The organism is Arthrobacter sp. C9C5, from assembly GCF_013359735.1.
Taxonomy (GTDB): Bacteria; Actinomycetota; Actinomycetes; order Actinomycetales; family Micrococcaceae; genus Arthrobacter.
In genome coordinates this window covers 1-56,462 of record NZ_JABFMX010000017.1, presented here as the reverse complement: position 1 = coordinate 56,462, position 56,462 = coordinate 1, and the positions used below count along the sequence as shown (strand labels likewise).

Sequence of the window (56,462 nt, the reverse complement as noted above, 5' to 3'; positions counted from 1 at the left end):
CCCTTCACTTCCACGTGCCGGACCTCATCGCCCCGGATGACTCGCAGGTCGTAAGACTTGTGCGCACCAACATCTTCGACGCTGTAACCGGCAGCCGAGTAGTGTGCCTTCGCTTGGTGAACCGCTTGCATTTCAATTGCCTTCTTCAACACTGGGTCAGCACAGAAGCCCGCGTAAGTCTCCTTCACTCCGTTCTGGCCTCCGGCCTGCTGAGGACTCACGAGCGGCTGAGCAGACCCGCCCCAATCACTTTCGGGCCGCAACCCTGCGATGATGTCCACGAGGGCCCGCGGCACCTTCGCCAGATAAGCCTCCCTCGGACGGAATCCCCCACTACCGTCCTGAAACGGGAAGTAGATGGGCGCGCCATAGTCATTGATGAGCTGATCCTTCACTGCGCCGATCTCGCCAGCGCTATCCTCCAGCTCGCGCAACAGGAGCGGGTCAGCGGGAACAAAATCGCCCAATGGAACCCGAACGCCAGGTCCTGTGGTGCTGCGCCACTGATTCTCCGGAGCTGCCTGCGGCCGACCAACCACAACGGAGTGGCCGTAAATTCCGGACTTGCCAGCCCCGGCGTAGCTAACTCCGAGCCAGTGGAAAACCACATCGCCCTCCCGGACATCCCACATGTGGCTGTATCTGCCTTCGTCAGGGGAGATCAGCTCAGTCCCCCAATTGGGACGACTCACGAGCTCCATCCAGTACCGCTGGGTCGGGTCGCCGTCCCACCATCGGGCCTTCTTTGCCGTCGTACTAACAGTCATTTCTCCCCCATGTTGTATATCGTGGACCGATTTAACTATTGAATCTTCTTTGTACTAAGTAGCTCCGACGGTTTACCGTTTCATCTCATACGAGGCTTTCCGCTGTTAGATCTCGTCCTCGGCGCGATTGACGACGGCGCCGGCTTGCGGCGTCGCTCTGGCTGTTGGGAAGAGGACTGCGTCGACGCACCGGACATGGAAAAACACATACCGGCGGATGCGGGCGACCTGCGTCCCTGGGGCGGCGGTCAGTACCTGCACGTAAGCCACCACGCAGCCGCTCTGGCACTCGAGTTCTGGGACTTCGGGCGGCGTGACTGCTCCAAAAACGAGTTCATGTGGTCCGATTTCGCACGATGGATGGCAGATCGTAGTTACAACTAACCTCGCAAGTTACCCAAACGTTCCTGCTCGTTGATGCGCAGATTTTCTAGGGTCAAGTGCAATTTGGCCGAACTACGCGAGCCCAGCCCACCTTGGCCCGCTCTGGGCTTTAGAGTCGTCACGAGATTCTCTTCCACTCAAATTTCTCAATCAGGGGGAACGTTGCAGGCCGATACTTACGCTTTGAAATCAGTTTTGGGCTTAGAGCGTAGGTATGTGATTCCGACTTTCCAGCGGGACTACGAGTGGACCCGCGAAGGCCAATGGCGACTGCTCCATGAGGACCTCTTGTCGGCTGCGGAACGGCTACACAAAGCCCGTCGTCAAGCCGACGCCCTTGGTGACTCCAGGGCCAGCGCCGACAAAAATGTGACACCGCATTTCTTGGGAGCGATTGTTTGTGAGCAGCTGCCGTCGTCGACCGGCGGTGTGGACCAGCGGGCCGTTATCGACGGGCAGCAGCGCCTGACGACACTGCAGCTGCTCGCCCGCGGAATCCTCGACGTCCTCCAGGAAAAGGCCTCCCCGCGAGCGTCTCAAATGCGGAGACTGATCAAGAACCCTTCGGATGTGGCGACTGAGCCCCTGGACCAGTACAAGCTGTGGCCCAGACGTAAAGACCGCGAGGTTTGGCCCGACGCCGTGTCAGATGATAGTCCTTCCAGCAACGGGCACCTCTATCTCTCGGCACGAAAGTTCTTTGCGGATCAGACACGCGCTGCAGTCGATGCGGCGCCGGATGGTGAACTGCTGGATGCCATCGTCGATACGTTCTTGGGTCTGTTCAAACTTGTAGTCATTGACCTCGAAGACAATGACGACGCTCAGGTTATCTTCGAGGTGCTCAATGGGCGTCAGACCCCGCTATCAGCGACCGACCTAGTGAAGAACCTGCTGTTCCTTCGCGGCGATCTCCGTGGCGAAGGGGAGCTCGAGACGCTGTATGACAGGTACTGGGCTCCCCTGGACGAAGCATGGTGGAAGACGACGGTGGGTACTGGACACGCTGCCCGTGGACGCCGGGACGTGCTCCTGTCCGCCTGGCTGACCGCTGTGTCGGGGCAGGAAGCTGCTATCGGTCACCTTTATGGCCAGGTACGTGCGTACTTGGCGGCCAACAACAGAGCTACCGAGCCTGTGCTCAAGGAACTTAGCGAATACGCTGCGGCGTACAGCACCATCTACCATCCAGGACAAGCAGAGTCGGCGATTTTGGCGCAGGTCTACACTCGGCTCGACCGGATTCGTGTTTCGACTGCAGTGCCTCTTCTCTTATGGCTTCGCACTCTTCCGAGCGACGTACTCCCGCTCTCTGATCACGAGGTCGTCGTGGGAGCGATCGAGTCCTGGGTGATGCGTCGCATGATCACAGGGGCAAACACCAGGGGATATGGCACGTTTTTTGTGGATGTGCTGAAGTCCGCGCAAGCCGCGCAGATGGAAGGGCACAATATTTCTGACGCGGTCACTGCTTTTCTGAGTTCCACTTCCCAGGGATTAGCTTGGCCGACCGATGACGACGTCGCCGAAGCCTTCGCCAACAACAAGTTCTACAACTCGTTTACTCAGGAGCGGATCCGCCTCGTTCTGGGTGCAATCGACAAGCACCTCCAGTTCGAGAACCCTCGCACAGAGCCGGCGACGTTTGACTACGAGCAACTGCAGATTGAACATATCTTGCCCTCCTCATGGCAAACTCATTGGCCCCTGGACATCGTGGACCCAGCGCAGCTCGAGCTAGCCACGCAGCAGCGTCATTCCGCCGCTCACCGAATCGGCAATCTCACTCTCGTGACGTCCCGGTTCAATCAAGGAGTTTCAAACTTCGGGTGGGACGTCAAGCGCCCCGAGTTCGCATTGCAGTCAAGCCTTCAGCTCAACAAGCCACTGGCTTCATCGGAGTCCTGGGATGAGGCCTCGATTCAAAACCGAGCGCGTCACCTCGCGGAGGTCGCCTGCCGCGTGTGGCCCCGGGTCACGCCCGTCGGACCCCCGGTCGAAACTGCGCCGACCGACTGACGAGCAATGGGTATGCCTCTTGCACAACGGGAAGGCTAGAAAAGACCTGGCGGTAAAAGTCTGTGCTCCGGGCCATCATTGTGCAGCACTACTCAGCCGCACATGGATTAGGGGACCGAAGTGACATTTCAATGGGCTGTCGTACTGGGGGCGATTTCCGTCGTCTGCCTCTTCATCGTCTGGATAATGCGCCGAAACAAGGCGTCAGACAAAAGCCACGGCGTCTCGGATGCTCACACGGCTGCACTCGCCCATCATCCAGGAATTGAGGGTGCGTTCGAGGAAAGCCAAGGGCCCACGCAGGTCAGAGTTGGCACAGTGGCGGCTCCGGAAACGCAAGACCGTCCAACGGTGGCTGAAAACAGGCCGACCGCACAACAACCGACGGGAGAAGTGGGCCCCTTCCCGAGTCCTTCTGTCGACGTGCCACGGGCACCGGCAGACCCTGATCAAACTCGAGCGTGGAGTGCCGAGCAAGGGCAGCGATTGTTGGCCGGCTACAGAAAGGGGGATTCGATCGCAGTTTTATCCCGGACCTGCGGTGTGACCGGCCGCGCTGTGGTCTACGAGCTGAGCCGCCAGCTTCTCGAACCTATCGGTCGGATGGTCGATCCGACCGCGCCGAAGTTCCAGACCGCTTGGAGCACCGGAGAGCTCAGGATCCTTGATTACTACTACTCGAGCGACGTGAGTCTGCCCGACATCGCCCGCAACATGCAGCGGGACCAGTTCGAAGTAGCGTTCCAGCTTTTCGCGAATCACATCGCTCGGGTGCCCATGGGCCCTGTCCCTCCCCCGGATATGAGCGGCTTAAGCGAGAAACATGCAGTTGGGTTGTCCGTGCCGTCCCTTAGCGAATCCCCCGTCCCCGAGACACTCCAGACTGGCGGTATCCCCAAAAGTCTCGAGCCTTCCGAGCCTGGCCCGGCTCTGGCGATAGTTATTCCGCAACACGTCGTGGATGACACGCCTTCCGCGAGTGCTGTCGTCGGCCGTGCCGATCCAAGCAACGACTCAGACGACAACCGCAGCTGGTCTTCAAATGAGCTCACTCGGTTGCTTCACCTCTACGCCGACAATGAAGACATGGAGATCGCCGACCTCGCTCGTCATTTTGGTACGACGAGTCGTTCAGTCGTAATCGCGTTGACCAACCTCATCTTGAAGCCGCTGGGTCCACTTGAAGATGAAAACGCACCAAAATGGCGGCGAGCTTGGACCCATCGGGACATCGATGACGTACACGATTTGTTCTGGACGGGCGCCTCGCTTCAGACAATCGCCCATGCGGTAGGCCGCGATCAGCTTTCCGTAGCCTTTCGGCTTCTCCGGGACCGCCTCCCGGAGGTCCACTGCCTCTCTGAGGGCATCTAGCGTTCAAGCGTCCGCCCTAGACCGCGCAGCAACAGTGTTTTCGAGGACTTCAAGGTGGGGTAACCGCTGACAACGTCCATAGTCGGCACTTGGATCCGACTTTTGGAATCGGCTGCTAAAACTGCACGGACCCCTGCAGCCAGCCTGACAAGATTTTGCTCACCCGTGACGACCACCTTGGGTACAACAGCAATCGAAACGCTCTCTCTCCGCGGGGGTCAAGGGGCACCTGCTGTCTCGCCGTTGCCGGGCGGGAGCTAGATATCTTCCTGAACATGATGGCCACCTCCGTGACCGACAATCACTCCTATTGGCCGGCCGCCGTTTACACCCACGCACCCGAGGCGGCCGGCCCAACGAGATCTCGTGCTCAGCTGTGTGGGATCTATTGTTCATACCAGCCTGAAGGTTTGTCGCCCAACATCGGCACCCGTCGCCTCATCTAGGTGTCAACGGTCCGGAGTCGAGCTATGGCACGCGTCCCTCCCGCAGAGAACGTCGTCGAAACAGCTAGTGCCTCCGTCCACACTGACCATTGGCTCGAGCCACGCAGTTCGTGTCGCCAATGCAAGTTCGCTGCGCCCGGTTACCGTGGGATCAGCGAATACCGGGAAGCCGGTTCATGGGATTGGGGGGGGCAACAGTGAGGTGCATTCCGGAAGAACCGGACTTTGGTGACGGCCGCGCTGCCGAGAGTGCCATATGGGCAGCACTGCAGGCCCAGCTGCCTGACGACGTCGTCCTTGCCCACTCCGTCCAAATCAGGGACGGACGCGCAGAGCACGAGATCGACATCCTTGTGCTCTGGCCCGGCGTCGGGATGGCCGCCATCGAGGTCAAAGGCGGAAGGGTCGGCGTCGAGAACGGACAGTGGTACCAGTCCGACAAGACCGGCGGGCACAACATCCATAGCCCTGTGGTCCAGTCGCAGGCGTCGATGCATGCGATCAAGAATTGGCTGGAGAACCAGCTGGGATCCCGGCTCAGCAGCCGCTTCGCATATCTGGTCAGTCTCCCCTACACGGACGTGCCGCAGGACTGGGCCATGGCAGGGTGTCCCCGCTCGCTGATACTGGACCGGGCGGACACTGATTCACTAAGAGACAAGGTGCAGCAAGCCATCGAGCGTGAAGGCAGCGGGGCCACCACTCTGACCCCGGCCTTCCTGGACCGCATCGTGCGGAAGCTCGGCGGCGATCTCGACGCCGGGTCCGCGCGAGTCCCCGACCCCCACGAAACCGAAGACGCCCAGGACCACCTCACCATTCGGCAATCAGTACTCCTGCGCGCAACCCGTTCGCTTCCCCGCGTCCGTTTCACCGGCGGAGCCGGCAGCGGCAAGACCTGGCTCGCCCTCGAAAAAGCACGTCTCCTCTGTAAGGAAGGCAAGCGGGTCGGCCTCTTCTGCTACAACAAGGGGCTGAGCCAGTACCTGCAGCAGCAGGTCTCCGGGTGGCGGCAGGCAAAACCAGTCTTCACCGGGGAGTTCCACGAGTATGTCCGCGCCCTCGGAGTCCCGGACGGCACCGGTACCGACTACTTTGAGGAGGAGATGCCGCGCCTCCTCAAGGAGCTGGCGGACAGCATGGAACAGCACCAAAGGCTGGACGCCGTCGTCGTCGATGAAGCACAAGACTTCGCACCATTGTGGTGGGAGTCGCTGCTCGCCTGCACCAAAAATCCGGGCGCCGGTGAGGTGTATGCGTTCATGGATGACCGGCAGGACGTCTACCAACGGTGGGGCGGGACCGGCGCCGACGGCCAGCATCCGACGTCGGACTTGGTACCGATCCACATCGATGAAAACCTGCGCAACACCCGGAAGATCGCCGAAACATTCCGGTCCTTCGCAGGCGAACACTTCACGCCTCGCGGCGGCACCGGCCTGCCTGTCCGGCGCGTTGAATGCGACACCGAGGACGCCCTCGACGCGGCCGACGAATGCGTCGAGGCGCTCATGGATGAAGGCTGGAGCAACAACCAGATAGCCCTGCTCACGACCAAATCCCGGCATCCGGTTCACCAGGAGCGCTTCGACGCCGGGTCCATCGCCGAGTACTGGCTGGACTTCCACGCGAACAATGACGTCTTCTATGGCCACGTTCTTGGGTTCAAAGGCTTGGAACGCTCGGCCGTGGTTCTGTGCGTCAACGGGTTCAAGGACATGGAGCGCGCCGCAGAGCAACTATACGTGGGCCTGTCCCGGGCCCGAAGCCTGCTCGTTGTGGTAGGGGATTCTGGACTGCTGGAGAGCGCTGGCGGGCGGGACTTGAAAGCGGCACTCGCTCGCGCCGAGGCGTGGCAGCCCGCTGCTGTCGGAAGCTGAAGCTGAGTGTGCAACCCCATTGCTGCCCGTCGGTTGCCGGACCTTCACTGCCTGCCATCGAACCGGTGAAGATATGCCGGCTCATGTGGAGTTCAACGCTTCGAGGCAACGCAATGCGCATTTCCTGCGCGACGCCAGGGGGTGGCTGCACCGTATCGTGTCGACGTCGGCGTCTACTGCGGATGCCGGTGCATCGGCTACGGGACCGCCTTCGCAGAAAGAGCCCTTAGCCAACCATCCGTAGTCTCACCGTTGATCGTAGCTTCGCCCATTTCCACAACCATTTGGACCTTTGTTCCGTCCCGCCACCCTGATGCAAGTGACTCATCAACAAACACGGACAGGTCCTGGTCTCCCCCTTGGGCCTTCAGCAATACGTTGTATTCTCCGGTCGCCCCGGTCATCCAGAGCTTCGACATGAACAGTTCGCCGGTTAGCCGAAACCGGTCTCCAACCTTGATTCCACCCATCTGTGCGGAGTTGAGCTTGTCCAGCAACTCATCAACGGTGATAGCCGTGGCCACAGGGGCGGCAGGCGCTGGCTCGGCCGATGGCGTGCTTGCTGCAGTTGGCGCAATCTGGGACGGAGATGCCGACGGCAAGATCTTTGCCCCGCTGGCTGAGCTATCCCCGCCCCCGAACGCATTGATGATGAGCGGCACGATGACAAGGAGTGCGAGCACGCCCCCGCCGATCCCGATGAGTTTCCACGGGGTCTCGGGCTTGGGGCGCCGGAAGTTCAGCTCAGATCGCAGGGTCCCCTGGGTCTGGGAGACGAATTCCCAGCCCTCTTTCTCCAGCTTGGCTCTAGTCCGGGCTTCGATGCCGCGAACCGTCTTCACAGACCTAGTCTCGTACTTCACACTTACTGGTGTCGTCATGTTGTTCCCCCTCGGCCGGACATCTCTTCGAGAGCTTAGAGTGGCGCACCGGTATCTCAAAGTCGCCCCAAAAAACGGCACTCAGCTCCGCGTTGTCTGTGGAGAATCTGTACCCACTGCGAAACCGATGCGCGGGCGACGGTACCCTGCCGCTGTTTCACGCCGCCCCAAACGCCGCCTGACACTTTTCCAACGGACTGGCGGTCCGGAAAAACACGACCCAACCCATCACCCGGCCGATACGTGCTCTACATGCCAGCTCGGAAGGGCGCGCCCGGTCAGACCGGACGCGCCCTCCGCGTACGCCGAACCCGCGAGGTGGGTCGGCATCCCCTTGGTTAGTCGACCAGCGCCGGCTCCTTGGCACGCTCGGAGGATTCTTCAACCGGCGCAACCTTCCGGTTCCGCTGATTCATCCAGTTCGCCACTGCCAGCAGTGCCACGAGGGTGAACGTGCTCAGGAGCTGGGGGCGGGAATCCTCGCCGATGAAGCCGACCGTGAAGATCGCTGCGAGGATCACCAGGCCAAACACCGTGAGCCCCGGGAAGCCGGGCATCCGCAGGGGCAGCTCCGTGCCCGCACGGTCGGCGCGGAGCCGCAGGGCCAGCTGGGCCAGCAGGGCGGACGTCCAGACCAGCAGGCAGGTCGAACCCACGATGTTGAGCAGGACGGGAAGGACCATCTCCGGGAAGGCCAGCTCCAGCACCACCGTCACGATGCCGAAGGCGACGCTGGCCAGGACGGCAACCACCGGGACCCGGGCCTTGGACACCGAGGCGAGCAGGCGGGGCGCTTCGCCGCGCTCCGCGAGGGAGTACGCCATTCGTGACGCGCCGTAGAGGTTGGCGTTCAGGGCCGAGAGCAGCGCGGCGACGGCCACCAGGGTGATGGCAGTGGCGGCACCGGGCATGCCGGCGGCGTCCAACACCGCGGCGAACGGGCTCTTCAGCCCGGCCGATCCCACGGGGACCACGGCCGCAATAATGAAGATGGCGCCGATGTAGAACACCAGGATGCGCCACAGCACCGTCCGGACTGCCTGCTTCACGCTGCGGGCAGGCTCGGCCGTCTCGGCGGCAGCCACGGACACAATCTCGGTGCCGCCGAACGCGAAGGCGACCACGAACAGCGCCGTCGCGATCCCGGCGAAGCCGCTGGGCGCGAAGCCCTCCCCCATGAAGTTGGACAGGCCCGGCGACTGCACGCCCGGCAGCCAGCCGAAGAGCAGCGCGAAGCCCACCAGCAAGAACCCGATGATCGCCGCCACCTTGAGCAGGGCGAACCAGAACTCGAACTCGCCGAAGTTCTTCACGCTGGTCAGGTTCACGGCCGTGAGCACCACGATGAAAACAAACGCCATCAGCCACACCGGCAGGGCCGGGAAGATGGTGGCCAGCAGGCCGGCGGCACCGAGCGCCTCGGCCGCGATGACCACGACCAGCTGGATCCACCACAGCCAGCCGACGGTGGCGCCGGCCACTGGCCCGTAGGCCTTGGCGGTGTAGACGGAGAAGGCGCCGCTGTCCGGGTTGGCTGCGGCCATTTCGCCGAGCGCCCACATCACCAGGATGATCAGGGTGCCGGCGACGAGGTAGGAGATCAGCACGGCGGGGCCGGCTGCCTGGATGCCGGCGCCGGAGCCGATGAACAGGCCCGCGCCGATGGCGCTGCCCAGGCCCATCATGGTCAGCTGCCGGGGTTTTAGGGCCGCGCCGAGCGCGCGGGCAGACGTCTTTGTCTGTTGTTCCATGGAGATTCCTCTGGTTGTAGGCGGAACGGAGTTAGGGGGTGGGGTAAGTCAGTTGTCAGCCTGCGTGGGCTGCCAGGAGCCGAAGCACGCGGTCGTTGGCGGCGGGGTCGGCCACGGTGATGCGAACGCCGTCGTCCTGGTACCCGCGCACCAGGATGTCGGCGCGGTCGAATGCGTCCACCAGCGTTGCCCGGAGGGTGTCATCGGCACGGATCCACAGGAAGTTGCCCTGGCCTGGCTGCAGCTTCCAGCCCTGCGCTTCCAGCTCCGCGGCCATCCGAGCGCGCTCCTGCTTGACGGCGGCCACCCGGGATTCCATCTCGTCCCCGGCGTCCAGCGACGCGATCGCAGCCTTCTGGGCAAGCGCGCTCACCGAGAAGGGAAGGGCGGTGCGGCGCAGTCCCTCGGCGATGGCGGGCGCGGCCACGGCGTAGCCCACGCGCAGGCCGGCGAGCCCGTAGGCCTTCGAGAAGGTGCGCAGGATGCAGACGTTGGGGTACCGGCGGTAGAGCGTCAGGGAATCGGGGCCGCTGCCGGCGTCGGCGTATTCCACGTAGGCCTCGTCGACCACCACGAGGATGTCGGAACGGACGGACCGCAGGAACGCCTCGATGCGCTCGTGGCTGATCGGCACGCCGGTGGGGTTGTTGGGGGTGCAGAGCAGGATCACCTTGGTGCGGTCGGTGACGGCCGCGGCCATGGCCTCCAGGTCGTGGCCCTCGGCGTCGTCCAGCGGGATGCGGACCGGCCGGGCGCCGGCCAGCTCAACCAGGATGGGGTACGCCTCGAAGGAGCGCCACGCGAAGATCACTTCATCGCCGGCGTCGCACAGTCCGGTGATGATCTGCTGGAGGACCCCCACGCTGCCGGGTCCCACCGCGATTTCCCCGGCGGTGACGCCCAGGTGCCGTGCGAGCCGTTCGCGGAGTTCGACGGCGGCGCTGTCCGGGTAGCGGTTCATGGTGCCGGCCGCTTCGGTCACCGCTGCGGCGGCCGCGGGGAGGGGCTCGTAGTGGCTTTCGTTGCTGGCGAGGGCCGCAATGTCCAGGCCGGCACTCCGCCGTCCCGGGACGTAAGACGGAAGGCCGGCCACCGCGCCCCGAAGTGCGGGAAGTGCTGGGGCCGGCGCGGTCAGGAGCTGATCAGGGGTCATGAGGACCGATCATGATTGTGACCCGCCACACAATGCAAGATACCCTCATGCCATTGGAACTTCTGCTCAACTTCAACTGACTGCGGTGAAAATATGACCAACCCAACCCCCCGCACCCTGGATTCACTCGACGGCCGGATCATCCTGGCGATGGACAAGGACCCCGAAGCCAGCGCCCTGGCCCTCTCGCGGACGCTGAACGTCGCCCGGAACACCGTCCATGCCCGGCTGGCGCGGCTGGAGCGCAGCGGCGCCCTCCGGTCCTTCAGCCGCAGGCTGGACCCCGCCGCGCTGGGCTACGAGCTCATGGCCTTCCTTTCCCTGTCCATCAGCCAGACGCGGACCGGGGCGGTGGAAGACGGGCTCGCCGCGATCCCCGAGGTGATCGAGGTGCACGCCACCACCGGGGATGCGGACCTCATGGCCAAGGTGGTGGCCCGCGGCACGGCCGACCTCTACCGCATCACCAACCAGATCCTGGAAATCGACGGCATCCAGCGGACCAGCACCGCCATTTCCGTGCTGGAGCTCCTGCCCCCGCGCTACGACGGCCTGCTGGCCCGGCTCTCGGAGCAGGAGTCGCGCCCCGCCGAGTAAGGCTCCTGGCCCACCCGCGCCGAGTGGGCAAATTTTCACTTCAACTGGTCCCTGACTGCCAAAAGTCCCAGTCAAAATCGACGCTATTGCCGATTCGTGACCCAACCCACATGCTTTCCGCATGACTACTCTCACCGTCTCGGGCCGCGTAGCGCAGGTTCTCGGCAGCTACCTCACCGACCTCTTCGGGGTCATGGGCAACGGCAACGTCCACTTTCTGGACGCCGCCGAGCAGCTGGGCCTCCGCTTCACCGCCGTCCGGCACGAGGGCGCCGCCATCGCCGCGGCCGACGCCTACTACCGGACGTCGGGACGCCTCGCGGCGGGCACCACCACCTACGGCCCCGGCTACACCAACGCGCTCACCGCCCTGGCCGAGTCCGTGCAGGCGCAGATCCCCGTCGTGCTGGTCACCGGGGACGCCCCCACCACCGGCGCCCGCCCCCAGGACGTGGACCAGACGGCCATCGCCGCGGGCCTGGGCGCCGCCACCTTCACCGTCACCCGGGAGGCCGCTGGTTCCATCACGCAGCAGGCGGTGGAGTTCGCACTCACCAAGCGCACCGCCGTCGTGATTGCCATCCCGTACGACCTCGCCGCCCTCGAAGCGGCCGATGAAGAGCTTCCGGCGCCGCTGGCGCCAGCCGAAAATGACGACGTCGACGTCGACGGCGGCCTGGAGCAGGTGGCCCGCCTCCTCGCCGGGGCGAGGCGGCCGCTCGTCCTCGCCGGCCGCGGCGCACATCTGGCCGGCGCCGGCCGGGAGCTCCGGCAACTCGCCGACCGCCTCGGCGCGCTGACCGCCGGAACCGCGCTGGCGCTCAACCTCCTTGAGGGCGACGGATACCTCGGCGTCGCGGGCGGCTTCGGCACTGACACCGCGGCCGGGCTCATGGGCGAGGCCGACGTCATCCTCGTGGCGGGCGCGAGCCTGAGCCCCTTCACCATGCGGTTCGGCCACCTGCTCGGCCCCGACAGCACGGTCATCCAGATCGACGCCGCCCTGCAGCCGACGCACCCCCGGGTGGACACGTTCGTCAGCGGGGACGTGAAGTGCGCTGCGGAACGCCTCCTGGCGCTGCTGGATGACCCGGCCGCGCCGGTCGCCGCACCCTCCGGAGCCTGGCGCGCGGAAGCCCGCAAACGCCTGGCCGAGGAACCGGCCCACCACCCCGGCGCAGCGGAGACCCCGGACGGCCGGCTGGACCCGCGCTCGCTCGCTAAGGCCCTGGACGCGGTGCTGCCCGAGCGCCGCACGGTGGTCCAGGACGGCGGGCACTTCGTCGGCTGGGCACCCATGTACTGGCGCATTCCGCGGCCACAGGACCTGGTCATGGTGGGGACCGCCTACCAGACCATCGGACTGGGCCTGGCCAGCGCCGTCGGGGCAGCCCGCGCAGTGGAGGAGGACCGCACCCTGGTGCTGGCATCCGGCGACGGCGGCTTCCTGATGGGCCTGTCCGACCTCGAATCGCTGATCGGCGCCGCCCGCAGCGCCGTCGTCGTGATCTACAACGACGCCGCCTACGGAGCCGAAATCCACCAGTACGGATCCCAAGGCCTGACCGAAAAGCCGATGCTGATCCCCGAGGTGGACTTCAGCGGCGTCGCCCGGGCCCTCGGTGCCGAATCGGCGATCATCCGCTCGCTGGAGGACCTTTCCGCGCTCACCGACTGGATCGACGCCGGCGCCAGGGGAACCTTCGTGGCCGACTGCCGGATCACCTCCAGCGTCCGGGCCCCGTGGCTGAGCGAGTGGATGGAAGCCTCGCGGGCCGCGAAGGCGGCGGTGGCCGGCTAACGGAGTACACAGGTCCGCGTCCTACCATGTTGTGAATGAAGACTGTCCGGGACGCACGCTCTGCCGCCGTTGTGATCAACGCTGGGTCTCGCCGGGCGGGGTCGCACGAACTTGCTGTGGACGCGATGCGTAAGGCCGGCGTGCCGATCTCCGCCGTTCACCTCGTGCAGTCAGGGACAGACCTGGCCGGGACCCTTGACCGGGTGCTTGCGGACGGGCACGACCTCGTGGTTGTCGGCGGCGGCGACGGGACGGTCTCCTACGCCGCCGGCCGGGTTGCCGGCACCAACGTTGTGCTCGGCGTTCTTCCCCTGGGCACCGCCAACGACTTCGCCCGCACTCTGGAGATACCGAATAATCTTGCCGAGGCGTGCGCCGTCGTCGCCGAAGGCAAGGTGGTGGACATCGACCTCGGCCGGGCCAACGGTGAGCCGTTCCTCAACGTCGCATCCGTGGGCCTCTCGGTGGCGGTTACCGAGGCGCTGAGCCCCCGCCTGAAGCGGTTCGTCGGGCCGCTGGCCTACAGCATCGCCACGCTTCGGGCCTATGCCCGGCACAAGCCGTTCCGGGCCCGCCTCGAGTTCCCGGACGGCGACCACGAGCCGCTGGAGCTCGAGGATCTGCTTCAGCTGGCGGTCGGCAACGGCCGGCATTACGGCGGCGGCAACACGGTCTCCCCCACCGCAGGGATCGATGACCACACCCTTGACATTTACGCCATCCTGGCGGGTCCCCTGCGGGAGCACGTGAGCATTGCCCGGCTGCTCAAGGACGGCAGTTTCATCAAACACGACCGGGTGTACCACCTGACCACCCGGCGGGTCCGGGTGGTCACCGACCAGCCGCTGCCGGTGAACCTTGACGGCGAGATCGCCACCACAACGCCCACCGATTTCACCGTCCAGCGCAACGCCGTCCACGTGGTGGTGCCCCAGAGCAGCACGAGCGCATCGTTCGACGGACCGGGCGCCACGAATTTGCCGGCGGAAGGCGCACCACCTCCTCCCCCATGAGGCACGGACCGTGCCGCACCGGCGGATCGGGCGCGGCTCCATTCCCTGCCAGCAAGTTGTCCGCTCGCGTGGCCGACCGTACGGTTGCCGATATGGATTTCTTTCTCCGGCACCGACCTGACACGAACGTCTCCGCGGGCGCCAACCTATGAGCGTGCCGGAGGAAGCGGCCCTGGCGCCGGCCGCATGGTGGCAGTCCGCGGTCATTTACCAGGTGTACCCGCGCTCCTTCGCGGACGGCGACGGCGACGGCGTGGGCGACCTCGCCGGGCTCACCGCGCGGCTGCCGTACATCGCCTCGCTCGGCGTCGACGGCATCTGGATGACCCCGTTCCAGCCTTCCCCACAGGTGGACCAGGGCTACGACGTGAGCGACTACTGCGGCGTGGACCCGCTGTTCGGGACGCTGGAGCAGTTCGAGTCGCTGCTGGAACAGGCGCACGCTCTGGGCCTGAAGGTCCTGCTCGACGTCGTCCCCAACCACTGCTCCTCCGAGCACCCGCTGTTCCAGGCGGCCCTCGCGGCCGGCCCGGGCTCGCCGGAGCGGGAGATGTTCCACTTTGTGGCCGGCCCCGACGCCGACACTCCCCCGAACAACTGGCAGAGCGTCTTCGGCGGCCCGGCCTGGAGCCGGGCCAACCCTGCGTCCGCGACGGACAACGACTGGTACCTGCACCTCTTCTCCGCCGGCCAGCCGGACTGGAACTGGCGCAACCCCGCCATCGGCGAGTACTTCGAGGGCGTGCTGAAGTTCTGGTTCGACAAGGGCGTGGACGGCCTCCGCATCGACGTTGCGCACGCCCTGTTCAAGGCCGAGGGCCTGCCGGATTCCCCGTCGACAGGCGGCGTAGTGGACGGGCTGCGGTCCAACCCGCAGGTCTCCGACCAGGAGGAAGTCCATGAGGTGTACCGCCGCTGGCGCACCCTGGCCGAGAATTATGAGCCGCACCGCCTGCTGGTGGGCGAGGTCAACCTGGAACCGGCCCGCGCGGCCCGCTACACCCGCGCGGGCGAGATGCACCAGGCCTTCGCCTTCGCTTTCGTGAAGCTCGGCTGGGACCCGGAGTCATGGGCAGCCGTCGGTAACGAACTCGAAGCCGCCCGCCTGTTGCACGGTGCGACGCCGACGTGGGCGCTGGAGAACCACGACATTGTCCGCACGGCCACCCGGTTCGGCGGCGGCGACGTCGGTGCGATGCGGGCCCGCGCCGCGCTAGTGGCCCTGCTGGGCCTGCCCGGCCCGGCGTATCTCTACCAGGGTCAAGAGCTCGGGCTGCCCGAGGTCGACGTGCCGCTCGAGGCCCGGGTGGATCCCATGTGGGCCCGCGGCGGCGTCTGCCGCGACGGCGCTCGGGTGCCGCTGCCATGGACCGAGGATCCAGCGCTGCACCACGGCTTCGCACTCGGCACCGCTGAAGGGCCACCCTCCGAGCCCTGGTTGCCGCTCCCCGCAGGCTGGGGCAGGTACGCCGTCGAACGGCAGGAGCGGGACGCCGAGTCCGTCCTGAACCTGACCAAAGCGGCGTTAGCGCTGCGCCGGAAGCTGTGGAAGAACGAGGTCTTCACCGCGGACGACGGCGGCACCTGGCGTGTCGAGGCCGGCGAGCTGCTGGTCTGCGAACGAAACGAACACTTCCTCATCGCTGTCGCCATGGGTGCCGAGCCGGTGCAGCTTCCTGCGGGCACGGTGATCTTCAGCGCCCAGCCGCTGGAGCAGGAGGGCTGGCTGCAACCGAACAACGCTGCCTGGATACTGACTGGCTGAGGGCGCCGAGGGGCTGACGCAACCGTCGTACTGCCCCGAGGCCGGGCCGGGCCGGGCCGGCACGCTCTCTTTCCCTCAGCAGGTGAACCGTGCTTCACTAGTTACATACGGAGGGGAGTATCCCCAGATCCGGTCCGTCGTCAATACGGGTGTCCCAGTACACTCCGGCGGGCAGAGCCGATCATTTCGGCCGGGAGAGACCTCCAGTTGGTTCAATAACTGACTGGAATCAGGTCCCCATGAACGTTCCCCTGGCTGCCACCTCCACCGAAGCATCCCCGTCGCGGCGGCTGTCCGGGACCCGCCCTGCCGTGGTGGTTGTGCTTGCCGGCATCGACGGCGCAGGCAAATCCACGGCGGCGCGACTGCTTGCCCAACGGCTGGTGGGCTCCGGACGGCGCGCGACCGTAGCGAAGAATCCCTGCGGGCGGAGCAAAATGACCGCATGGTCCAGCCGTCTCGGCCTGAGCGTTCCGGCCGGATTGCTAGACGCTGCCGAAACGACCATCCGCTGCGCCAACGTCCTGCTTTCCCATCTACGGGCCAGATGTTTTTCCGGCATCGTGATCATGGACCGGTACCTTTACTGCCAGTTGGCATTGAAGCGGGTGAGGGGCCTGGGCCCGGGACGTTTCCTGCCCTGGCTGCTGCGGTTGCTTCCCGCCCCGGACGCTGTGTTCTACTTCGCCGTGCCGGCTGACCTTGCCTTGAGCAGAATCGCCAAGCGGGGCACCGACACCGAGGACCTGGAGAGCCTGGCGGCCTTCGACAAGGGCTATAGGGAGCTCGACGATTTCCCCTCCTTTGTCATCATCGACGCCGGGCAGTCTTCCGGGCAGATCGCGGAGACGGTTTGGCTGGAGCTCACCCGCTCCCTGGCTCCCGGTCCACCCGACCGGGCCGTCACGCCGTCGCGATGGGCCCATAAGATGAGGCATGGACTTTGCGGATACGCTCTGGACGGTTTTAGGGGCCGGGCTGGTTCTGCTGATGCTCGTTGACGTCTTTCGAACGCTGCTTTATCCCCACGGTTCCGGTCCTGTGGGCCGGGCGATCATGCGCGGGTTCTGGCTAGTATCCCGAAAACTGCGGGGCCGGGGCTCCTTCATCGCAGCGCCGTTGGCCATGGCGGCTGTCATTGGCGCCTGGGCGGGCCTCGCGGCCATCGGCTGGGCCCTGCTCTACTTGCCGCATCTGACGGACGGTTTTGTTTACGGAGCCGGGGTTCCCTTGCGGGCCGACTTCGCCGAAGCCCTCTACATCTCCTTGGTCACTCTTTCCACCGTGGGGTTTGGCGATATCGTGGCTACGCATTCGCTGCTCAGGCTGGTGGTGGCACTTCAGGCCGTCACCGGTTTCGGTTTGCTGACAGCAACGGTTACCTGGATCCTGCAGATGTACCCGGCGCTTAACCGCCGCCGGGCCCTTGCTCACGAGCTGAACTTGTTCAGGGAGGCCGCAGGTCCTGCAGGTGTACTGTCCGTGGAACCCACGCATGCCGCCGGGCTGCTGGAGTCAATGGCCGGAAACGTAGCTCTGGTGAGCATCGATCTGCTTGCGTTCCATGAAACCTATTATTTCCGTGAAGTCGAGCAGCGCGGCTCCTTGCCGGCCACAGTCGCCTACGCCCAAGAACTGGCATCCCAGGCCCAACGCAGCGACAACCCTGAACTCCAGTTCGCCGGACGGATGCTCCACGCCGCGCTCGATGGACTCGCGGACGTTCTTCGCGGCAAGTTCGGCCATTCCGGAACCACCTCTTCTGACGTGTTCGACAGCTACGAACTGCACCACCGACACCTGCGGGGCAGGAAACCCGACACTAACTAGCGTGCGGGTAGCCGCTGCTGCGAACGCTGCTGTTCTGGACGCGCCGGATGCCCTGTCCAGGGGCGACGTCAGGCTCGAAACCGGCTCCCGCCTTGAGGGCGGGACCCGGTCCGCTCCGGCTCCGTTGCCGGGGGTAGCGATGTTATGAGCCCCTGATCGGTGTCAGCCTCCTACTACGAACGCTGGGCGATGTTGAGGATGTTGCCCTCGCTGTCCAGGAACCAGGCTCCCTTCCCCCAGGACGCCGTGGCAATGCCGTTCTCCGTCTTCAGGCCGGGAAAGTCGTACTCTTCAAAGACGACGCCGCGGCCTCGCAGTTCCTCCATCTCGCGTTCCAGGTTGTCCGTTTCCCAGCCCATCTGGGTGTTCTTGGCCGTCCCCGCATTGTCCGTTTGGTAAACGAGGAAGCGGGTTCCTTGGCCGCAGCTGTACATCACGCTGCCCTCCTCCATCGATTCGGAGGGTTCGATGCCCAGCTTGTCCCGGTAGAACTCCTTCGCCCTGTTGATGTCCTTCGCGGGGAGGACAGCCATGATGTTTGAATCCTTGAACATGATGATTCCCTTCAGTGCGTCGATGACCGCAGTGATGGCGTTACTCCCCCCGGTTTCGGTCCCCGGAATCATGGTCCGGAGCCGTGACCGCCCCTCGCGCCTAGCCGGGGCAGCCACCTGGGACTCTCCGATGCCGCGCTACATCATCGCCGGCGCGAGGGGTCCCCGAAGCTTATGTGGCCATTATGGACCGACCTGGTCCTGCAGAAAATGGGTTATCGGTATCCCCAAAGCGTTCGAGGACGGCCGGCTGCAGCCGAGGAACCCGCCAAGGTACTGCGCGACCGACAAAGCCGTGGCAGAGTGCTGGCATGGCAGCTTTCACCCAGTCCGACGACCTCCGGGGCGCACAATTCACCGACGTGAACCTGCGGGGCGCCCGGTTCCTCCGGTCCGACCTCTCCGGCGCGGTGATGCGTGCGGTCGACGCGGCCGGGGCGGACATCGATGCACCGTGGCTGCTCGAAACCGGTAGCACGCTGTACGTCAACGGCGTCGATGTCGTCCCCTTCGTCGAGGCCGAACTCAACCGCCGCTTTCCCGGCCGGGTCGAAAGGCGCGCCGGCGACCCGGATGGGCTCCGTGCCGCCTGGGCCGTGCTGGAGCGGACCTGGCAGACGACGCTCGAGCGGGCCGAGGCGCTGCCGCCCGGCACCGTTGATATCTCGGTGGACGGCGAGTGGTCCTTCGCCCAGACGCTGCGCCACCTGATCATGGCCACGGACACCTGGCTGGGCCGGGGAATCCTCGAGCTGGAACAGCCGTACCACCCCATCGGCCAGCCCAACGCAGAGTACGAGACCGACGGATACGATCCGGCTGTCTTCTCGGACGTCGCACCGTCCTACGCCGAAGTGCTTGAGGTCCGGGCTGAGAGGGCAGCCAGGGTGCGGGACTACCTCGCCACTGTCACCGCGGAGGACCTCTCCGCGGCCCGCCGAAATCCGTGGGCGCCCGAACTACCCGTGACCGTCCGCTCCTGCCTGCACACCATCCTCAACGAGGAATGGGAACACCTCCGCTACGCCGTCCGGGACCTCGATGCGATCGAGGCGGGCTAACGGCTGCGGCCGGCGGGAAGGAAAGGGGGTGCAAGAGGCTGTCCACGTCAGGAACGTGACAGCCTATTGTGTTCACGATGGCGGCGCGTGCCGTCGTCGTCCGGAAGTGCTCACCCCAGGTTCCCGTCCCTGGCAGCCCGAAACGGCCGCCGCACCTACCTCTCCGAGCCGAACCTTCGCGACAAGATATGTACATGGACGACTACGCTGTTAGCGCCGAAGTTGCTGCCGCCATTCTAGGTATGAGCGCCAAGACCCTTAGGCAGAGGCTCCGTGACGAGCGTCCTGCTGGGGCGCGACAAATCCCTCCGCAAAAGGGAGGCAACTGGTTCCTCCAGCAAAGCTACGTCGAGCAACTGGCCCAAAACCGCGGCCGCATCCTGACCCCAAAAACGGAATCACTTGCACGGCGCCCTTCGCCTGCAGTCCCGGAGAAGGCTGTTCCTCGAAGTCGGCAGGCTCCGTCGCCGGCCCATCTCCCCCATCGCGTCTGGTCGGAATGGATCCCCTTACAGGACGCATTGGCAGTAGCACCGCGCTTCCCGGGTGTCTATGTGTGCAGGCTCGCAAGAGAGCCTGAGCGTGGCCCCGTCTACATCGGCATGGCCGGCGAACGGAAGGGCAACGGCCTCCGTGGTCGTCTGGCCATATACGCAAGCGGCAAGGGAGCCGCATCTGGGCTTGGCGAGCACGCTTTCGACCGCGCTTTGGAAGATTCGAAGTGGCTCCAGGCTCGACTCGATGAGGCGCTTAGCGGCACCGCCATGCGCGCGACCAAGGCGGCGCGCTCAGCACTTGATAACGCTGGCCTCGAAGTCCGGTGGAAAACTGTCGAGACTCGAGTGGAGGCCTTGGAACTCGAGATGGAGCTCATACGTGAGTACCGGTCCGGACTTTGGAACCGCTGAACGACGTCTCTTAGGCCTCGGCCTTGTACCTGCGCCATGCCGTCCGTGACCTGAATGCGATCTCGGCCGACTAACGGCTGGGCCAGCGGGCAGAAAAGCGTGAAAATGGCTGTCCACGCCAGGAACGTGGGCAGCCCTGCTTTCTGATCCCCACGGCGGTCGTTCCGGCCGCCGTCGCGGGTGGGTGCCGCTCAGCCCACGGCCACCGCGCCGACCTGCTGCATGAGGGCCAGGTTGTCGGTGGTGCCCCAATGCTCTGCCACCTTGCCGTCCTCAACACGGATGATGTCCGTGCAGTCGAACTCGACGCTCTTGCCCGTTGCCGGGATGCCGGCCATCTCGCCACGGTGGGTCCCGGTCAGGATCACGTGGCAGGCTTCCATATTGCCGGCGGTCATCGAGGGCTCAATCGCTTTGACCTTGATGTCCGGGAAGGCCGACCGCATGGTGTTCACGAAGAATTTCACGCCATCCTTGCCGGACGGCTGCCCGGGGAGGCCTTCCTCGTGATCGACATAACTGTCCGTCGCCAGCTCATCAATGAGGGCAAGATTTCCGCTCTCCACGACGTCCCTGTAAAACAGCTCTATCAGTCCAATACCGTCCGACGTTTCCTGCTCCTTGTAGGCGAGAGACCGAATTGGCTCCCCAGGCATGTGGCCCGGCATGGCCCGCACACCCGCCGCATCCATTGTTGGAGGCTCGGCGCGCGGCACCGGGAAAACCTGTGCCTAAGTAGTGGAGAAGGGGCGAATCGCCTCGTTAAGGCTGAAGCTAATCCGGGGCATCGGAGGTGTCAATATGCCCTCGGTTAGGCCCCGGTTAATGTCATACCGGCGCCCTAATCTGCCGTTAGAAGCTTGCACCGTCCGGCAGGGGATGACATGAAGTGGATTGGTCGATTTCGGTGGACTCGACGGTGAACCGCGCCCACCAGCCCGGCACCAACCTGCCGCGCGCCGCAGGGGGCCCGGACGAACTACATGAATCTGTTTGATGAACCGGAGTACTATGCGATTGGCCGTTCCCGCGGCGGGCTGAGTACCAAGATTTACGCTCTGGTTGACGACAAGGGCAGGCCATTGGTGCCGCCGCCAAGGGCAACACGGTCGATTTCACACATACGGTCCGCGGGCTCTACACCCCGTCAAGCTCCGCCAACACCTGGCGCAGCGCCGCCCCGCTCACAACAGTTGTTCGTGCAGCTCCTGCGCCTCACGGTAGTAGTCGGCTAACGCCAGGTCCGCCGCTGCCGCAGGATCCAGCACCACCGTGGCATGGGGATGCAGTTGGAGGGCCGATGCCGGACAGAAAGCACTGATGGGGCCTTCAACCATGGCCCGGACGGCCGCCGCCTTGTTGCTTCCAAGGGCCACGAGCACCACTTGCCGCGCCTCCCCTATGGTTCCCAGGCCCTGTGTCAGGCACAAACGGGGTACGTCTTCTGCCTCGTCCTCGAAGAAACGCGCGTTGTCGGCGCGTGTCCGGCTTGCCAGCATTTTGACCCGCGTCCGGGACTGAAGTGATGATGTCGGCTCGTTGAACCCGATGTGCCCATTCGTGCCGATACCGAGTACCTGTACATCCACTCCGCCGGCGGCACTGATGGCGCGGTCATACCGGGCGGCTTCGTCGTTCAAATCAGCGGCGTCGCCCTGAGGCGTGTAGAGCCGCTCCAGCGGCATATCCACGTGGTCCACAAATTCTCTCCGGATTGTGGAGTAGTAGGACTGGACATGGGCGGGCGGCAACCCTGCGTATTCGTCGAGCGTAAATGCGCTGACCCGGCTAAAACTCAGGCCTTCTTCGCGGTGCCGACGAATCAGCTCCTGGTAGGTGAGGGCGGGAGAGCCGCCTGTGGCCAGTCCCAACACGGTTGGCCCTTGCCGGAGCCGGGCCTCAATGATGTCCGCGGCGCGACGGCCTACATCATGGGTTGATTTGCACAGAATGATTTGCACAGTATTGCGCCTCGCTAAGATTGTGGTTCCGGGCGAATTACCCGCCGTGGTGTGCCAAGTAGGTCAAACCGCTCACGGAGTTCATGGCCAGTTCAGCGGCGCCCATGATCACGGCGTCGGCGCCCAAGGCGGGCGGCACCAGATGGGGCACCTCGAGGATTCTCCCCTCCAGGCGCTCCCGTATGCCCGGAATGATTAGGTCTGAGTTAGTGGCAAGGCCACTGCCCACCACGATCACTTCGGGATCGAGGATGATCGCCATGGCTGCAATCGCCATGGAGATCATGTCCAGGATCCCGTCCGCCAATTCGCTCGCCGCAGGTTCGGACCCTTGAGCCGCAAGCAGGAGGATGTCATGGGCCGTAAGAAGTGTGCCCGCGGGAACGTTGATGCCCTTTTTCCTGGCCTCGCGGGTCAGCGCCTGGGAGCCCACTCTGTCTTCCAGGTCGCCAAGCTCACCGTACGAACGCCGGAGCGAGGACCGTTCCATCAGCATGTAGCCGACTTCACCGGCGGCGGACCGCGCACCGCGGTGCAGTACGCCGTCGGTCACAATACCGGCACCCAGGCCGTTGCCCAGCAGCAGTGCCACCAAGTTGGAGGTGTGCTGCCCCGCACCGCGTTGGAGTTCGCCGTAGGCCATGGCATTTGCATCGTTTTCCAGGAAGACCGGAACACTTGTCCGCTCCCGTAGGATCTTTCCCAACGGCAGGTTGGACCACCCTAGTTCCGGGATGCTGTTAACGATGCCGTCAGGCCCGCTCACCACGCCGGGGACTGAGACGCCGACGCCGAGGCATGGCCTGCCTTGTGCCTCGGCGGCAGCGAGCAAGGCATCGAGAAGTCCGAGCGTCACGGTCAGGCGCGCTCCCCCGGCGCCGCCTTCCGCGCTAGCACCGCCCACTTCCTCACTTCCAAACTCCGCTTGGTGACGTTCCACCACTTCGCCGTCGAAGTCCACTAGGATTCCGGTCGCTTTGTCGGTGGCCAGCTGGATTGCCGCCACGAGTCTGGCCCGTCCCGTGTAGCGGATGATGAGGGGAGGGCGGCCGCCAGTCGATTCCTTCTGGCCCTCGACCTCGACCAGGCGCTCCTTGATAAGGCTCCCGGTCAACCGGTTGACCGTTGCCGGGCTTAGCCCCGTAAGCTCACCTATCCCGGCGCGCGAGAGCGGACCATGGGCTTTGAGGGTCTCAATGATGGCCGTGCGGTTGACTTTGGAGACCGTACTTGTGGTTGCGGTGCTCCCGTTGGCTTTCGACACTTTCCGATCTGTCCTAAGCGGTCCGGTTGACGGGTTGCAGCTTCGTATCGTCCTGGTGGTACCGGAAGCCTTGGATGGCCAGGCCAGCGTTTTCCGCGACGGCACCGACAATAAGGTGCACGATAACTGCTTCGACAATAGCGCGGGCGAAGTCCGTTGCTTCAGTCGGAATCTCGACGACCATCAGGTTGGGGTGTTGAGGCCGGGCGATGGCCTCCCCTGGCGCCGCCGTAATCAAGACGACCTTGACGCCGGCGTCGAGGACGGAGTCTGCCAGGGAAAGTTCCCGTCCGTCACCGAAGATCACCAGCCCGGAAGAGGGTCCCAAGGGTTCCATGGGGCCGTGCAGGTACTGGTAGGTATCGAAAGATGCCGTTGGTAGTTGAAGGGCTTCGCGGAACATCAGGGCCCCTTCCCCCGCCGATGCCAAGGAGTACCCGCGGCCCACAAAATCCACCGTCCGTGCCTCGCGCAGGTGTTCGGCGGCCTTCGGCCCGGCACCGGAGTAGTTGGCGAGGACCTCGGACACCAGCGCCGGAATGCGTTCGCTGTCGAAGAATCCCGGCTGGCCTTCATCGCCAGCTGTAAGTGCGCGCAGCAGTCGGGAATAGGCCAGCAGCGTAGCCGTGTACCCGATGGTGTAGACAGCCGAATCATCGAATCCGCCAAGGGGAAGGACATGGTCCACCACTGCGGAAAGCGGCGCATCGGGAACATTCGTGATGCCAATCCTGCGGCCGGGGGCCAGTTTTTCCGCGGCGCTGATCGGTTCAGGACTGAGTCCCGATTCGGAGACCACCACGTAGTGGTCGGCAGGCTCAAACCCTTCACGCATAAGTGCCAGGTCCGATGCCGTGATGTTCACTCCCCGGAGACCTGCTTGGCCGAGTGCGGTCAAAAGCGCTTGGCCTGAATGGGTGGAAGCCCCCATGGCGACGACGCCCACAGTTTCACCGGGCAGCCAGCGCTGGTCGAGGCCGGCAAGGACCTCCAGCTGGCCGGAGAGTGAACGCCGAAGGTTTTCAGGCTGCGAAGACACAGCATCCGCGTACGAAATCTTTCTCAACTGTATTAACCTTTCACTGCGCCGGCGGCCATGCCGCTGACGATGTATCGCTGGAAAATGACGGCAATGATGACGGGCGGCAGGGCGGCGAGTATGCCTCCGGCTGCTACCAGTCCGAAGTCCGTGGTGTATCGGCCCGCAAACTCGGAAATCGCGACTGTCAGGGTCTTGGAAGCATCCGACGACGTGAAGATCAGCGCATACATGAACTCGTCCCAGGCCAGCAGGAAAGAGAACATCAGAGCGGCGAAAATACCGGGCTTCGCGCTTGGCAGCACCACCCGGAAGAGTGCCCCCATGCGGCCGCACCCATCGATCAGGGCAGCTTCTTCCAGCTCTTCGGGAATCGTGACGAAGTAGTTGCTCAGGATCCACAGCGTGAACGGGATGACAAGCGAACAGTCCACGATGATCAGTCCGAGTTTCGTGTCCAGCAGCTGCAAGGCGCTCAGAGCCAGGTACAGCGGGATCAGCAACGCGATCTGCGGCAGCATATAGGTTGCCAGGAAGATCATCAGCACGGTTCCGCGGAAGCGGAACCGCAACCGGGCGAAGGCATAGGCGCCGAGGATGGCCACGACCATGGAGATGGCTACGGTTCCGCTGGCAACGATCACCGTGTTGGCGAAGGCGCTCCGGAATGCGGAGCCGACGCTGTTTGCCCCGCCGGTGAATATTTCCTGGTAGCGGTCCAGATAGAGCGTGGATGGTATCCATTGCAGCGGGCGCGAAATGAGGTTGCTCTGGGGTGAAATGCTGGCGATCACCATGAGCGCGAAGGGCGCGATGATGGCGAGCCCCACCACGATGGCAGCCAGGTGGATCAGGACGGAGTTGCGGCGCCCGTTTCTCATACCAGGCTCATTCCGGACCGCCGCAGAACGCGGAGATAAATAGTGGACAAGATGAGGATCACCATCACAATGAGGTAGGACAGCGCGGACCCGACGCCGTAATTTTGGTCGGAGAAGGCGGTGACATAGGTGTAGTAGGCAATGGTCTGGGTACCGTTTGCCGGCCCGCCCCGCGTCATGCCGTAGATGATGTCGAAGACCTTGAAGGCTTCTACTGTCCTCAGGACGACGACGATGGAGATTGAAGGCACCAGCAGGGGCAGGACGATGGACCGGAACATCCGCGGCCAGCCGGCCCGGTCCAGGCGTGCGGCCTCGTAAAGCTCCTTGGGAATGGACGTCAGGCCTGCCAGCAGGAAGAAAGCCACCAGGGGCGTCGTCTTCCACACATCGGCAACGATGACCATGTTCAATGAGGTGAACGGATCCCCCAGCCAGGCCTGGTAGTGGTCAATCAGGCCCAGCTGCAGGAGAACCGCGTTGAAGGCCCCGTACTCTGCGTTGAAGATGCCTTTCCACATGGCGGCGTTCACAATCGTGGGAACTGCCCACGGGACAACGACAACAGCACGGAAGAGCCAGCGGAACTTCATGGGCGCATTGAGCAGCGCAGCGAGCCCAAGGCCCAGGACCAACTCCAGCGCCGTCGATGTCAGCGTGAAGTACAGAGTGCGCCCCATCGAAGCCCAGAAGCCCGGGCTTGCCAGTGCCGAAGCGTAGTTTCCAAGACCCACGAAGGGGGTGTCAACTGCCAAGACCGAGTCCACCTGGAAAAACGAGATCAGCAGGGTGCGGAGGATCGGGTAGACAATTACCCCGAAAACCGCGACGGCAGCCGGCAGGAGCAGCCAAAAGGCCAGTTTTCCGTGATTCTCAAGTCGCCTCCGCCTCTTGCCCACTGGCGGAGCGGCGACGTCGGGCACGGGTGTGTTCGTGACAGTTGACACCGTTTTATTCCTTGTTTGCAGCGGCTACGGCGTCGTCCATTGCCTGCTGGGCAGATTTCTTGCCGAGCAGGGCGTTCTGGAGTTCGACCTGGAGCGCCTGCGAAGCACGGTTGTAGTCCTTCATGGCAGGGCGGGAGATGAGGTTATCGAACTGCGCGCCGGCGGCCTTGAATACCTCAGGGTTCGTCTTGGTGACCTCGGGCTTGTCGTAGCTCGATTTCCAGCTCGGCATGGAACTGGCAGCATACTTTTCCTGGTTTTCCTGGCTGCTCATGAATTCGATGAACTTCCAGGCCGCATCCTGGTTCTTTGAGTGCGAGCCAATTGACAGTGCCATGGATCCGTTGACGCCGGGACGGTCGCCCGAGGGGCCAGCCGGAGTCTGCATGACGCCGATCTTGCCCACCACCTTGGAGATGCTCGGGTCATCGAGGTCCCGAAGGGTCGATTCCCAGTTCAGCGCAAAGGCAGTCTGCCCCTGTGCAAGGGACTTGGTGACGTCGTCCTCCAGGAACGTCGTTGAGGACGGGTTGCTCAATCCGCCGTGGATGCTGTCCATCATCCACTGCAGCGCTGCAACGCCTTCGGGGCTGTTGACGGCTAGCTTGCCGTCGTCGGCGGTGAAACGGCCTCCGAAAGCGCCCAGCAGCTGGGCGTAGTCACAGACCAGCGCCTCAGCCTGGGACCAGCTCCAGGACAACGGGAATTCGACCTTGCCCTTGGCCTTGATCTTCTCGGCAACCTTGAGGACTCCGTCCCAGGTCTGCAAGTCCTTCTCGCTGGCTCCGACGCTCGCTACGAGGTCCTTGTTGTAGTAGAAGAGCTTGGTGGAGGGGAACAGGGGAACACCGTAGTACTTGTCCTCGTACTTCGCCGTGTCGAGGGCCCCGCCCAAAACGTCCGTCTTCCAGCTCCCAGGGATGCGGCCGGTGAGGTCTGCCGCGATTCCCTTGGAGGCGAACTCGGCAGGCCAGATAACGTCTGTGAGGAATACGTCATAGGTGCCTGCCGGGGCGGCCGTGACTATCTTGTCGTGGAGTGCTTCGTAGGACACGAACGTGGGCTCCACATCGATGTCCGGGTTCTTCTTTTCGAACTCGCCGACCATTTTGGCGACGTCGTCCTCGGAGTAGCCGGCCTGCTTCATGAACAGTGCATGTACAGTTCCGGTGCCCTTGCCGGTGGCTCCACCGGACGGTCCGGCGCCGGTCACGCTGCATCCCGAGAGCGCCAGCGCCCCCGCGAGCAGACCGGCCCCGATGGCCAGCGGTTTCCTAACCAATAGGCTGATGATGTTCATTACTCTCCTTCATTCTTATTGTTGACGTCTCTGTCAGGTGTTTGGCACGCTCTAGGGCGCCCCAAACAGGAGGAATAGTCAGTAGTTCCACGTTGAGTTCGGGGTGGTCTGCCGCCACGTGGCGTTCAAACGCTTGGAGCAGGAGCGGCTGGTTCACAGCAACGCCCCCGGCCATGACCACAGTGTTTCCTTGGGCGCCCCGCCTCCGGACCCGCGCCACGTCGGCGGCCAAAGCCACGGCCGCGGCATTGACGACGGCCATTGCCAGGGGCGAGCCTTCCTTGGCACATTCGAAGATGAGTGGCGCCATGCTCCCCCACAGGGTGATCCGCAGGTCGCTGGCGAAGAAGTAGGAAAGCTCCGTCTCATCGGCGGCTTGGCAGTGGGCCAGGAGCCGTTCTGCCAGAATTTCCCTCTCCATGCCCTCGTCCCGGGCTTGCAGGACGGCGCGGACCGCCTCACGGGCGAGCCCGGGAGCACTTCCCGGGTCGCCGAGAAGCCAGCCGTGGCCGCCCGCGGTGACCTTGCCGCCGTCGGCCGTTGTTCCCACCACGATGGACCCCGTCCCGACTATCACGGCCAGGACCGGGTCCTGCGTGCCGGCGGCGGGGCCAAGCAGTTCTGCATCGTTGACCACCTCCACCGGGCCGGGGTGCACCAGTTCCAGCTGGGCGCGGAAAGCCTCGCACTGGGCTGCCGTGTCGCACCCGTGCGCCCCCACTGCCAGCGGAACTCCGGAACGGGCACCAATGTGCCTGGCGTAAAGGGCAACAAGGCGTTCCGCGTTAGCGCTGTCGCCCAGAAGATAGCTGCGCTGCCACTCGGCAGTGGGCACCACGATGTGCACGTCCTCGATACCCGGCGCTGCCACGAGGATGTGGGTCTTGGTGCCGCCAATGTCGATTCCTACGAGCACTTGCCTGCCGGTCCTTACAGTCGGGATGTACTTTTTTATCTGATCGATAAGAAGTAGAGCAAAGCTAACCGTCAGTGGGATCCGGTGTCAATAGCCGCCGCTGAAGAAGCGCCCGCTCATCCCGGAAGAGACGACCGCTGCGGCCATTAGAAGCCGGTAGCAACGGCTGAGTGCAGACCCACTGACGCCAGTCAGAACAGAAGTACGAGACACCCATCCAGCCGCAACGGATGGACCGAGTCCTTCGAGAAATTGCAGTCTGTGCTGGCCAGCCGCAGCTGAGGCGCCTGCGGCCCGCGGAACAGGGTCCAGACCAGCTCAGGGCACAATGGAAGCATGCCCCTGACAACTTTTGCGCTCATCCGCCATGGCCAGACCGACTGGAACGCGCAGCGCCGCCTGCAGGGATCCACCGACATTCCGCTGAACGACGTCGGCCGCAGCCAGGCGCGGGACGCTGCCGCCGCCCTGTCCGGCGACACGTGGGACGCGATCGTCTCCTCGCCGCTGGGCCGTGCTGCCGAGACCGCTGACCTGATCGCCGCCGGGCTTGGCCTCAGCGTGGCCCGGCACGTGCCGGAGCTCACCGAGCGCTCCTTCGGCCCCGCCGAGGGGCTGCAGGACGGCCCGGAGCTGGACGCCCTGCGCATCCCCGGCGGTTTCCGCGGCGCCGAAACCGAAGACGACGCCGCAGACCGCGGACTGGGCGCGCTGGAAGCACTGGCGGAGGAGTTCCGCGGCGGCCGCGTCCTGGTGGTGGCGCACGGCTCGCTGCTCCGGGTGAGCCTCGGCCGGATCGTCGGCCGCCCGCTGCAGCGGGTCGACAACGCTGCGCTCAATCTGGCCCACCACCACGCCGTGGACGGCTGGCGGCTTGAATACTTCAACGGCGAGCGCCTGACCGCCGACGCCCTCGCCTGAGCCGAACGCCTCCGGCTACGCCCGCCCGGTCACCCGCTCCCCCAACAACGGCGCGAAGAACGCGGCGAGCTCCGCCGTCGCCGTCAGGGGCAGCACGGTGGCCACGTACTGGTCCGGGCGCACCACCACCACAACGCCGCCGCGGTCCAGGCCGCGCTGCTCAAAGATGTCCGCCCGCGGATCCGCGGCGTAGACCTTCTCCAGGTAGTTCAGCTGGAACGGCCCCACGGCAGGCTTGAACACCGCCGGCACGGCGCCGATATCCACGCTCGTGTGCTCCTGCTGGTAGATGACCTTGACGTCGAACCATGCGTCACGGTCTAAACCCTCAGGGGTGGCGGCGAGCGGCGAGTCCGGCGCCTCGGCCAGCCAGGCGGCCAAGTCCGTGGTGGGCGACGGCGCGCCGGGCACGGCCGGGTCCGCGAAGACGTAGATCCGCCACCGGCCGTCCGCCGTGGCCTGGTGGCCCAGGTGCAGCGGGTTGGTGTCGCAAACCCGCACCACCGGTGCGGACTTGAAGCGCTTGCCAATGGGAAAACCAGTGGCCAGCTCCTGGTGCGTGGCCTCGCCGATCAGCATCGACGGGGTGTACTGGGTCATGAAGCCGGCAGGGAACTCCGCGGTGCTGACGTAGAAATCCTCCAGCTGGGAGGGGCTGTCGAATTCCTCCGGCTTCTTGGCCATCAGCGTCGACCATTCCTTGTCGAAGTCGATGAGGTTCTTCGCCACGACCTGGCGTTCTGCGGAGTAGGTGGCCAGCAGGCTCTCCGGGCTGCGGCCCTCCAGCACGTGACCCAGCTTCCAGCCCAGGTTGAAGCCGTCCTGCATGGAGACGTTCATGCCCTGGCCGGCCTTGGCGCTGTGCGTGTGGCAGGCGTCGCCGGTGATGAACACGCGCGGCGTGCGGGTGCCGAGGTCCTCCGGGACGACGTCGTCGAACCGGTCGGTGAGGCGGTGGCCCACCTCGTAGACGCTGTGCCAGGCGACGTTGCGCACGTCCAGCGTGTAGGGGTGGATGATGGCGTTGGCCTTGGCGATGATCTGCTCGATGCTGGTGCTGCGCACCGCGCCGGCGTCGTCCTCCGGGACTACCCCCAGGTCCACGTACATCCGGAAGAGGTGGCCGCCCTCGCGCGGGATCAGCAGGATGCTGCCGCCCGCGCCGGAGGTGATGGCGCACTTGGTGCGGATGTCCGGGAAGTCGGTGTTGGCGAGCACGTCCATCACGCCCCAGGCGTGGTTGGCCTTGTCGCCGGCCATGGTGCAGCCGATCGAATCCCGCACCTTGCTCCGGGCACCGTCCGCGCCCACAACGTACTTGGCCCGCACGGTGCGCTCCCGGCCGGCGTCCGGTCCCGAGGTGTGCGCGAGCGTCACGGTGACGGGATACTCCCCCTCGCCGACTTCCAGCCCATGGAATTCGTAGCCGTAGTCCGGTTTCATCCGGGTGGGCGCGTTGGCCATCACCTCGGCGAAGTAGTCCAGGACGCGGGCCTGGTTGACGATCAGGTGCGGGAACTCGCTGATCCCGGCCGGGTCATCGAGGGTGCGTGCGGCGCGGACAATGCGGGACGGATCCGCAGGGTCCGGCTTCCAGAACGCCATCTCGGTGATGCGGTACGCCTCGGCGATGATCCGCTCGGCGAAGCCGAAGGCCTGGAACGTCTCGACGCTCCGGGCCTGGATGCCGTCCGCCTGGCCGATGGCGAGCCTGCCGGGCCGGCGCTCCACGATCCGCGTCGTGATGTCGGGGAACTGCGAGAGCTGGGCGGCGGCGACCATGCCCGCGGGCCCGGTGCCCACAATCAGCACGTCGACGACGTCGGGAAGCTCTGCCGGGCGGTCGACGCCGACGCCGGCGGCCGGCTGGACCCGCGGGTCCCCGGATACATAGCCGTGGTGGTGGAAGTGCACGGGATTTCCTTACGTCGTTGTAGGGCTGGCTGGCGCCGTCAAGATTTGGTTGTTCGATAATAGAACTCGCTGTTCTAATATCGAACCACTGAGTTGACTATAGGCGTCCCGAAGGCGCTCAGGCAAATATTTTGTGGCTCCGCTCACACTTAGCCCCTGCGGTGCAGGGGCGTCAAGGGAGTCGTCGGACGGGCCGTCTAGGCCGTCCTAGGCCTGCCGGCGCTCCCGCCAGAGCAGTGACACGACGAAGACCACGGCGCCGAGGCCGAGCATGACAAAGACCATCAGCCCCCAGTTCGCCTGGCTGACGCCGGTGCCGTAGAAGATGCCGATCAGCACGGTCGCGGTGATGGCGCCGAGGTAGCGGCAGGTCTGGTAGATCCCGGCCGCCACGCCGCGCTCCTCCAGCCGGGTGGAGAGGTACATGCCCTGGCTCGAGGCGATGCTGACCACGCAGTACGGCACCCCCAGCAACGCCGTCATCGCCAGCACCAGCGGAGCGGCGAGGGACGCGGTCAGCAGCCACATGGTTCCGGACGCGGCGATCAGCAGCACGACGCCGGCGATCAGCACCCGCCGGACGCCGAAGCTGTCGATGGCGCGGACCGCGAACGGCGTCCCGACCACCGAAATGGCGGCGAGCGGCAGCATCAGCAGGCCCACGATTCCCGGGTCGTAGCCGCCGGCGGTCTGCAGCAGCTGCGGGAGACCGAAGAACGCGAAGTAGTAGACGCCGTTGAACAGCGCGAAGCCCAGGTAGACCAGCAGCAGCGGCCGGTTGGTCCCCAGCAGCCGCAGGTCCAGGAAGGGCGGGCTGAAGCGCAGCTCGCGCACGGTGAACAGCACGGCGAGCAGCAGCCCGGCGCCCAGCAGCCACCACCGGTAGTCGGGCAGCACATTGAGCAGCGCCATCATCACCAGCACCAGGGCGCCGATGAACGCGCCGATGCCCGGCAGGTCCGAGTCGCGGAGCAGTTCCGACACCTTGCCGCGTTCCCGCTGGGCGTCCGCCGGGGCGAACCGCCGGACCACCAGGATTGCCGCCAGCGCTAGTGGGACGTTGATCAGGAACAGCGCCTGCCAGCCCACCAGGCTCACCAGCAGCCCGCCCACCACCGGTCCGACGGCGGCCGCCGAGGTGTTCGCCATCTGGATCCGGCCCAGCGGCCGGGTGGATCTAACGTTCGCCTGCCGCGCCAGCGCCGCGACCATCACGACGGCGCTGGGATACGCCGTCGCGGTGCCGAGCGCCATAAACGCCCGCGCCACGCAGAGCAGCGCGAAGTTTGGCGCGAACGGGGCAAGCGCGCAGGTGACCGCGACGAGGGCCATGCCCAGCAGGAACAGCCGGCGCGGGCCGAAGCGGTCCGCGAGCCGTCCCATCAGCGGTTGGCCGGCCGCCGAGGTGAGGTAGAAGGAGGTGACCACCCAGGTGACCGTGGCGACGTCGAGCGCGAAATCCGCGCGCAGCACCACCAGCGCGACGGCGATCATCGAGGAGTTCAGCGGGTTCAGCGCCGTGCCGAGGCTGAGCCCTGCGATGGCGATGCCGGTGCGGGGAGAGTTGCTCACGGCAACAGTCTGTCCTACGACGGCGGCCGGAACCGAACCCGCTCGCCGTCACGGACCCGTTGGGCCGTCACAGAACGCAGGCTTTGGCGGGTAACGCCCCTACTGACCCGGCGCCCGGTAGGTGGGTGTCTTCCTGACCGCTTCGTCGATGTCCTCCACCGACATGAGCGGCTTCAGCCGGACGTTGACGTTGCCGGTGGCGTTGATCATCAGCGAAAGGGCTGCGGCGTCGGCGTCGCTCGGGGCCTCCAGGACGCCCAGGACGTCGGTGTCCCCGAAGGCGTAATAGAAGCACTCGAGCGTTCCGCCAACGGATTTGAGGGCGTCCACCAGGGCGTCGCGGCGCTTGCTGCCGCCCTCCCGCATGAGTCCTTTGATTCCTTCGCCCAGGTAATTGGCTTCAAACAGATACTTGGTCATGGCAGTTCCTGTCCCGTGAAGTCCAGGACGCGGGCATCCGGGGGTGTGCTGGCACCCCAGCGAGGGAGGGTCCTGGAACCGGTCCCCGGAGTGGGGCCGTCGTGGCACAGCGTAGGCCCACTGGGTCGCGCTGACAACGGGTTCCGGAAAGTCCGCCGGGGGCATCCCCACCACCCCGGCCGGGATTCCAGTGACGCGTCAGAGGACCTTGGAAAGGAACGCCTTGGTTCGCTCGTGCTGCGGGTTGCTGAGGAGCTGCCGCGGAGGTCCGGCCTCCACCACCACGCCTTCATCCATGAAGACCAGGGTGTCCGCGACTTCCCGGGCGAACCCCATCTCGTGGGTCACCACAATCATGGTCATGCCGCTCTTGGCCAGCCCCTTCATGACGTCCAGGACCTCGCCCACCAGCTCCGGGTCCAGGGCGCTGGTCGGTTCGTCGAAGAGCATCAGTTTCGGGTCCATGGCCAGGGCCCGGGCGATCGCTACACGCTGCTGTTGGCCGCCGGACAGGTGGGCCGGATAGGCATCGCCCTTGTCCTCCAGCCCCACCCGTTCCAGCAGTTCCATAGCCCTGGCGGTGGCTGCTGCCTTGGACTGTTTTTTCACGCGCATGGGAGCGAGGGTGATGTTCTCCAACGCGGTGAGATGCGGGAACAGGTTGAACCTCTGGAAAACCATCCCGATGTCCTGCCGCTGGTGCGCCGCCTCACTGAGCTTGAGCTCGTAGAGCTTTTCGCCTTTTTGACGGTAGCCAACCAACTGGCCCTCCACCGAGAGCCTGCCCCCGTCGACGCGTTCGAGGTGGTTGATGCAGCGAAGAAACGTCGATTTGCCTGAGCCACTGGGGCCCACGATGCAGAGCACCTCGCCGCGGGCCACTTCCAGGCTGATCCCGCGCAGCACCTTATTGGTGCCGAAATTTTTGGAAACCTTTTCCGCAAGGACCATGGGCGCGCCGGTCATCCTTTTCCTCCAAAGTCGTTACCGATCGGTGCCCCGGGAGCGCCGGGCGTACCGGGCGCGCCGGGCGTACCGAGTGCCCCTGTCGCGCCGGGTCCCGCCGTCGGCGCCGGCCCGGGTGCCGCGGGTCCCTTGTCAGTCTTCATCCGTCCGGTTCCGCGTGAGAACCGCTTTTCGATGAAGTGCTGGCCGACCATCAGCACCGAGGTGAAGAGCAGGTACCAGAGGGACGCGACGATCAGCAGCGGCACCGGCGTGAACGTCACCGCGGAGATGCCGCGGGAGACGCCGTACAAGTCGATGCTCAACGGGATCGCAGCGACCAGGGAGGTGGTCTTGAGCATCGAGATAACTTCGTTCCCCGTGGGCGGAATGATGATTTTCATGGCCTGCGGGACCACGACGTACCGCATCGTCTGCCCCCAGGACATCGCCAAGGCCGTCGAGGCCTCGGCCTGGCCCTCGTCTACGGACAGCAGGCCGGCCCGCACGATCTCGGACATGTAGGAGGCTTCGTTCAGGCCCAGCCCGATGACGGCGGTGATGAACAGGTTGGTGAAGACCTCGTTCGGGATGGTGACCCAGGGAGTCATGAACGGAATCCCCAGGGTGAACACCGGATAGATCAGCGACACGATGCCCCAGAACACCAGCTGGACGTAGACCGGAGTCCCCCGGAAAATCCAGATGTAGAGCCACGCGATGCTCTTCAGCACCGGGTTCGGGGAGAGCCGCATGATGGCCAGCAGGAGCCCGATGACGATCGCGCTGATCATCGCGTAAATGGTCAGCCACAGCGTCACCCACGCGGCCTGGCTGATCCGGCGGTCGAAGATGTACTTGCCCACGTCCGCCCAGCCGTAGTCCGGGCGCTGCGCGGCGTCGAGGACGAAGACCGCAAGGCCCAGCACCAGGAGCACTGCGATCACGTTCCGCCATGGGTGGCGCAGCGGGATGGCGACGATGGCCTCCGCCGGGGAGTCGTCCGCCTCGCTCACGCCGGCGCGCTGCGCCTTGCCGGCCGGCTGCGCCTGGCCGGCACGCTGCGCGCCGCCCGCGGGCAGCTTCTTGGCAGGGTCCGGGTCAAGCATCGGGTCGGGTTCCCGCTCGCTCATGGGGTGTCACCCTTTGGCGGCCACGTTGAGTTCCGCCGTCTTGATGCCGCCGGCTTCCACTCCCCACTTGGCCAGGATCTTGGTGTAGGAACCGTCGTCGATCAGCGACTGGAGCGCCTTCTGCAGGACCGGCGTGAAGGCGCTGCCTTTCGCCACCGGGATCCCGTACGGTGCCACCTCGAACGCATCGCCGGCGGTCTGGAGCTTGTCCTTGGTCTTGGAGATCGCGTACAGCGTCACGGGTGAATCGGCGCTCATCGCGTCGACCTGCCCCACCACCAGGGCGTTTGTGGCCTGGTCCTGGGCGTCGTAGCGGAAGATGGTGATGGCCGGCTTCCCGGCATCCGTGCAGGCCTTCGATTTGGCCGGCACCTCGTGGGTGTCCTCGTAGGTAGTGGCCTGGACGGCAACCTTGAGTCCGCAGGCGTTCTTCGGATCCACGGTCTTGCCCTTCGGCGCGGCCCACTGAATGCCGGCGGAATAGTAGTTCACGAAATCCACCTGCTTTTCGCGTTCCACGGTGTCCGTAAACGAGGACATGCCCATGTCGTCCTTCCCCGCCCGGACGGCCGGAAGGATGTTATCGAAGGTGCCAATATCGAAATTGACCTTCAACCCCATCACTTTTCCCAGCGCGTTAGTGAGATCCACGGACCAGCCTGCGGGTGCCCCGTTATCGTCCTTGAACTCGTTGGGCGGGTAATTGTTGGCCATGCCGACATTGAGCACGCCGGCGTTCTTGATTTTTTCCGGCAGTGCCGCAGCAATGGCGTCGTTCTTTTTCACATCGACGACGTCGGAGCTCGCATTCGCGCCACCGGTGGCTGCAGGTTCGCTGTTATTGACACAGCCTGAGAGGGAGAGCGCCGTAGCGATCGTGAGAACGGGAAAAAGGTATCGAGTACGCATGGTTTCCTTAGCTGTTCAGGGATTCGTTGGCCTCCCGCGGCGCTGCGGGAGAACTCTGGGTGCCTGCTGGATCAGAGTGAATCACTTCGTGTCGCCTGACGCCGTCGATTCAAGGATTTCCCCGGAATGACGAATGTCCCGGAGAATTTCTCCACCCCGGGCTTTCAACTCGGGAATGCTGGAAACGCCTACTAGCGTCATCGTACGCCGGAGTTCGTCCGCAAGGATCTCAATGATCCGTCCGACGCCGGACGATCCCGCGGCGACCAGACCGTAGAGGTAGGCCCGGCCGATCGAGCAGGCGTCGGCGCCCAGCGCGAGTGCCTTGAGGATGTCGCTGCCCCGCCGGATGCCGGAGTCCACGTAGATCTCGATCGAATCGCCCACCCGCTGCCTCGATTCCTGCAGGACGTCCATGGGGCTGAGCATGTGGTCGAGCTGGCGTCCGCCGTGGTTGCTCAGTTGTACGGCGTCCAGGCCAATGCGCGAGGCTTTGGCGACGTCGGCCGGGTTGACGCAGCCCTTGAGGACGATCTTGCCGCTCCACGCCTGCCGCAAGGCCTCCAGCTCCTGCCACCCGCTGGTCGCATCCGAGTGGCCGAGGATGTCCTGCCACATGGCGGGCGTAATCATGGAGGTTGCCGCCGCACTGCGGGGGTCCAGGTTGGGGAAACTGATGCCATCCGCCTTCAGGAAGTTGATCCACCAGGCAGGACGCCGAGCGATGTCGGCGATGGTTGAGAGGGTCAGCGCGGGAGGGGCGGTGAAGCCGTTGTGTAGATCCCGCTCCCGGGATCCCAGCGCGCGTGTGTCGACGCCGACAATGAGCGTGGTGAAGCCCGCAGCTTCGCAACGCGCCAGTTTGTCCTTGAGCGCCTGGGCGTCGGAGGTGAGGCCGAAGTTGAACCAGCGGTCAAGGTTAGGCTGGCGCTCGGCGATCGTTTCCATCGCCACGGTGCTCAGCCCGGCCAGCCCGTACGGAATACCGGCCCGGTCTGCGGCCGCGGCGACGGCGGCTTCACCCTCGGGATGGAACAGCCGCGTGGCCCCGGTTGGGGTCAGGGTGAGCGGCAGGGCGCTTTCTTTCCCCAGCAGGGTGGTGGTCGTATCGGGCCCGGATACCGGGCCCCAGCTGGGCATGAGTGCCCAGGCATCGAAGACGGCGCGGTTGCGGCGCAGGGTCACTTCGTCCTCGGACCCGCCGTCGAGGTAGTCGAAAATCCCGGTGGGCAGCACTTTCCGGGCCGCCTTCCTGTACTCCTCCACGTTGAAGGCGTTGGCCAGCACCCGGCGCTGGCGCGACAAGATGGGAGCTTTGATCTGGATGAGCTGCCTGGCTTCGCTGACTTTCAAGGAGGGCCTTTCAATTCCGGGTGTGCGTTCTAGTCCGTAGTCAGCCTTTGGTCTTCGCCACCGTCATCAGGATCGCCGAGTCTTCCTCCGCCATCAGGCTGTGCAGCCCGTCGGGCACGATCAGCAGGTCGCCGGCTTTCCCCTGCCACGATTCCTCGCCGGCCTGCAGCCGGACGCAGCCGCGGATCACATAGACCGTCGCCTCCCCGGGGTTCTGGTGCTCGCTCAACTGCGTCCCGGCCTTGAACGCCATCACGGTCTGCCGGAGGACCTTCTCGTGGCCGCCGTAGACGGTGTCGGCGGCCCTCCCGCTGCCGGCCGCGAGCGCTGCCGTAACCTGCTGGCGGGCCAGGGCGTCGATCGATATCTTCTGCATGCGGTCACCCTACTCACCGAAGCAGTCCCTGCCGAGGGCCATTTGTCCTGACCGGGCGCCGAATCGTTTCTTGTAACTCCCGGCTGCGCCTACCCTGAACTCAACGGCCGGCACTGCGGGCCGCCAAAGTCCCCACGTTCGCAAGGGAGCCGCCGAATGAGCCAAGCCAGCGCCGGCCCGGCCCCCGAAGCGGCCGACGACGGCGCCCTCCGCACGCTCGCTGCCGCCGCCTTTGGCCTCCCCGGGCTCCGCGACGGGCAGTTAGACGGCATGCGCGCGCTCGCGGCTGGCCGGGATGTCCTCGCGGTGATGCCCACCGGCTACGGGAAGTCGGCCATCTACCAGGTCCCGGCGCTGCTCCTGCACCGGCAGCTCAAGCGGCCCACCGTCGTCGTCTCCCCGCTGATCTCCCTGCAGGAGGACCAGCTGGACGGGCTGGCCGGCGCGCTGGGCCCGGGCCACGCCGTCGCCGTCAATTCCTCACACAGCGCCGCGGAGCAGGAGCGCGCCTGGCAGGCCGTGGAGCACGGCGACGCCGCGTTCCTCTTCCTCGCGCCGGAGCAGCTGGCGAAGACCAGCACGGTGGAGCGGCTAGCGGCCCTGAACATTGCCCTGTTCGTGGTGGACGAGGCCCACTGCGTCTCCACCTGGGGCCACGATTTCCGGCCCGACTACCTCGGCCTCGGGGAGGTCCGCGAGCGCCTGGGCAACCCGACGACGGCGGCCCTCACCGCCACCGCCGCTCCCCCGGTCCGCGAGGAGATCCTGGACCGCCTACGGATGACGGATCCGCTGGTGCTGGTCCGCGGCTTCGACCGGCCCAACATCAGCCTGGAGGTCATCCGGCACCACGAGGACAAGGAGAAACGGCGCGCCGTGGTGCGGCAGGCCGCAGCGTTGGTTCGCGACTTGCACGGCCCGGGCCTGGTCTACGCCGCCAAGCGGAAGGACACCGAGAAGTACGCCGCGAAGCTGGCGCAGAAGGGCCTGCGCGCCGCGGCCTATCACGCGGGCCGGAGCGCGGCGGAACGGGACGAGGTCCACCGGCAGTTCCTGGCCGGGGACCTCGACGTGGTGGTGGCGACGACCGCGTTCGGGATGGGGATCGACAAGCCGGACGTCCGGTTCGTGCTGCACGCGGACATTCCCGAGTCGCTGGACAGTTACTACCAGCAGTTCGGCCGCGCCGGTCGCGACGGCCTGTCCGCCGTCGCGGTGTTGCACTACCGCTCCGAGGACCTGGGCCTGCGCCGCTACTTCGCCACCCACCGTCCGGACGAGGAGGCCCTGCTCGCCGTCCTTGATGTCCTGTGCGACGCCGGCACTCCGGTTTCGCCGCAGTCGTTGGCGCTCGCCACGGGGTTCCCGCCGCGCCGGGTCACGGGGCTGCTGAACCAGTTGCAGGACACCGGCTTCGTGACGATGGCGTCCGACGGGGCGGGCCTCGCACCGGAGGTCGATCCGGCGGCGGTGGTGGAGCGCGCCGTCGCCCTCGTCGCGGCGCGGGAACGCGTGGACAAGTCCCGCATCGCCATGATGCGCGGCTACGCGGAGACGCACCGCTGCCGGCGCCAGTTCCTGCTGGGCTACTTCGGCGAGGACCTCCCGGCCCCGTGCGGGAACTGCGACAACTGCAGCGACGGCTCGTCAGCGAGGACGCACGACGACGGCGCTGCCACGGCCGGTTCTGCCACGGCCAGCGCGGAAGAGTTCCCGCTGAACTCGGCCGTGGAGCATGCGCTCTGGGGCCGGGGCCTGGTGATGGGCCACGACGACGGGCTGATCACGGTGCTGTTCGAACGGGAGGGCTACAAGACCCTGTCCCGGCAAGCGGTGCTGGCGAGCGGGCTGCTGAGGCCGCTGCCCTGATGCCCCCGCCTAGGGTGTGACCCGCGCTCAGTAGAGCACCCGGAAGTTGCTGAACGCACCGGTGGCGGGAGAGATCCGCTCCTCCACGTGCTCCACCCGCCCCGGGGCATCCGGCGAGCGCAGCCAGGTCCGGAACTGCAGCACCACCGCCTGCGGACCCTCTACGACGACGCCGACCGTGCCGTCGTCGTTGTTCCTGACGGTGCCGCGCAGCGCGAGCTCCTCGGCCTTGCGCACCGTCCAGTACCGGAAGCCGACCGCCTGCACCATGCCCTGCACCCGGGCCGTCAGACGCACGGCGGCACCCGCATCCACTGCCCCGGATCCACCAGCAAAATCAGCCATGCCTCCAATGTAGTCCCGGTCCGGCGCCGCCCACATCCGGGACTTTTGCCCCTTTCAGCCCTGTCCCGGGCCAAGGAGGGTGGAAGAAGACCTCCGGCACAGTGCACTCAGCGGACACCCCGCGACGCCCGCCGGAACGCCTGAAAGGAAAAGACAATGGCAGGACAATTCGAAATCTTCACCGACGCAGAATCGAACGTCCGGTTCCGGCTGCTGGGGGCGGACGGCACAGTGCTCGCTGTCTCAAAAGCCTTCGAGGACAAGCGTTCCGCGGCGGACGGCATCATGGCAGTCCGCGAGTGCGCCGGCACCGGGCTGATCCGGGAGACCCATTCAACTCCCTGGGGCGGCACCACCTGGACCAAGAGCAGCACGGCGGCTCGCGCCCACACGCGCCGGCGCCGGCACTTCCCTGCCGTGTAACTTTTCGGATGCCCGCGCCGCGCCGGGGTGCGGCTAGCCAGTGCGGCTACCCCGTCGCCTTCGCCGGCCGCAGCGACGTGATCATCTTCCGGATCGTTTGGTACTCCTCCGTGCCGGCGTAGCGCTTCGCCTTTTCCAGATACGGCAACGACGCCGGGCCCGGGGTGAGGTTGTTCGCCGGGTTGTAGGTGCCGCCGAACAATGCCCCGCTCGGCGGCCACAGGAAGAGATGGAACATCGGGCAGGCGAGCGGCCCGGTCTCGTCGGGCATCATGGTGACGCCGTACGCGGCCGTGGTGTTCTGGCTCGGGCCCGGTCCGGTGCCGTCACCGCGGGATTCGAAGACGTAGCGGGGAACGCCCCGGTCCGCGCTGCCCGGTTCCACCAGGGCCTGGAGCGGCTGGGAATCGTAGACCTCATAGGGATACTGCACGGTGCACTCCGCGCCGGTGACAATGTTGGTGCGCAGTTGGGCCATCGGCTTCCCGGCCGCATTGGTGACATCCACGAAGGCTCCGCCGAGGTCACCGCCCGGATCCCTGGCGGTCCAGCCCGGCGGGTAGTCGAAGGACAGGCCGTCCGACGTCGTGAAGGTCTGCCAGCCCGACGGCGTCTCCTCCGACGGCGTGCCGGTTCCGGTAGTCGGTGAGCCCGGCGCCGTCGTACTGGCGGGCGCCGCGCTCTCCGTCGGTGCTGCCGGGGCGGCGCAGCCGCCAAGCAGCAGGACCAGCCCCAGTGCGGTACCCGCCGTCTGCCGAGCCTGTCCCACCGGCAGGTTACTTCCCCGCCGGCCGGAGGGACATCATGGCCTGCTTGATGTACTTGTACTCGGTGGTGTCCTTGTACACCTCGGGAGTGTCCACGTGCATCGGTTTGCCGGGGGTGGTGTCGAACGGGTCGTAGACGCCGCCAAAGGACGCCGACCGTGGCGGCCACGGGAAGACGTGCGAGATGGGGCAGGCCTCGGTTCCGGTCGGTTCGGGCGCCGCGGTGATGCCGTAGGCGAAGGTGTTGGGCTTTGACGGATCCGCCGCGGTGGCGTTGACCCGGGCCTCGTAGGTAAACCTCGGAGTGGTCCCGGATTGCGCCAGGGCCGGAATCGGTGCGGAGTCATAGACCATGAACTGGGACTTTGTGGTGCACGCCGGGCCTGGCCCGACCTGCGTCCGCAGCCGCGCCATCGTCTTGCCGTAGTCGCTCACCAGCGCCGCCGCGCCGTCGACCTCCTTGACCGACCAGGTCCCCGGGTAGTCAAAAGTCAGCGTCCCGTCCGACGTCGTGTACGATTTCCAGCCCGCCGGCGCAGTAGTCATGGGGCTGGACGCGGAACTGCTTGCGGGAGTAGGTGATTCCACCGTCGGCGAGGCGCTCGCCGTGGCGGAGGCCGACGTCGTGCCCGGCGCACTGGTGGCTGGCGCGGTAGTGGCCGGCGCCGCCGCGGGCGAGCCGCACCCTGACAGCAAAACCGCCGCGCAGAACGCGACGGAACCGAATGTGCCCAACGAGGCCCTATGGCTCATGTCACCCTCCCCCTGAGATGCAAGTGGTGGCTCAATTCTGGGGCGTGGCTCCGAGGTATCTAGGGGCTAAGGTCCCTGATCTTCCCCGGATTCGGCGCGGCAGCGGCTAAGCGACGCTGGCGTGATCAGACCCACCTTGACAATCCACCGATTTCAGTTGATCGGCGAAGCTTGCTAGACCTTAAATGATGCAAGAGTTTCTGACCCCCGCCATGCCCTTCCTCGCCGTGGCCCTGGCCGTGGCCGCCGGGCTGATCGCTTCCTGGCTGGTGCGCCGCGTTGTCCTGCGGCTCAACCGCAAGCAGGAGGCCCTCCGGGAGACCTCCCGGGTGGCGCGGCTGCCACTGCGCTTCGCGCTGTGCCTGATCGGCGTGCGGATCGCACTCGCCACGACCACCGCCGACGCCGAGTGGCGCCGCAACGTGGACCACGGCCTGGTGATCGCGCTGATCGGGTCCGTGGCCTGGCTGGCAATCGCCGTGCTGCTGATCATCGAAACCATGGTGCTCACGCGGTACCGGGTGGACGTGGCGGACAACCGGCGTGCCCGGCGGCTCCGCACCCAGGTGATCCTGGCCCGGCGCATCGGCGTCGCGCTGATCGCGATCGTGGCGCTGGGCAGCATCATGCTGACGTTCCCCGCCATCCAGGCCCTCGGTGCGGGGCTGCTGGCCTCCGCCGGCGTGATCTCGATCGTGGCCGGCCTCGCGGCGCAGACCTCGCTGGTCAACGTCTTCGCCGGCATCCAGCTCGCCTTCACGGATGCGATCCGGGTGGACGACGTCGTGGTGGTCCAGAAGGAATGGGGCCGGATCGAGGAGATCACCCTGACCTACGTGGTGGTCCACATCTGGGACGACCGCCGGCTGATCCTCCCCTCCACGTACTTCACCACCACCCCGTTCGAGAACTGGACCCGGCGCCAGTCCGAGGTGATGGGCACGGTGGAGTTCGACCTCGACTGGCGTGCCCCGGTGGAAGCGATGCGGGCGGAGCTAAAGAAGGTGCTCGCCTCCACCGAACTCTGGGACAAGCGCGTAGGCATCCTGCAGATCACCGACGCGACGGCAGGTTTTGTCCGGGTCCGCATCCTGGTCAGCGCCGGGGACAGCGCCTCGCTCTTCGACCTGCGCTGCCTGATCCGCGAGGAGCTGGTGCTCTTCCTGCAGCAGGAATACCCGACCGCGCTGCCGCACGTCCGGCTCGAATCCATGCCGGCCGCTGGAGCCTCGACCCAGCCCGCGGCCAAGCGTCCGGGCAAGCTCTCCGCGGCGGAAGAGACGGCCTCACGGCTGCCCTCCGACCCGCACGATTCGCAGCTCTTCACCGGCTCCATCGAGGCCGTGCAGCGCTCCCGCGCGTTCTCGGGTCCGGGCGAGGATGTGTTCGAGGACCGCGACAAGTCGATCGCGGCGCAGAACTAGGCACGCTCTTCGCTGCCCGTCTTCCCGGGCCGCCTTCCCTCTCCGGTGTGACGGGTCGATAATCGGAGCCATGACCATTCCACCAGCGCCCGAGCCGTCCCCGTTTCCGCCCGAGCCCGGGCCGATGTCCCCGGAGCCGCAGCCCGGCGATCCGTTCCCGCCGGATCCGGGCCCCACTCCACCCTCGCCCATTCCGGCGCCGGGTCCAAGTCCGACGCCGGGACCCGCGCCTTCCCCGGGGCCGTTGCCGATCCCGGATCCCGGCCCGGTCCCGCCGCCGCCCGTTCCGCCGGCCCCGGACCCCACGAGGTTCTGAGCTCCGGTCTAATACTCCGCTCGGGACTGACCCTTCGCCGGGCGCCTAGTCGATGACGATGTCGCGGGTCCGGTGGTCGTACTGGATGACCAGCAGGCCGCCGCGGTGGTGCACCTCGTGGTTGGCGCCGTCGAAGTGGCCGAAGGCGCCGTAGTTCTCGTCCCAGGACCGGTTGATCGCGATCTTGAAGCTGTAGGAGCCGGCCGGCAGTTCCGCGGCGAGCTTCCAGAGCTGGTCCACCTCGTCCAGCTGCATCTGGGCCTCGTCGTACTGCGGGGCCCAGTTGGCGGGTGCACCGAGCAGGACGTTGAAATCGCCGGCAACGGCAACCGCTTCTGGTTGCTCGATCGTCTCCACGCCCGCAGCCGGGGCGGCGGGGGCTGCTTCGGCGGGCGCCTCAGCAGCTGCCTTGCGCTTCCGTACGGCCTTGGCGACCGGCGCAACAACCTCTTCGACCAGCCTGGCGGCCTTGTCGGCCACCTTCTCGGCGACCTCTTCCGCTACCTTGACGGCCTTGGGCGCCGGCTTCCCGGTTGCTTTCCCGGCCGGGGCGGACGGCAGCGGGGTGTCGGCCGGAACCGGGGTACCGGCGTCGAGCGCTGCGGTGAAGGCGGCGGGGTCGGCGAAGGCGACCGTGGCGCGCTGGCCGTCCTCGGTGATGGTCCAGCCGGAGCGGCCCTTGACCAGCCAGCCGGCCTTGACCAGCTTGGCCGTCGCGGTGGTGAGCGCCTTGTGGCCGCGGGGAATGCCGCCGCTGAGCAGTTCGCGCTCATGGTCGTTGAGCGGCACCCGTGCGATGGCCTCGCCCAGCACGACGCCGGCGTTCAGCTTCTCGCCCGACCAGACCCCCTCGGCGAGGACGTCCAGCACAGCCTTAAGTCGAAGGTTCGTGTTTTCCGCAGCGTTCGCGCCCATGGGTCTCCTTTAGAAGCAATTGATCCACCTGCATTTTGCCAAGGTTCGGCGGCGATGGCGACCGGACAGGGTTAACTCTGTGTGTCGTGACCCACTGTGACGGACCGGAGTGCCGCTGTGTGGCTAGATCCGGGGGATCAGCACCGGGGTGTTCTTCTTGTACGCCTCGTAGTCGGCCTGGCCGCCCCACTTGGTGTCGGCTTTCTTTTCGAGGTGCGGCACGCCACTGACCTTGGTGATCAACAGGGCGACGAACACCGGTGAGATGAGGGCAACCCACTGCCACCCCTGCAGCACGGGCAAGGCAATGATCGCGACGCCGACCCAGAGCAGGATTTCGCCAAAGTAGTTCGGGTGCCGGGACTTCGCCCACAAACCTGTCGAGATGAACTTGCCCTTGTTGGCGGGGTCCGCACTGAACCGGGACTTCTGGGAGTCCGCCAAAACCTCGCAGCCGAAGCCCGCCACCCAAACCAACAGGCCGGCGACGGCGAAGCCGTCCAGCGCTACCCGGTTCGCGGAAGTCATGGCCACCCACGCGGCGGCAGCGGTGAACGCCACCCAGATCCCCTGCATGGTCCACACGCTGAGGAAGCGGACCAAGGAGGGCTTGATCTCGTCAAAACGATCGTCCTTGCCGGCCCGGCTGATCCGTCGGAACAGGAAGGTGCCAAGCCGGGCCGCCCACACCAGGACCAATGCCGCCAGCAGGAGTCCCCGGGCATCTATCCCCGGGGTGAGCAGCACGAGCAGCAGCGTGACGGCGATGTAGCTCAGCGACCCGGTCAGGTCGTAGAACTTCTCCGTCTGCGCCAGGAACGCCGGAATGAACGCCAGCCACTGGATCAGGAAGGCGGCCCCAACGGCCAGCGCGAAGACGGGAATCCCGCCGACAACGGCGCCGCCCTGGCTGCCGGCAACCGCCAGCAGAGCCCCAATCACGACGACCACGGGGATGGTGGCGAGGGCCTTGCGGTCCGAGTCTTTCATCAGGATGTTCCCTTCACAGGCATCACCAAGCGCTGGCGCGCCGGGGCGGGGGCATCGCCCACCACCATCAGTATTGTTCAATCCCCGAGAAACGCAGCCCTGACTTGCCGCCGCCTATACTTCGGGGAACGCCCGCACGTTGCCGACAAGAGGAGCCACCATGACCGGTCCCACCAAGAAGTGGCTGCTCGCCTACGCAGTTGCCGCCGTCATTTTCGCCGGAATCGACGCCCTCTGGATCAGCACCGTGGCAAACAACCAATACCGCAGCCAGATCGGGCACCTGCTCCCCGCCAGCTTCAACGTGCTGGGCGCGGTGCTGTTCTACGTCGTCTACGTGGTGGGCATAGTGCACTACGGCATCCGGCCCAACGATCCCAAAGCCACACTCCGGAGCCGGGTGGCCGGGGCGGCGCTGTTCGGCTTCTTCACCTACGCAACCTGGGCCCTGACCGCCTTCGCCATCCTCAAGGACTTCCCGGCCGTGGTGGCGCTGACGGACATCGCCTGGGGAGCCGCAGTGTGTGCGGCTGTCACCGCGCTTACGGCCCTGCTGCTGCGACTGGGCAAACCCCAGCCGGCGGAATGAACCCCCGGCAACGGAAGACCGTTGCCCACGGCAAACAAGCTGGCTAGAGTGGGTTGATCGCCGCCGCCCCCGCTCGCTCGGGGCTGATCCGCGGCACCTCCATCCCACCCTGGTTCAGGAGATCCCCATGGAAACACGCACCCTCGGCTCACTCACCGTCTCCGCCCTCGGACTGGGCTGTATGGGCATGAGCGAGTTTTACGGCCAAGGCGACGAAAAGGAGTCCGTCGCCACCATCCACGCCTTCCTCGACGCCGGCGGAACGCTGCTGGACACCGCGGACATGTACGGCCCGTTCACCAACGAGAGGCTGGTGGGCGGTGCCATCGCCGGCCGCCGCGACGACGTCGTGCTGGCCACCAAGTTCGGCAACGAACGCCGCGAGGACGGCTCCTGGGTCGGCATCAACGGCAAGCCCGAATACGTCCGGGCCGCGTGCGACGCGAGCCTGCAGCGCCTCGGCGTCGACCACATCGACCTGTACTACCAGCACCGGGTGGACAAGACCGTGCCGATCGAGGAGACCGTCGGCGCCATGGCCGAGCTGGTCCAGGCCGGCAAGGTCAAGCACCTGGGCCTCTCCGAAGCCAGTGCCGACACCGTCCGTCGCGCCCACGCCGTGCACCCCATCACCGCCCTGCAGACCGAATACTCACTGTGGGAGCGCGAGCCGGAGACCAAGATCTTCCCGGTCCTCGCCGAACTCGGCATCGGCTTCGTCCCCTACAGCCCGCTGGGCCGCGGCTTCCTCACCGGCCAACTGCGCAGCGAGGAAGACTTTGCCGAAGACGACTTCCGCCGCCACTCGCCGCGCTTCCAGGGAGAGAACTTCACCCGCAATCTGGAACTCGTGGACCGGGTGACGGAGCTCGCCACCGAGAAGGGCTGCACCCCGGCACAGCTGGCCCTCGCGTGGCTGCTGGCCCAGGGCGAACACATCGTGCCGATCCCCGGGACCAAGAAGCGCGAACGGCTGCGCGAGAACCTGGGCGCCGTCGACGTCGAACTCTCCGCGAGCGACCTCGCCCGGCTCGATGAGCTGGCTCCGGCCGGCGTCGCCGCCGGCGCGCGCTACCCGCACATGGACAGCATCGACGTCTAAACGCCCGGTTGCTCTCTCACTTATGGCTCCTATCCGGCCGTCATAGCAGCCATAAGTGAGAGAGCAACCGAGGGGTTAGCGGCCCGAGGCTGCCAGTTCGGCCAGCAGCTCCGTTTTGCGTTCCTCGCTCGCGAAGGAGGACCGGATGGAGTTGGCCGCGAGCCGCACGCAGTCGAACTCGGACAGCCCGATCACGGACTTGAGCTGGGCGAAGTTGTCATCCACGTACCCGCCGAAGTAGGCCGGGTCGTCCGAGTTCACGCTGACGTTGAGCCCGGCCGCGAGCATGCCCGGCAGCGGGTGCTCGGCCAAGGTGTCGACCGCCCGGAGCCTGACGTTGGAGAGCGGGCAGACGGTCAGCGGCATCAGCTCGTGGACCAGGCGTTCCACCAGCTCGGGATCCTCCATGCAGCGGATGCCGTGGTCGATCCGCTCCACGCCCAGCACGTCCAGTGCCTCGATGATGTACGACGGCGGGCCCTCCTCGCCGGCGTGCGCGATCCGCCGCAGCCCGGCGTCCTTGGCGCGGGCGAAGAGCCGTTCGAACTTCGACGGCGGGTTGCCCACCTCCGCCGAATCCAGCCCGATGCCGGCGATCGGCGCGTCCATCGCCAGCAGTTGCTCCAGCACCTCCAGCGCCGACTCCTCGGACATGTCGCGCAGGAACGCGGCGATCAGCAGGGTCGAGACGCCGAACTCCTGCTGCGACGTGGCCAGGACCGAGGCGACGCCGTTCACGCAGGTCGCCAGGGACACGCCGCGGGACAGGTGCGCCTGCGGATCCAGCATGATCTCGGCATGCCGCACCCCGGCGGACGAGGCACGCGCCAGGTACGCGCGGGTCATGTCGGCGAAGTCCTGCTCGGTCCGCAGCACTGCCATGTTCGCGTAATACAGATCCAGGAACGACTGCAGGTCCGTGAACTCGTAACGGGCGCGCAGTTCGTCCAGATCCGCATAGGGCAGCGTGATTCCGTTGCGTTCCGCGAGCGCGAAGATCAGTTCCGGCTCCAGCGTGCCCTCGATGTGCAGGTGCAGCTCGGCAACCGGCAGCGCAGCGTGGACCTCTTCGGGGATCTCGGCGAACTCGGGGACGCCCTCAGTCTGGGCCGCGTCCGCGCCGCCGTCGTAAGTTTCCATTTGGTAAGGATATGCCCGCCGGACGCAAGGACGGATAGAGTCGAACTGATGCAAACTAATCAGCAGGCTTCCAATCTCACCGGCCTGGCGCCGGACCACCCCACGGACGGCTTCGTCCGGGTCCGCGGCGCCCGGGAAAACAACCTGCGCAATGTGGACGTGGACGTGCCGCGCGACGCGATCGTCGCCTTCACCGGGGTCTCCGGCTCCGGGAAGTCGTCCCTGGCCTTCGGCACCATCTACGCCGAGGCCCAGCGCCGCTACTTCGAATCGGTGGCGCCGTACGCGCGCCGGCTGATCCAGCAGGGCCACAACCCGAAGGTGGAGCTGATCACCGGGCTGCCGCCCGCCGTCGCGCTGCAGCAGCGCCGCGGCACCCCCAGCTCCCGCTCCACCGTGGGCACGGTCACCACGCTGTCCAACTCGCTGCGGATGCTCTTCTCCCGGGCCGGCAGCTACCCCGACGGCGCGGCGCCGCTGGACTCGGACGCGTTCTCCCCCAACACCGCGGCCGGCGCCTGCCCCGAGTGCCATGGCCTCGGCATCGCGCACACGGTCAGCGAATCGTCGCTGGTCCCGGACACCTCGCTGAGCATCCGTGACGGCGCCATCGCCGCGTGGCCCGGCGCCTGGCAGGGCAAGAACCTGCGCGACATCCTCACCCACCTGGGTTACGACGTCGATACCCCGTGGCGGAAGCTGCCCAAAAAGGACCGCGACTGGATCCTGTTCACCGAGGAGCAGCCCGTGGTGGAGGTGACGCCACAGCGGGACCGGGTGGCCAAGCCGTACAAGGGCCGCTTCTGGAGCGCCCGCAGCTACGTCCTGCACACGCTCGCCGATTCCAAGAGCAGCACCATGCGTGAGAAGGTGCTGCGCTTCATGGAAACCGGCCCGTGCCCGCGCTGCGGAGGCAGCGGTCTGCGGCCCGAGGCCCTCGCCGTGACGTTCGCCGGAAAGACCATCGCCGAGCTCAACGCCGTCCCGATGACAGAACTCGCCGCGATCATCCGCCCCACCACCGAGCTCACTTCCGCGGGGACAGCCTCGCGGAAACAGTCCTCCGGCGAGTCCAACGAGGTGGCCGTCGCCATCACCCGCGACCTGCTGCAGCGCGTCACCGTGCTCCTGGACCTCGGCCTGGGCTACCTTGCCCTGGGCCGTTCCACCCCCACGCTCTCCCCCGGCGAGATGCAGCGCCTGCGGATCGCCACCCAGCTGCGCTCCGGGCTGTTCGGCGTGATCTACGTGCTCGACGAGCCCTCCGCCGGCCTGCACCCGGCCGACGCCGAGCCCCTGCTCGCGGTGCTGGACCAGCTCAAGTCCTCCGGCAACTCGGTGTTCGTCGTGGAGCACAACATGGACGTGGTGCGCCGCGCCGACTGGCTGGTGGACGTGGGCCCGCGCGCCGGCGACGGCGGCGGCGAGGTGCTCTACAGCGGCCCGGTGGCCGGTCTCGCCGAGGTGGAGGCCTCCGTCACCCGGCCCTACCTGTTCCCGGACGGTGGAAGGAAGTCGGACGACGGCGGTTCTCGCGCACGCCGGGAAGCGGCCGGCTGGCTGGAGCTGCGCGACATCAGCCGCCACAACCTGCAAGAGCTCGACGCCAGCTTCCCGCTCGGCGTCCTGACCGCCGTCACGGGCGTCTCCGGCTCCGGAAAGTCGACTCTGGTCAGCCAGGTCCTCGCCGAGGTGGCCAACGCCTGGCTGCACCCCGGGGCCGAAGCAGAGGGCACGCCGGAAGAGGCAGCCGACGACGCCGGGGAGCCCAGCGCCCCGCTGAGCGTCGGCCCGGTCTCCGGGCTGGAGCAGATCGACCGGCTGGTGAAGGTGGACCAGAAGCCGATCGGCCGCACCCCGCGCTCCAACCTGGCCACCTACACCGGGCTGTTCGACGCCGTCCGCAAGGAATTCGCGGCCACGGACGAGGCCAAAGCCCGCGGCTTCGGCGCCGGACGCTTCTCCTTCAACGTCGCCGGCGGACGCTGCGAGACCTGCCAGGGCGAGGGCTTTGTGGCCGTGGAACTGCTCTTCCTGCCCGGCAGCTACGGCCCCTGCCCGGAATGCCACGGCTCGCGCTACAACCCGGAGACCCTGGAAGTCAGCTACCGCGGCAAGAACGTGGCGGAGGTGCTCGGCATGACCGTCAACGCGGCCGCCGATTTCCTCACCGAGGTCCCCGCCGCCGCACGCGCCCTGCAGACGCTGCGCGAGGTGGGCCTGGGCTACCTCCGGCTGGGCCAGCCCGCGACCGAGCTTTCCGGCGGCGAGGCCCAGCGCATCAAGCTCGCCACCGAGCTGCAGCGTGCCCAGCGGGGCCACTCGCTCTACCTGCTGGATGAACCCACCACGGGACTGCACCCGGCCGACGTCGAACTCCTGATGGCCCAGCTGCACCGGCTGGTGGACGCCGGCAACACCGTTGTTGTGGTGGAGCACGAGATGGACGTGGTGGCCGCCGCGGACTGGGTGATCGATCTGGGACCCGCCGGTGGCGACGCCGGCGGCGAGATCATCGCCGCAGGGGAACCCGCCGTCGTCGCGCGCTCCAAAACAAGCAGGACCGCCCCGTACCTCGGGGCGGTCCTGAAGGGCTAAAGCGGCGAGAGCCGCTCAGGCGGCTTTCGGGAGTTCGCGGATGATGCGGACCTTCCACGCGGCGTCGTCGCTGGTGTCCAGCAGGGCCACGGTGCCCTGCGCAAGGTGCAGCGCGACGCGCTTGGCGGCGAGCAGTTCCAGGTAAAGCTGTTCGTTCATCCGGGCCGGGGTGTCGATCACGTACTTCACCGCGTCGCGGACCTTGCGGTAGTTGGCGCTGCGTTCCCGGTGCAGGTGGAGTTCGAGCAGCCGGCGCTGCCGCAGCCGCGGCTCATGCCGGTTCAGCCAGGACACGGCCGCGTGCACGGCCACCACGAGGGTCAGCGAGATGGCGTAGATTTCCCAGCCGCTGGACAGCAGGAACAGCGGCAGGTTGGCGATTGCGACGAGGGCGATGAAGAGGCGGAACGCGAGCAGGCGGCGCATCGTCAGGGCCACCGAGGCAAGGGCCGTGCGGAAACCGCTCTGCTCCTTGCGGGCCTCGGCAGGGTCCAGCGTGAATTCTTCGAGGACCAGGATGCCGTTGGCTTCCGGGCCGAGCATTTGTCCGTACTTTGGCGCAATGGGCGCCGCTGATTCAAGGGTCATGGCGGGTCTTCCGTGCGGCTGGGGTTGCTTGCCGTAAATGATAGATCCCCGGGCTGGGAGCTGTCTGTATGTATCCGTCATGTGAACACGCTCACCCGGAAGGCCCAGCAATTGGCGTTGCGGCCCCGTGGCCCCAAACTGGAGAGATGCAGACTTTCCTCCCCTTCCCCGATTTCCAGCAGAGCGCCGCGGCCCTTGACCCGGTACGGCTCGGCAAGCAGCGCGTCGAGGCGCTGCAGATGCTGCGCGCGCTGGTGATTCCCGAGTACGGCTGGCAGTCCCACCCGGCCGTCCGGATGTGGATGGGCCACGTCCCCGCGTTGACGATGTACGGCCTGGCCGTGGTGGACGAATGGACCGCCCGCGGCGGCGAAGACACCACCCGGGAAAAGATCATGGAGTTCGCTCCGCAGGCCGCGCACCCGGATTACGCGGCCAAGATCCCGATGCCGTACTGGCTGGGGAACCCGGACTTCCACGCCAGCCACCGCTCCCGGCTGCTCGCCAAGGACCAGCGGTTCTACGCCTCGGTGTTCCCCGGCACGGATCCGGACCTGGAGTACGTGTGGCCCGAACCCAAGCACGAGCTGCTGCCGGAAGATCCTGCAGGAGACCGCATGTGGGTCCTCCGCCTGCCGCTGGGCGATACCGACCCGAAGCAGCTGGACACGATCAGCCTGCCGCCGGTTCGCGGCAAGGCAGCGACCGCCGGGGAGGACGAGTACCAGTTCGTCTACGCGGACAACGGGTCCCGCCGGCCGGATAAGAATGCGCGTAAGCGCCCCGCCAAGCCGCTGGTGAAAAAGCCCACCCGCAAGCGCCAGGCCCAGGAAGAGGCGTTCACCACGCTGCCCGGGAAGTCCGTGGTGGCGATCCCGCTCGAGGGCGGCCGCTCCTTCGCCGTCGGCGAGGTCCAGGGGCGTCCGATCACGGTGGACGGCCACTTTGCCCGCAACTTCCAGGTCAACGAGATCCTGGCCCGCCGGGACTTCGACTACCCGGCACTGCTGCAGGATCCCCGGGCGTTCTTCCCGATCCCGGCGCGGTAGCTCGGGGCGCGGACGGTGTGAGCAGCTCCGGGCGACACTCCGGCTCGCGGGTTCCGTCCGCCGTCGGCGCTTCCAAACCCCGAGCCCGAACGAAACCCGCGAGCGGACGCGGCGGTAGCGGCTCCGTCGCTCCCCGCGCTGCCCGCGTTTACTGGCAGACTGGCCAGTATGACTGTACTGCTGGCCGGTTGCGGCGATCTGGGTACCGAAGCCGGCCTGCGCTTTGCCGCGGCCGGCCACCGCGTGGTGGGCTGGCGGCGCTCACCGGGGAAACTGCCGACGGCGATAGAAGGCGCCGCGGCTGACCTAACTACCGGCGAACTGCCGCCGGTCCCGGACGACACCACCGCCGTCGTCGTCGCCATTGCGGCGGACTCCCCTACCGAGGAGGCCTACCGGGCGGCCTATGTGGACGGCCTGGCCCATGTGCTCGACGCCGTGGCAGCTTCCGGCGCGCCGGTCCGCCGGGTGCTGGTCGTGTCCTCCACCGCGGTGTACGGCGACGCCGACGGCGGCTGGGTGGACGAAACGACGACGCCGAACCCCGGCGGATTCTCCGGCCGCATCATCCGCGAAGCCGAGGAGCTGCTCTACCGCCGCCTGCATGGCACCGGGGTTTCGCCGGTGGTATTGCGGCTCGGCGGGATCTACGGGCCGGGCCGGACCCGCCTGATCGACCAGGTGCGCGGCGGGAACGCCACAGTCCCGACCGAGTCCCGTTTCACCAACCGGATCCATCGCGACGACGCCGCTGCCGCCATCGTGCACCTGTGCACCATGGCCGCTGAGCCGGCGCCCGTGTACCTCGGCGTGGACAACGAGCCGGCCGAACTTGGCGAAGTGCTGCGGTTCCTGGCCGGCGAGCTGGGGCTCCCGGAGCCGCGGCCGGCCGAACCGGCGTCGGGGGTAACGACCGGAGCTGGCAGCGCCTCGGGCGGCGGCGAGCCGTCGCGGGGCGGCAACAAACGCGTCAGCAACGCGCTGCTGCGCAGCACCGGCTTCGAGTTCGAGTATCCGAGCTTCCGCGAGGGCTATCGCGCCATCCTGGCCGGCGTCAGCGAGCGGCACCCCTGACGCGCCGTTTGCTCGCAGACCACTAGATTTCATACCCAACTTTCCCGAGGGGCAGCATGGATTTTCAGCACATCATCGAGACGGTCGGCCGGTTCATGGATTTCGCCGGCGTGGCCATCATGGTCATCGGCGCCCTGGTGTCCATCCCGATGGCTTTGCGGGGGTTCCAGCCCCGGCAGCTGCCGCCCGGCTCCGAGCCACTCTCGGTCTACCGTTCCTACCGGCAACTGCTGGGCCGCTCCATCCTGCTCGGCCTTGAGCTGCTGGTGGCGGCCGACATCATCCGGACCGTGGCTGTCACCCCCACCTTTGAGAGCGTGGGCGTGCTGGCCATCATCGTGCTGATCCGAACGTTCCTGAGCTTCTCCCTCGAGCTCGAAATCACCGGGCGCTGGCCCTGGCAGAAGCAGCCGGCAACCGCCCAAGCGGCCGACGCCCAGGCGCCGTCGACGGCCGGCTGACCGGTTCTCCCGAGAGCGGAAAGCCCTTCTCGGCACTCACCGGCTCCGGATAGGCTCGCGAAATGACGAATTCACTTGCCTCCAAAGCCACCGAATTGCTGAGCCTCCACCGGGCGCCCGAGATCCTGCAGGTCATCAACGTCTGGGATGTCATCACCGCGAAGGTCGTCGCCGACCTCCCCGGCACGACTGCCCTGGCAACGGCCAGCCACTCTATTGCGGCCTCGCTGGGCTATGAAGACGGCGAGAAGATCCCGCTGGACGAGATGATCGCCGCCGTCGGCCGCATCGCCGCGGCGACCTCCCTTCCGGTCAGCGCCGACCTTGAGTCGGGCTACGGGAACCCGGGCGAAGCAGCCCGCAAGGCGATCGGGGTCGGCATTGTTGGCGCCAACATCGAGGACCAGATGCGGCCGCTCGCCGACGCGGTGACCCAGATGAGTTCCGTGGTGCGGGCCGCCGAGGCCGAGGGCATCGACTTTGTCCTCAACGCCCGCACGGACGCGTTCCTCAAGGGCAAGGACCGGGACCCCGGCGCCGTGCTCGCCGACGCGGTTGAGCGCGGCCGGGCCTTCCTCGACGCCGGTGCCACGACCGTGTTCGTACCCGGGCTGCTGGACGAAGCCACCGTCAAGGCGCTGGTGGACGGCATCGGCTGGAACAAGATCTCGGTCATCAACGTCCCCGGCTCCCTGGCCCCCGCCAAGCTCCAGGAACTCGGCGTCGCCCGCATCTCGTACGGCCCGTGGACCCAGCGCGTGGCACTTACCGCCCTGGCGGATACCGCGGCGGATCTCTTGGCCGGCGGAGAGCTTCCTGACGGGACCCGGGCCCTGAACTAACGGCCGGCGAACCGATGGAAACCGATCCCTGGCCCGATGCGCCGGACCTGCCCCTGCCGGTCATCATGGACCAGCGGTGGACGGACGCGGTGTTCCTGCACTGGCGCATCCCCGAGCCGGTTGCGGCGGCGTTCATGCCGCACGGAGTTGTCCCGGACGTGTTCGACGGATCGGCCTGGGTGGGCCTGATCGGCTTCCGCATGCAGGGGGCCGGCCTGGGCAACGGGCCGGGAATTCCCTACTTTGGCAGCTTCAACGAGATCAACGTGCGGGTCTATTCGCGGGAGCCGGGCGGCACCCGGGGTGTCGTCTTCCTGACCCTGGATGCTTCACGCCTGGCAGTGGTGCTGGCCGCACGCGCGGCGGGAATCCCCTACGTGTGGTCCCGGGACCGCTTCCGGGCAGCCAACAGCGCTGACCCGTCGACGGGTTATTCGGTTCGCCGGTTTGGGAGCGGGGCGCGGAGCGATTTCGCGGTGGCCCCGCAGTTCGACGCCGAAGCGGCCGATCCGCTCTCCGTCCATCTCACGGCCCGGTTTGGGCTGCACACCCGTTTCCGCGGCAAGACACTCTATGTTCCCAATACTCACAGCCCCTGGCCGCTGTTCCAGGCCCGGCTGACGGTGCTGGAGGACCAACTCGTCGCGGCGGCCGGCATCACGCTCTCCGGACCGCCCGAATCGGTGCTGTTCTCGCCGGGCGTGCGAACGCAATTCGGACGGCCGCGTGTGCTTGGCGGCAGCTGAGTCCGTGGCCGTCCGGCTGCGGATAATTGTTCGGTGCGCGTTCCGCAGGGTCCTAATAATGTCGTAGGTCTCTGATGAACTTGGTTCATGGGAACCAGTGCAGCGGTCACCTTCTCTCCGGCCACCCGGCCGGTTGATGGCCGCCGGGATCCGTCGCTGGGGTTCGTTCTGGGGCAATTGCGGGAGTTGTGTTCGACGGCGGTCGGTGACGCGGCGTTGTTCGGCTTCGCGGAGGCCGCGGAGTACGCCGCCGGGGTCGAGGAGCTCGCCCGGGCGGTGGATTTCCTGCAGCTGGTCGGCGCGGCCGCCGTGGACCGCACCCGCAAGGAAGCCGCCGCCGCGGATTCCCCGGTCCTGGATGACGGTTACCGCAAGAGCGGGGAGTTCCTGCGGGACCGGTTGCAGATCACCGCAGTCGAGGCCCACCGCCGGCTGT

Annotated in this window: 52 protein-coding genes and 2 pseudogenes (1 of these 54 running past the window's edge); 26 read left to right on the top strand and 28 right to left on the bottom strand. The window is 66.2% G+C overall.

The genetic code is table 11. The annotated features are described in order from the left end of the window. A protein-coding gene (locus tag HNO80_RS13795; protein ID WP_175323420.1) for a protein NO VEIN domain-containing protein crosses the window boundary here: on the bottom strand, positions 1–767 show its 5' portion. 220 nt of this gene lie to the left of the window's left edge; only the first 767 of its 987 coding nucleotides appear in the window; the start codon lies at positions 765–767; its stop codon lies off the left edge, out of view. 567 nt (positions 768–1,334) lie between these two features. On the opposite strand from HNO80_RS13795, the gene HNO80_RS13790 reads away from it, so the two are divergent. From HNO80_RS13790 to HNO80_RS13780, 3 genes are all read left to right on the top strand, one after another. Next, positions 1,335–3,170, top strand: a complete 1,836-nt coding sequence (locus HNO80_RS13790) for a DUF262 domain-containing protein (RefSeq protein ID WP_217500933.1) — start codon at positions 1,335–1,337, stop codon at positions 3,168–3,170. Between the two features lie 120 nt (positions 3,171–3,290). Further along, positions 3,291–4,544 carry a hypothetical protein gene (locus HNO80_RS13785; protein WP_175323418.1) on the top strand — a complete coding sequence of 418 codons (1,254 nt, stop codon included), beginning with the start codon at positions 3,291–3,293 and terminating at the stop codon, positions 4,542–4,544. A 643-nt stretch (positions 4,545–5,187) separates the two neighbouring features. Beyond that, positions 5,188–6,870 carry a nuclease-related domain-containing DEAD/DEAH box helicase gene (locus tag HNO80_RS13780; protein WP_175323417.1) on the top strand — a complete coding sequence of 561 codons (1,683 nt, stop codon included), beginning with the start codon at positions 5,188–5,190 and terminating at the stop codon, positions 6,868–6,870. 197 nt (positions 6,871–7,067) lie between these two features. Here the strand turns inward: HNO80_RS13780 and HNO80_RS13775 are convergent, their stop codons facing one another. The 3 genes from HNO80_RS13775 to hisC all read right to left on the bottom strand — a co-directional run bounded on the left by HNO80_RS13775 (position 7,068) and on the right by hisC (position 10,655). After that, positions 7,068–7,751 carry a hypothetical protein gene (locus HNO80_RS13775; RefSeq protein ID WP_175323416.1) on the bottom strand — a complete coding sequence of 228 codons (684 nt, stop codon included), beginning with the start codon at positions 7,749–7,751 and terminating at the stop codon, positions 7,068–7,070. A 338-nt stretch (positions 7,752–8,089) separates the two neighbouring features. Continuing rightward, the gene (locus HNO80_RS13770; RefSeq protein ID WP_175323415.1) at positions 8,090–9,502 is read right to left on the bottom strand and encodes an amino acid permease; all 1,413 of its coding nucleotides are present in this window, start codon (positions 9,500–9,502) and stop codon (positions 8,090–8,092) included. A gap of 55 nt (positions 9,503–9,557) precedes the next feature. Next, positions 9,558–10,655: a histidinol-phosphate transaminase gene (gene hisC, locus HNO80_RS13765; RefSeq protein ID WP_175323414.1), complete on the bottom strand. Its 1,098-nt coding sequence runs from the start codon at positions 10,653–10,655 to the stop codon at positions 9,558–9,560. 93 nt (positions 10,656–10,748) lie between these two features. On the opposite strand from hisC, the gene HNO80_RS13760 reads away from it, so the two are divergent. The 6 genes from HNO80_RS13760 (at position 10,749) to HNO80_RS13735 (ending at position 17,661) form a co-directional block, all read left to right on the top strand. Then, complete coding sequence (locus HNO80_RS13760) at positions 10,749–11,252, top strand: Lrp/AsnC family transcriptional regulator (RefSeq protein ID WP_175323413.1); 504 nt, start codon at positions 10,749–10,751, stop codon at positions 11,250–11,252. 121 nt (positions 11,253–11,373) lie between these two features. Further along, on the top strand, positions 11,374–13,053 hold the full coding sequence (locus tag HNO80_RS13755; protein ID WP_175323412.1) for a thiamine pyrophosphate-binding protein: 1,680 nt from the start codon (positions 11,374–11,376) through the stop codon (positions 13,051–13,053). 35 nt (positions 13,054–13,088) lie between these two features. Next, positions 13,089–14,066: a lipid kinase gene (locus HNO80_RS13750; protein WP_175323411.1), complete on the top strand. Its 978-nt coding sequence runs from the start codon at positions 13,089–13,091 to the stop codon at positions 14,064–14,066. A 148-nt stretch (positions 14,067–14,214) separates the two neighbouring features. Further along, positions 14,215–15,831 (top strand): alpha-amylase family glycosyl hydrolase, encoded by a 1,617-nt coding sequence (locus HNO80_RS13745; RefSeq protein ID WP_175323410.1) that lies wholly within the window; start codon positions 14,215–14,217, stop codon positions 15,829–15,831. 239 nt (positions 15,832–16,070) lie between these two features. Further along, positions 16,071–16,832: a dTMP kinase gene (locus HNO80_RS13740; RefSeq protein WP_217500931.1), complete on the top strand. Its 762-nt coding sequence runs from the start codon at positions 16,071–16,073 to the stop codon at positions 16,830–16,832. Then, positions 16,768–17,661 (top strand): potassium channel family protein, encoded by an 894-nt coding sequence (locus HNO80_RS13735; RefSeq protein WP_175323408.1) that lies wholly within the window; start codon positions 16,768–16,770, stop codon positions 17,659–17,661. Before HNO80_RS13740 ends, HNO80_RS13735 begins: the two co-directional genes overlap by 65 nt. A gap of 173 nt (positions 17,662–17,834) precedes the next feature. Here the strand turns inward: HNO80_RS13735 and HNO80_RS13730 are convergent, their stop codons facing one another. Next, positions 17,835–18,215, bottom strand: coding sequence for a VOC family protein (locus HNO80_RS13730; RefSeq protein WP_175323407.1), 381 nt, complete (start codon positions 18,213–18,215; stop codon positions 17,835–17,837). 311 nt (positions 18,216–18,526) lie between these two features. Here HNO80_RS13730 and HNO80_RS13725 point away from each other — a divergent pair, with 311 nt between their 5' ends. Further along, the gene (locus HNO80_RS13725) at positions 18,527–19,276 is read left to right on the top strand and encodes a DinB family protein (RefSeq protein ID WP_175323406.1); all 750 of its coding nucleotides are present in this window, start codon (positions 18,527–18,529) and stop codon (positions 19,274–19,276) included. A 194-nt stretch (positions 19,277–19,470) separates the two neighbouring features. Next, on the top strand, positions 19,471–20,184 hold the full coding sequence (locus HNO80_RS17795; RefSeq protein ID WP_217500930.1) for a hypothetical protein: 714 nt from the start codon (positions 19,471–19,473) through the stop codon (positions 20,182–20,184). Between the two features lie 191 nt (positions 20,185–20,375). Here HNO80_RS17795 and HNO80_RS13715 read toward each other — a convergent pair whose 3' ends face one another. After that, positions 20,376–20,876: an ester cyclase gene (locus HNO80_RS13715; protein ID WP_249777346.1), complete on the bottom strand. Its 501-nt coding sequence runs from the start codon at positions 20,874–20,876 to the stop codon at positions 20,376–20,378. A 197-nt stretch (positions 20,877–21,073) separates the two neighbouring features. Between HNO80_RS13715 and HNO80_RS17995 the strand changes: the two are divergent. After that, positions 21,074–21,272, top strand: a pseudogene (locus tag HNO80_RS17995) (IS5/IS1182 family transposase); the annotation flags it as partial. A gap of 96 nt (positions 21,273–21,368) precedes the next feature. Here HNO80_RS17995 and nagB read toward each other — a convergent pair. From nagB to HNO80_RS13680, 7 genes are read right to left on the bottom strand one after another with little or no spacing between them, the layout of a single operon-like run. Then, on the bottom strand, positions 21,369–22,145 hold the full coding sequence (gene nagB / locus HNO80_RS13710; RefSeq protein WP_175323405.1) for a glucosamine-6-phosphate deaminase: 777 nt from the start codon (positions 22,143–22,145) through the stop codon (positions 21,369–21,371). 37 nt (positions 22,146–22,182) lie between these two features. Beyond that, positions 22,183–23,409 carry an ROK family transcriptional regulator gene (locus HNO80_RS13705; RefSeq protein WP_175323404.1) on the bottom strand — a complete coding sequence of 409 codons (1,227 nt, stop codon included), beginning with the start codon at positions 23,407–23,409 and terminating at the stop codon, positions 22,183–22,185. A gap of 13 nt (positions 23,410–23,422) precedes the next feature. Beyond that, on the bottom strand, positions 23,423–24,475 hold the full coding sequence (locus HNO80_RS13700) for an SIS domain-containing protein (protein WP_175323403.1): 1,053 nt from the start codon (positions 24,473–24,475) through the stop codon (positions 23,423–23,425). A gap of 5 nt (positions 24,476–24,480) precedes the next feature. After that, complete coding sequence (locus HNO80_RS13695) at positions 24,481–25,329, bottom strand: carbohydrate ABC transporter permease (RefSeq protein WP_175323402.1); 849 nt, start codon at positions 25,327–25,329, stop codon at positions 24,481–24,483. Beyond that, positions 25,326–26,276, bottom strand: coding sequence for a carbohydrate ABC transporter permease (locus HNO80_RS17990; protein WP_175323401.1), 951 nt, complete (start codon positions 26,274–26,276; stop codon positions 25,326–25,328). Before HNO80_RS17990 ends, HNO80_RS13695 begins: the two co-directional genes overlap by 4 nt. Positions 26,277–26,280: 4 nt before the next feature. Further along, positions 26,281–27,576, bottom strand: a complete 1,296-nt coding sequence (locus HNO80_RS13685) for an extracellular solute-binding protein (protein ID WP_175323400.1) — start codon at positions 27,574–27,576, stop codon at positions 26,281–26,283. Further along, a complete protein-coding gene (locus tag HNO80_RS13680) occupies positions 27,551–28,492 on the bottom strand; it encodes a BadF/BadG/BcrA/BcrD ATPase family protein (protein ID WP_175323399.1) in 942 nt (313 codons plus the stop codon). The genes HNO80_RS13685 and HNO80_RS13680 overlap by 26 nt, the downstream gene beginning before the upstream one ends. A 336-nt stretch (positions 28,493–28,828) precedes the next feature. Between HNO80_RS13680 and HNO80_RS13675 the strand changes: the two genes are divergently transcribed. Then, on the top strand, positions 28,829–29,413 hold the full coding sequence (locus HNO80_RS13675; protein WP_175323398.1) for a histidine phosphatase family protein: 585 nt from the start codon (positions 28,829–28,831) through the stop codon (positions 29,411–29,413). Between the two features lie 15 nt (positions 29,414–29,428). Here the strand turns inward: HNO80_RS13675 and HNO80_RS13670 are convergent, their stop codons facing one another. From HNO80_RS13670 to HNO80_RS13635, 8 genes are all read right to left on the bottom strand, one after another. Continuing rightward, positions 29,429–31,327 (bottom strand): FAD-binding monooxygenase, encoded by a 1,899-nt coding sequence (locus HNO80_RS13670; protein ID WP_175323397.1) that lies wholly within the window; start codon positions 31,325–31,327, stop codon positions 29,429–29,431. Between the two features lie 207 nt (positions 31,328–31,534). Continuing rightward, positions 31,535–32,899 (bottom strand): MFS transporter, encoded by a 1,365-nt coding sequence (locus HNO80_RS13665; RefSeq protein WP_175323396.1) that lies wholly within the window; start codon positions 32,897–32,899, stop codon positions 31,535–31,537. A 99-nt stretch (positions 32,900–32,998) separates the two neighbouring features. Then, positions 32,999–33,319 carry a GYD domain-containing protein gene (locus HNO80_RS13660; RefSeq protein ID WP_175323395.1) on the bottom strand — a complete coding sequence of 107 codons (321 nt, stop codon included), beginning with the start codon at positions 33,317–33,319 and terminating at the stop codon, positions 32,999–33,001. 198 nt (positions 33,320–33,517) lie between these two features. Then, complete coding sequence (locus HNO80_RS13655) at positions 33,518–34,285, bottom strand: amino acid ABC transporter ATP-binding protein (RefSeq protein WP_283810506.1); 768 nt, start codon at positions 34,283–34,285, stop codon at positions 33,518–33,520. Beyond that, on the bottom strand, positions 34,282–35,397 hold the full coding sequence (locus HNO80_RS13650) for an amino acid ABC transporter permease (protein ID WP_175323394.1): 1,116 nt from the start codon (positions 35,395–35,397) through the stop codon (positions 34,282–34,284). Before HNO80_RS13650 ends, HNO80_RS13655 begins: the two co-directional genes overlap by 4 nt. 6 nt (positions 35,398–35,403) lie before the next feature. After that, positions 35,404–36,306, bottom strand: coding sequence for an ABC transporter substrate-binding protein (locus tag HNO80_RS13645; protein ID WP_175323393.1), 903 nt, complete (start codon positions 36,304–36,306; stop codon positions 35,404–35,406). Between the two features lie 81 nt (positions 36,307–36,387). Beyond that, the gene (locus HNO80_RS13640; RefSeq protein WP_175323392.1) at positions 36,388–37,659 is read right to left on the bottom strand and encodes an alpha-hydroxy acid oxidase; all 1,272 of its coding nucleotides are present in this window, start codon (positions 37,657–37,659) and stop codon (positions 36,388–36,390) included. A gap of 40 nt (positions 37,660–37,699) precedes the next feature. Then, positions 37,700–38,035, bottom strand: a complete 336-nt coding sequence (locus HNO80_RS13635) for a cupin domain-containing protein (RefSeq protein WP_175323391.1) — start codon at positions 38,033–38,035, stop codon at positions 37,700–37,702. A 156-nt stretch (positions 38,036–38,191) separates the two neighbouring features. Here HNO80_RS13635 and HNO80_RS13630 point away from each other — a divergent pair, with 156 nt between their 5' ends. After that, positions 38,192–39,904: a RecQ family ATP-dependent DNA helicase gene (locus HNO80_RS13630; RefSeq protein WP_175323390.1), complete on the top strand. Its 1,713-nt coding sequence runs from the start codon at positions 38,192–38,194 to the stop codon at positions 39,902–39,904. Positions 39,905–39,931: 27 nt separating this feature from the next. Here the strand turns inward: HNO80_RS13630 and HNO80_RS13625 are convergent, their stop codons facing one another. Further along, the gene (locus tag HNO80_RS13625; protein WP_175323389.1) at positions 39,932–40,249 is read right to left on the bottom strand and encodes an acylphosphatase; all 318 of its coding nucleotides are present in this window, start codon (positions 40,247–40,249) and stop codon (positions 39,932–39,934) included. 156 nt (positions 40,250–40,405) lie between these two features. Between HNO80_RS13625 and HNO80_RS18160 the strand changes: the two genes are divergently transcribed. Further along, positions 40,406–40,672, top strand: a complete 267-nt coding sequence (locus tag HNO80_RS18160) for a YegP family protein (RefSeq protein WP_175323388.1) — start codon at positions 40,406–40,408, stop codon at positions 40,670–40,672. A 46-nt stretch (positions 40,673–40,718) separates the two neighbouring features. Here the strand turns inward: HNO80_RS18160 and HNO80_RS13615 are convergent, their stop codons facing one another. Next, positions 40,719–41,441 carry a hypothetical protein gene (locus HNO80_RS13615; RefSeq protein WP_349627358.1) on the bottom strand — a complete coding sequence of 241 codons (723 nt, stop codon included), beginning with the start codon at positions 41,439–41,441 and terminating at the stop codon, positions 40,719–40,721. Positions 41,442–41,448: 7 nt separating this feature from the next. Next, positions 41,449–41,985 (bottom strand): hypothetical protein, encoded by a 537-nt coding sequence (locus HNO80_RS13610; protein ID WP_175323387.1) that lies wholly within the window; start codon positions 41,983–41,985, stop codon positions 41,449–41,451. On the opposite strand from HNO80_RS13610, the gene HNO80_RS13605 reads away from it, so the two are divergent. Beyond that, positions 41,984–42,208: a hypothetical protein gene (locus HNO80_RS13605; protein WP_175323386.1), complete on the top strand. Its 225-nt coding sequence runs from the start codon at positions 41,984–41,986 to the stop codon at positions 42,206–42,208. The two genes, HNO80_RS13610 and HNO80_RS13605, sit on opposite strands and share 2 nt — an antisense overlap. A gap of 172 nt (positions 42,209–42,380) precedes the next feature. Beyond that, on the top strand, positions 42,381–43,616 hold the full coding sequence (locus tag HNO80_RS13600) for a mechanosensitive ion channel family protein (RefSeq protein WP_502707858.1): 1,236 nt from the start codon (positions 42,381–42,383) through the stop codon (positions 43,614–43,616). Between the two features lie 361 nt (positions 43,617–43,977). Here the strand turns inward: HNO80_RS13600 and HNO80_RS13595 are convergent, their stop codons facing one another. Beyond that, positions 43,978–44,847 carry a pullulanase X25 domain-containing protein gene (locus HNO80_RS13595; RefSeq protein ID WP_175323385.1) on the bottom strand — a complete coding sequence of 290 codons (870 nt, stop codon included), beginning with the start codon at positions 44,845–44,847 and terminating at the stop codon, positions 43,978–43,980. A gap of 123 nt (positions 44,848–44,970) precedes the next feature. Next, positions 44,971–45,837: a DUF1295 domain-containing protein gene (locus HNO80_RS13590; RefSeq protein ID WP_175323384.1), complete on the bottom strand. Its 867-nt coding sequence runs from the start codon at positions 45,835–45,837 to the stop codon at positions 44,971–44,973. Between the two features lie 160 nt (positions 45,838–45,997). On the opposite strand from HNO80_RS13590, the gene HNO80_RS13585 reads away from it, so the two are divergent. Together HNO80_RS13585 and HNO80_RS13580 are read left to right on the top strand one after the other, a co-directional pair. Continuing rightward, positions 45,998–46,426, top strand: coding sequence for a DUF2177 family protein (locus tag HNO80_RS13585; protein ID WP_175323383.1), 429 nt, complete (start codon positions 45,998–46,000; stop codon positions 46,424–46,426). A 127-nt stretch (positions 46,427–46,553) separates the two neighbouring features. Continuing rightward, positions 46,554–47,528, top strand: coding sequence for an aldo/keto reductase (locus HNO80_RS13580; RefSeq protein WP_175323382.1), 975 nt, complete (start codon positions 46,554–46,556; stop codon positions 47,526–47,528). 75 nt (positions 47,529–47,603) lie between these two features. Here the strand turns inward: HNO80_RS13580 and HNO80_RS13575 are convergent, their stop codons facing one another. Continuing rightward, entirely contained in the window at positions 47,604–48,668 is a 1,065-nt protein-coding gene (locus HNO80_RS13575) for an adenosine deaminase (protein ID WP_175323381.1), read from the bottom strand. 48 nt (positions 48,669–48,716) lie between these two features. Here HNO80_RS13575 and uvrA point away from each other — a divergent pair, with 48 nt between their 5' ends. Beyond that, positions 48,717–51,266 carry an excinuclease ABC subunit UvrA gene (uvrA, locus tag HNO80_RS13570; protein ID WP_175323380.1) on the top strand — a complete coding sequence of 850 codons (2,550 nt, stop codon included), beginning with the start codon at positions 48,717–48,719 and terminating at the stop codon, positions 51,264–51,266. A gap of 15 nt (positions 51,267–51,281) precedes the next feature. On the opposite strand, the gene HNO80_RS13565 is transcribed toward uvrA, so the two are convergent. Next, positions 51,282–51,854 carry a hypothetical protein gene (locus HNO80_RS13565; RefSeq protein ID WP_175323379.1) on the bottom strand — a complete coding sequence of 191 codons (573 nt, stop codon included), beginning with the start codon at positions 51,852–51,854 and terminating at the stop codon, positions 51,282–51,284. Positions 51,855–52,000: 146 nt separating this feature from the next. On the opposite strand from HNO80_RS13565, the gene HNO80_RS13560 reads away from it, so the two are divergent. From HNO80_RS13560 to HNO80_RS13535, 6 genes and pseudogenes are all read left to right on the top strand, one after another. Continuing rightward, the gene (locus HNO80_RS13560) at positions 52,001–52,903 is read left to right on the top strand and encodes an MSMEG_6728 family protein (protein ID WP_175323378.1); all 903 of its coding nucleotides are present in this window, start codon (positions 52,001–52,003) and stop codon (positions 52,901–52,903) included. 168 nt (positions 52,904–53,071) lie between these two features. After that, a complete protein-coding gene (locus HNO80_RS13555; protein ID WP_175323377.1) occupies positions 53,072–53,977 on the top strand; it encodes an SDR family oxidoreductase in 906 nt (301 codons plus the stop codon). Positions 53,978–54,033: 56 nt separating this feature from the next. Further along, positions 54,034–54,438, top strand: coding sequence for a DUF1622 domain-containing protein (locus HNO80_RS13550; protein ID WP_175323376.1), 405 nt, complete (start codon positions 54,034–54,036; stop codon positions 54,436–54,438). Between the two features lie 62 nt (positions 54,439–54,500). Next, complete coding sequence (locus HNO80_RS13545; protein ID WP_175323375.1) at positions 54,501–55,280, top strand: isocitrate lyase/PEP mutase family protein; 780 nt, start codon at positions 54,501–54,503, stop codon at positions 55,278–55,280. Between the two features lie 14 nt (positions 55,281–55,294). Beyond that, on the top strand, positions 55,295–56,026 hold the full coding sequence (locus HNO80_RS13540; RefSeq protein ID WP_175323374.1) for a YqjF family protein: 732 nt from the start codon (positions 55,295–55,297) through the stop codon (positions 56,024–56,026). An 87-nt stretch (positions 56,027–56,113) separates the two neighbouring features. Next, positions 56,114–56,462, top strand: a pseudogene (locus HNO80_RS13535) (hypothetical protein); the annotation flags it as partial.

Excerpts from the sequence above, each read along its gene's own strand:
- HNO80_RS13590 (WP_175323384.1), bottom strand. The coding sequence starts at position 45,837 with ATGAAAGACTCGGACCGCAAGGCCCTCGCCACCATCCCCGTGGTCGTC.
- HNO80_RS13660 (WP_175323395.1), bottom strand. The coding sequence starts at position 33,319 with ATGACCAAGTATCTGTTTGAAGCCAATTACCTGGGCGAAGGAATCAAA.
- uvrA (WP_175323380.1), top strand. The coding sequence starts at position 48,717 with ATGCAAACTAATCAGCAGGCTTCCAATCTCACCGGCCTGGCGCCGGAC.
- HNO80_RS13540 (WP_175323374.1), top strand. The coding sequence starts at position 55,295 with ATGGAAACCGATCCCTGGCCCGATGCGCCGGACCTGCCCCTGCCGGTC.
- HNO80_RS13635 (WP_175323391.1), bottom strand. The coding sequence starts at position 38,035 with ATGCAGAAGATATCGATCGACGCCCTGGCCCGCCAGCAGGTTACGGCA.
- HNO80_RS13675 (WP_175323398.1), top strand. The coding sequence starts at position 28,829 with ATGCCCCTGACAACTTTTGCGCTCATCCGCCATGGCCAGACCGACTGG.
- HNO80_RS13600 (WP_502707858.1), top strand. The coding sequence starts at position 42,381 with ATGCAAGAGTTTCTGACCCCCGCCATGCCCTTCCTCGCCGTGGCCCTG.
- HNO80_RS13605 (WP_175323386.1), top strand. The coding sequence starts at position 41,984 with ATGGGGCTGGACGCGGAACTGCTTGCGGGAGTAGGTGATTCCACCGTC.
- HNO80_RS13755 (WP_175323412.1), top strand. The coding sequence starts at position 11,374 with ATGACTACTCTCACCGTCTCGGGCCGCGTAGCGCAGGTTCTCGGCAGC.
- HNO80_RS13770 (WP_175323415.1), bottom strand. The coding sequence starts at position 9,502 with ATGGAACAACAGACAAAGACGTCTGCCCGCGCGCTCGGCGCGGCCCTA.
- HNO80_RS13685 (WP_175323400.1), bottom strand. The coding sequence starts at position 27,576 with ATGAACATCATCAGCCTATTGGTTAGGAAACCGCTGGCCATCGGGGCC.
- HNO80_RS13630 (WP_175323390.1), top strand. The coding sequence starts at position 38,192 with ATGAGCCAAGCCAGCGCCGGCCCGGCCCCCGAAGCGGCCGACGACGGC.
- HNO80_RS13575 (WP_175323381.1), bottom strand. The coding sequence starts at position 48,668 with ATGGAAACTTACGACGGCGGCGCGGACGCGGCCCAGACTGAGGGCGTC.
- HNO80_RS18160 (WP_175323388.1), top strand. The coding sequence starts at position 40,406 with ATGGCAGGACAATTCGAAATCTTCACCGACGCAGAATCGAACGTCCGG.
- HNO80_RS17795 (WP_217500930.1), top strand. The coding sequence starts at position 19,471 with ATGGACGACTACGCTGTTAGCGCCGAAGTTGCTGCCGCCATTCTAGGT.
- HNO80_RS13555 (WP_175323377.1), top strand. The coding sequence starts at position 53,072 with ATGACTGTACTGCTGGCCGGTTGCGGCGATCTGGGTACCGAAGCCGGC.
- HNO80_RS13560 (WP_175323378.1), top strand. The coding sequence starts at position 52,001 with ATGCAGACTTTCCTCCCCTTCCCCGATTTCCAGCAGAGCGCCGCGGCC.
- HNO80_RS13750 (WP_175323411.1), top strand. The coding sequence starts at position 13,089 with ATGAAGACTGTCCGGGACGCACGCTCTGCCGCCGTTGTGATCAACGCT.
- HNO80_RS13550 (WP_175323376.1), top strand. The coding sequence starts at position 54,034 with ATGGATTTTCAGCACATCATCGAGACGGTCGGCCGGTTCATGGATTTC.
- hisC (WP_175323414.1), bottom strand. The coding sequence starts at position 10,655 with ATGACCCCTGATCAGCTCCTGACCGCGCCGGCCCCAGCACTTCCCGCA.
- HNO80_RS13580 (WP_175323382.1), top strand. The coding sequence starts at position 46,554 with ATGGAAACACGCACCCTCGGCTCACTCACCGTCTCCGCCCTCGGACTG.
- HNO80_RS13775 (WP_175323416.1), bottom strand. The coding sequence starts at position 7,751 with ATGACGACACCAGTAAGTGTGAAGTACGAGACTAGGTCTGTGAAGACG.
- HNO80_RS13565 (WP_175323379.1), bottom strand. The coding sequence starts at position 51,854 with ATGACCCTTGAATCAGCGGCGCCCATTGCGCCAAAGTACGGACAAATG.
- HNO80_RS13740 (WP_217500931.1), top strand. The coding sequence starts at position 16,071 with ATGAACGTTCCCCTGGCTGCCACCTCCACCGAAGCATCCCCGTCGCGG.
- HNO80_RS13735 (WP_175323408.1), top strand. The coding sequence starts at position 16,768 with ATGGACTTTGCGGATACGCTCTGGACGGTTTTAGGGGCCGGGCTGGTT.
- HNO80_RS13715 (WP_249777346.1), bottom strand. The coding sequence starts at position 20,876 with ATGGATGCGGCGGGTGTGCGGGCCATGCCGGGCCACATGCCTGGGGAG.
- HNO80_RS13730 (WP_175323407.1), bottom strand. The coding sequence starts at position 18,215 with ATGTTCAAGGATTCAAACATCATGGCTGTCCTCCCCGCGAAGGACATC.
- HNO80_RS13595 (WP_175323385.1), bottom strand. The coding sequence starts at position 44,847 with ATGGGCGCGAACGCTGCGGAAAACACGAACCTTCGACTTAAGGCTGTG.
- HNO80_RS13745 (WP_175323410.1), top strand. The coding sequence starts at position 14,215 with ATGAGCGTGCCGGAGGAAGCGGCCCTGGCGCCGGCCGCATGGTGGCAG.
- HNO80_RS13625 (WP_175323389.1), bottom strand. The coding sequence starts at position 40,249 with ATGGCTGATTTTGCTGGTGGATCCGGGGCAGTGGATGCGGGTGCCGCC.
- HNO80_RS13760 (WP_175323413.1), top strand. The coding sequence starts at position 10,749 with ATGACCAACCCAACCCCCCGCACCCTGGATTCACTCGACGGCCGGATC.
- HNO80_RS13610 (WP_175323387.1), bottom strand. The coding sequence starts at position 41,985 with ATGACTACTGCGCCGGCGGGCTGGAAATCGTACACGACGTCGGACGGG.
- HNO80_RS13695 (WP_175323402.1), bottom strand. The coding sequence starts at position 25,329 with ATGAGAAACGGGCGCCGCAACTCCGTCCTGATCCACCTGGCTGCCATC.
- HNO80_RS13585 (WP_175323383.1), top strand. The coding sequence starts at position 45,998 with ATGACCGGTCCCACCAAGAAGTGGCTGCTCGCCTACGCAGTTGCCGCC.
- HNO80_RS13725 (WP_175323406.1), top strand. The coding sequence starts at position 18,527 with ATGGCAGCTTTCACCCAGTCCGACGACCTCCGGGGCGCACAATTCACC.
- HNO80_RS13650 (WP_175323394.1), bottom strand. The coding sequence starts at position 35,397 with ATGAGCGAGCGGGAACCCGACCCGATGCTTGACCCGGACCCTGCCAAG.
- HNO80_RS13655 (WP_283810506.1), bottom strand. The coding sequence starts at position 34,285 with ATGACCGGCGCGCCCATGGTCCTTGCGGAAAAGGTTTCCAAAAATTTC.
- HNO80_RS13645 (WP_175323393.1), bottom strand. The coding sequence starts at position 36,306 with ATGCGTACTCGATACCTTTTTCCCGTTCTCACGATCGCTACGGCGCTC.
- HNO80_RS13545 (WP_175323375.1), top strand. The coding sequence starts at position 54,501 with ATGACGAATTCACTTGCCTCCAAAGCCACCGAATTGCTGAGCCTCCAC.